This is a genomic window from Hydrogenophaga sp. 2FB (assembly GCF_005503365.1).
Taxonomy (GTDB): domain Bacteria; phylum Pseudomonadota; class Gammaproteobacteria; order Burkholderiales; family Burkholderiaceae_C; genus Hydrogenophaga.
On the sequence record NZ_SCML01000034.1, the window covers coordinates 1 to 56149 of the forward strand.

General features: G+C 66.8%; 53 protein-coding genes and 1 pseudogene (1 of these 54 cut by a window edge). 26 read left to right on the plus strand and 28 right to left on the minus strand.

Annotation, left to right across the window (positions count from 1 at the left end; genetic code table 11):
* Positions 1-23: 23 nt before the first annotated feature.
* The 6 genes and pseudogenes from FFS09_RS19155 to FFS09_RS19180 all read right to left on the minus strand — a co-directional run.
* Positions 24-371, minus strand: a pseudogene (locus FFS09_RS19155) (ABC transporter permease subunit); the annotation flags it as partial.
* A 17-nt stretch (positions 372-388) separates the two neighbouring features.
* Entirely contained in the window at positions 389-1318 is a 930-nt protein-coding gene (locus tag FFS09_RS19160; RefSeq protein WP_137920503.1) for a branched-chain amino acid ABC transporter permease, read from the minus strand.
* A gap of 298 nt (positions 1319-1616) precedes the next feature.
* Complete coding sequence (locus tag FFS09_RS19165; RefSeq protein ID WP_137920504.1) at positions 1617-2924, minus strand: replication-associated recombination protein A; 1308 nt, start codon at positions 2922-2924, stop codon at positions 1617-1619.
* An 8-nt stretch (positions 2925-2932) separates the two neighbouring features.
* The gene (lolA, locus tag FFS09_RS19170; RefSeq protein ID WP_137920558.1) at positions 2933-3568 is read right to left on the minus strand and encodes an outer membrane lipoprotein periplasmic chaperone LolA; all 636 of its coding nucleotides are present in this window, start codon (positions 3566-3568) and stop codon (positions 2933-2935) included.
* A 50-nt stretch (positions 3569-3618) separates the two neighbouring features.
* Positions 3619-5967, minus strand: coding sequence for a DNA translocase FtsK (locus FFS09_RS19175; RefSeq protein ID WP_137920505.1), 2349 nt, complete (start codon positions 5965-5967; stop codon positions 3619-3621).
* 80 nt (positions 5968-6047) lie between these two features.
* A complete protein-coding gene (locus tag FFS09_RS19180) occupies positions 6048-6722 on the minus strand; it encodes a Crp/Fnr family transcriptional regulator (RefSeq protein ID WP_137920506.1) in 675 nt (224 codons plus the stop codon).
* Between the two features lie 156 nt (positions 6723-6878).
* On the opposite strand from FFS09_RS19180, the gene trxB reads away from it, so the two are divergent.
* The 3 genes from trxB to rpmG all read left to right on the plus strand — a co-directional run bounded on the left by trxB (position 6879) and on the right by rpmG (position 8436).
* On the plus strand, positions 6879-7826 hold the full coding sequence (gene trxB / locus FFS09_RS19185; RefSeq protein ID WP_137920507.1) for a thioredoxin-disulfide reductase: 948 nt from the start codon (positions 6879-6881) through the stop codon (positions 7824-7826).
* Positions 7827-8019: 193 nt separating this feature from the next.
* Complete coding sequence (gene rpmB / locus FFS09_RS19190) at positions 8020-8253, plus strand: 50S ribosomal protein L28 (protein ID WP_137920508.1); 234 nt, start codon at positions 8020-8022, stop codon at positions 8251-8253.
* A gap of 12 nt (positions 8254-8265) precedes the next feature.
* Entirely contained in the window at positions 8266-8436 is a 171-nt protein-coding gene (gene rpmG, locus FFS09_RS19195) for a 50S ribosomal protein L33 (protein ID WP_056269543.1), read from the plus strand.
* A gap of 134 nt (positions 8437-8570) precedes the next feature.
* Here rpmG and FFS09_RS19200 read toward each other — a convergent pair whose 3' ends face one another.
* Together FFS09_RS19200 and FFS09_RS19205 are read right to left on the minus strand one after the other, a co-directional pair.
* Positions 8571-9797 carry a DesA family fatty acid desaturase gene (locus FFS09_RS19200; RefSeq protein ID WP_137920509.1) on the minus strand — a complete coding sequence of 409 codons (1227 nt, stop codon included), beginning with the start codon at positions 9795-9797 and terminating at the stop codon, positions 8571-8573.
* Between the two features lie 170 nt (positions 9798-9967).
* Positions 9968-11236, minus strand: coding sequence for an RsmB/NOP family class I SAM-dependent RNA methyltransferase (locus FFS09_RS19205; protein ID WP_137920510.1), 1269 nt, complete (start codon positions 11234-11236; stop codon positions 9968-9970).
* 193 nt (positions 11237-11429) lie between these two features.
* On the opposite strand from FFS09_RS19205, the gene FFS09_RS19210 reads away from it, so the two are divergent.
* Positions 11430-13049 carry a peptide chain release factor 3 gene (locus tag FFS09_RS19210; protein WP_137920511.1) on the plus strand — a complete coding sequence of 540 codons (1620 nt, stop codon included), beginning with the start codon at positions 11430-11432 and terminating at the stop codon, positions 13047-13049.
* 51 nt (positions 13050-13100) lie between these two features.
* Here FFS09_RS19210 and purN read toward each other — a convergent pair whose 3' ends face one another.
* Positions 13101-13691, minus strand: coding sequence for a phosphoribosylglycinamide formyltransferase (purN, locus tag FFS09_RS19215; RefSeq protein ID WP_137920512.1), 591 nt, complete (start codon positions 13689-13691; stop codon positions 13101-13103).
* A gap of 14 nt (positions 13692-13705) precedes the next feature.
* On the opposite strand from purN, the gene FFS09_RS19220 reads away from it, so the two are divergent.
* The 3 genes from FFS09_RS19220 to FFS09_RS19230 all read left to right on the plus strand — a co-directional run bounded on the left by FFS09_RS19220 (position 13706) and on the right by FFS09_RS19230 (position 16813).
* Positions 13706-14428, plus strand: coding sequence for a YceH family protein (locus FFS09_RS19220; protein ID WP_137920513.1), 723 nt, complete (start codon positions 13706-13708; stop codon positions 14426-14428).
* Between the two features lie 77 nt (positions 14429-14505).
* Positions 14506-15687: an acyl-CoA dehydrogenase family protein gene (locus tag FFS09_RS19225; RefSeq protein ID WP_137920514.1), complete on the plus strand. Its 1182-nt coding sequence runs from the start codon at positions 14506-14508 to the stop codon at positions 15685-15687.
* Positions 15688-15697: 10 nt separating this feature from the next.
* On the plus strand, positions 15698-16813 hold the full coding sequence (locus FFS09_RS19230) for an acyl-CoA dehydrogenase family protein (protein ID WP_137920515.1): 1116 nt from the start codon (positions 15698-15700) through the stop codon (positions 16811-16813).
* Between the two features lie 3 nt (positions 16814-16816).
* Here FFS09_RS19230 and FFS09_RS19235 read toward each other — a convergent pair whose 3' ends face one another.
* Positions 16817-17959: a cyclic nucleotide-binding domain-containing protein gene (locus FFS09_RS19235; protein WP_212745124.1), complete on the minus strand. Its 1143-nt coding sequence runs from the start codon at positions 17957-17959 to the stop codon at positions 16817-16819.
* Between the two features lie 128 nt (positions 17960-18087).
* Here FFS09_RS19235 and FFS09_RS19240 point away from each other — a divergent pair, with 128 nt between their 5' ends.
* Both FFS09_RS19240 and FFS09_RS19245 read left to right on the plus strand, forming a co-directional pair.
* Positions 18088-18921 carry a class I SAM-dependent methyltransferase gene (locus tag FFS09_RS19240; RefSeq protein ID WP_171020100.1) on the plus strand — a complete coding sequence of 278 codons (834 nt, stop codon included), beginning with the start codon at positions 18088-18090 and terminating at the stop codon, positions 18919-18921.
* On the plus strand, positions 18918-19517 hold the full coding sequence (locus tag FFS09_RS19245; RefSeq protein WP_212745125.1) for a lysophospholipid acyltransferase family protein: 600 nt from the start codon (positions 18918-18920) through the stop codon (positions 19515-19517). Before FFS09_RS19240 ends, FFS09_RS19245 begins: the two co-directional genes overlap by 4 nt.
* A 22-nt stretch (positions 19518-19539) precedes the next feature.
* Here the strand turns inward: FFS09_RS19245 and FFS09_RS19250 are convergent, their stop codons facing one another.
* Positions 19540-20439: a LysR family transcriptional regulator gene (locus FFS09_RS19250; protein ID WP_137920518.1), complete on the minus strand. Its 900-nt coding sequence runs from the start codon at positions 20437-20439 to the stop codon at positions 19540-19542.
* Between the two features lie 114 nt (positions 20440-20553).
* On the opposite strand from FFS09_RS19250, the gene FFS09_RS19255 reads away from it, so the two are divergent.
* The 3 genes from FFS09_RS19255 to FFS09_RS19265 are packed head-to-tail and all read left to right on the plus strand — an operon-like array spanning position 20554 to position 23668.
* On the plus strand, positions 20554-21705 hold the full coding sequence (locus FFS09_RS19255; RefSeq protein WP_137920519.1) for a CaiB/BaiF CoA transferase family protein: 1152 nt from the start codon (positions 20554-20556) through the stop codon (positions 21703-21705).
* Positions 21698-22642 carry a hydroxymethylglutaryl-CoA lyase gene (locus FFS09_RS19260; protein ID WP_137920520.1) on the plus strand — a complete coding sequence of 315 codons (945 nt, stop codon included), beginning with the start codon at positions 21698-21700 and terminating at the stop codon, positions 22640-22642. Before FFS09_RS19255 ends, FFS09_RS19260 begins: the two co-directional genes overlap by 8 nt.
* A gap of 51 nt (positions 22643-22693) precedes the next feature.
* Positions 22694-23668: a Bug family tripartite tricarboxylate transporter substrate binding protein gene (locus FFS09_RS19265; protein ID WP_137920521.1), complete on the plus strand. Its 975-nt coding sequence runs from the start codon at positions 22694-22696 to the stop codon at positions 23666-23668.
* Between the two features lie 79 nt (positions 23669-23747).
* Here the strand turns inward: FFS09_RS19265 and FFS09_RS19270 are convergent, their stop codons facing one another.
* Positions 23748-24305 (minus strand): HNH endonuclease, encoded by a 558-nt coding sequence (locus tag FFS09_RS19270; RefSeq protein ID WP_137920522.1) that lies wholly within the window; start codon positions 24303-24305, stop codon positions 23748-23750.
* Positions 24306-24509: 204 nt separating this feature from the next.
* On the opposite strand from FFS09_RS19270, the gene FFS09_RS19275 reads away from it, so the two are divergent.
* The 5 genes from FFS09_RS19275 to FFS09_RS19295 all read left to right on the plus strand — a co-directional run bounded on the left by FFS09_RS19275 (position 24510) and on the right by FFS09_RS19295 (position 32035).
* Positions 24510-25574, plus strand: coding sequence for a bifunctional riboflavin kinase/FAD synthetase (locus FFS09_RS19275; protein WP_137920523.1), 1065 nt, complete (start codon positions 24510-24512; stop codon positions 25572-25574).
* A gap of 118 nt (positions 25575-25692) precedes the next feature.
* Entirely contained in the window at positions 25693-28560 is a 2868-nt protein-coding gene (gene ileS, locus FFS09_RS19280) for an isoleucine--tRNA ligase (protein WP_137920524.1), read from the plus strand.
* Positions 28557-29069 carry a signal peptidase II gene (lspA, locus tag FFS09_RS19285; protein WP_137920525.1) on the plus strand — a complete coding sequence of 171 codons (513 nt, stop codon included), beginning with the start codon at positions 28557-28559 and terminating at the stop codon, positions 29067-29069. The genes ileS and lspA overlap by 4 nt, the downstream gene beginning before the upstream one ends.
* 72 nt (positions 29070-29141) lie before the next feature.
* Positions 29142-30800: a Na/Pi cotransporter family protein gene (locus FFS09_RS19290; RefSeq protein WP_137920526.1), complete on the plus strand. Its 1659-nt coding sequence runs from the start codon at positions 29142-29144 to the stop codon at positions 30798-30800.
* A gap of 86 nt (positions 30801-30886) precedes the next feature.
* Positions 30887-32035, plus strand: coding sequence for an aminotransferase class V-fold PLP-dependent enzyme (locus tag FFS09_RS19295; RefSeq protein ID WP_137920527.1), 1149 nt, complete (start codon positions 30887-30889; stop codon positions 32033-32035).
* Between the two features lie 16 nt (positions 32036-32051).
* Here FFS09_RS19295 and FFS09_RS19300 read toward each other — a convergent pair whose 3' ends face one another.
* The 3 genes from FFS09_RS19300 to FFS09_RS19310 form a co-directional block, all read right to left on the minus strand.
* Positions 32052-32432, minus strand: coding sequence for a type II toxin-antitoxin system VapC family toxin (locus FFS09_RS19300; protein ID WP_137920528.1), 381 nt, complete (start codon positions 32430-32432; stop codon positions 32052-32054).
* Positions 32433-32454: 22 nt separating this feature from the next.
* Positions 32455-32658 (minus strand): AbrB/MazE/SpoVT family DNA-binding domain-containing protein, encoded by a 204-nt coding sequence (locus FFS09_RS19305; protein WP_137920529.1) that lies wholly within the window; start codon positions 32656-32658, stop codon positions 32455-32457.
* Positions 32659-32729: 71 nt separating this feature from the next.
* Positions 32730-33725 carry a quinone oxidoreductase family protein gene (locus tag FFS09_RS19310; protein ID WP_137920530.1) on the minus strand — a complete coding sequence of 332 codons (996 nt, stop codon included), beginning with the start codon at positions 33723-33725 and terminating at the stop codon, positions 32730-32732.
* Between the two features lie 119 nt (positions 33726-33844).
* Here FFS09_RS19310 and FFS09_RS19315 point away from each other — a divergent pair, with 119 nt between their 5' ends.
* The gene (locus FFS09_RS19315; protein ID WP_137920531.1) at positions 33845-34789 is read left to right on the plus strand and encodes a DMT family transporter; all 945 of its coding nucleotides are present in this window, start codon (positions 33845-33847) and stop codon (positions 34787-34789) included.
* A gap of 4 nt (positions 34790-34793) precedes the next feature.
* Here the strand turns inward: FFS09_RS19315 and FFS09_RS31440 are convergent, their stop codons facing one another.
* Positions 34794-36722: a methyl-accepting chemotaxis protein gene (locus FFS09_RS31440; RefSeq protein WP_137920532.1), complete on the minus strand. Its 1929-nt coding sequence runs from the start codon at positions 36720-36722 to the stop codon at positions 34794-34796.
* A gap of 269 nt (positions 36723-36991) precedes the next feature.
* Here FFS09_RS31440 and FFS09_RS19325 point away from each other — a divergent pair, with 269 nt between their 5' ends.
* Positions 36992-37198, plus strand: coding sequence for a dodecin (locus FFS09_RS19325; protein WP_137920533.1), 207 nt, complete (start codon positions 36992-36994; stop codon positions 37196-37198).
* Between the two features lie 36 nt (positions 37199-37234).
* On the opposite strand, the gene FFS09_RS19330 is transcribed toward FFS09_RS19325, so the two are convergent.
* Genes FFS09_RS19330 through FFS09_RS19355 form a run of 6 tightly spaced genes read right to left on the minus strand, consistent with a single transcriptional unit; the run spans position 37235 to position 43724 of the window.
* Complete coding sequence (locus tag FFS09_RS19330; RefSeq protein WP_137920534.1) at positions 37235-38032, minus strand: SDR family oxidoreductase; 798 nt, start codon at positions 38030-38032, stop codon at positions 37235-37237.
* 16 nt (positions 38033-38048) lie between these two features.
* Positions 38049-38993, minus strand: a complete 945-nt coding sequence (locus tag FFS09_RS19335) for a DMT family transporter (RefSeq protein ID WP_137920535.1) — start codon at positions 38991-38993, stop codon at positions 38049-38051.
* Positions 38994-39035: 42 nt separating this feature from the next.
* Positions 39036-40598, minus strand: coding sequence for a tripartite tricarboxylate transporter permease (locus FFS09_RS19340; RefSeq protein ID WP_137920536.1), 1563 nt, complete (start codon positions 40596-40598; stop codon positions 39036-39038).
* A gap of 7 nt (positions 40599-40605) precedes the next feature.
* On the minus strand, positions 40606-41112 hold the full coding sequence (locus FFS09_RS19345; RefSeq protein WP_137920537.1) for a hypothetical protein: 507 nt from the start codon (positions 41110-41112) through the stop codon (positions 40606-40608).
* Between the two features lie 10 nt (positions 41113-41122).
* Positions 41123-42934 (minus strand): type IV pilus assembly ATPase TfpB, encoded by a 1812-nt coding sequence (gene tfpB, locus FFS09_RS19350; RefSeq protein WP_137920538.1) that lies wholly within the window; start codon positions 42932-42934, stop codon positions 41123-41125.
* Between the two features lie 7 nt (positions 42935-42941).
* A complete protein-coding gene (locus FFS09_RS19355) occupies positions 42942-43724 on the minus strand; it encodes a spermine/spermidine synthase domain-containing protein (protein WP_137920539.1) in 783 nt (260 codons plus the stop codon).
* Between the two features lie 139 nt (positions 43725-43863).
* On the opposite strand from FFS09_RS19355, the gene FFS09_RS19360 reads away from it, so the two are divergent.
* On the plus strand, positions 43864-44679 hold the full coding sequence (locus tag FFS09_RS19360; RefSeq protein WP_137920540.1) for a mechanosensitive ion channel family protein: 816 nt from the start codon (positions 43864-43866) through the stop codon (positions 44677-44679).
* A gap of 322 nt (positions 44680-45001) precedes the next feature.
* Here the strand turns inward: FFS09_RS19360 and FFS09_RS19365 are convergent, their stop codons facing one another.
* The gene (locus FFS09_RS19365) at positions 45002-45499 is read right to left on the minus strand and encodes a DNA-deoxyinosine glycosylase (RefSeq protein ID WP_137920541.1); all 498 of its coding nucleotides are present in this window, start codon (positions 45497-45499) and stop codon (positions 45002-45004) included.
* Complete coding sequence (locus FFS09_RS19370; RefSeq protein ID WP_137920542.1) at positions 45496-46338, minus strand: TatD family hydrolase; 843 nt, start codon at positions 46336-46338, stop codon at positions 45496-45498. Before FFS09_RS19370 ends, FFS09_RS19365 begins: the two co-directional genes overlap by 4 nt.
* Positions 46339-46411: 73 nt before the next feature.
* Between FFS09_RS19370 and FFS09_RS19375 the strand changes: the two genes are divergently transcribed.
* Positions 46412-46840, plus strand: a complete 429-nt coding sequence (locus tag FFS09_RS19375; RefSeq protein ID WP_137920543.1) for an META domain-containing protein — start codon at positions 46412-46414, stop codon at positions 46838-46840.
* Between the two features lie 9 nt (positions 46841-46849).
* On the opposite strand, the gene lolD is transcribed toward FFS09_RS19375, so the two are convergent.
* Both lolD and FFS09_RS19385 read right to left on the minus strand, forming a co-directional pair.
* Positions 46850-47524, minus strand: coding sequence for a lipoprotein-releasing ABC transporter ATP-binding protein LolD (gene lolD, locus FFS09_RS19380; RefSeq protein WP_137920544.1), 675 nt, complete (start codon positions 47522-47524; stop codon positions 46850-46852).
* Entirely contained in the window at positions 47517-48773 is a 1257-nt protein-coding gene (locus tag FFS09_RS19385; RefSeq protein ID WP_137920545.1) for a lipoprotein-releasing ABC transporter permease subunit, read from the minus strand. The genes lolD and FFS09_RS19385 overlap by 8 nt, the downstream gene beginning before the upstream one ends.
* 47 nt (positions 48774-48820) lie before the next feature.
* Here FFS09_RS19385 and FFS09_RS19390 point away from each other — a divergent pair, with 47 nt between their 5' ends.
* Together FFS09_RS19390 and recJ are read left to right on the plus strand one after the other, a co-directional pair.
* Positions 48821-49819: a phosphoglycerate mutase gene (locus FFS09_RS19390; RefSeq protein ID WP_137920546.1), complete on the plus strand. Its 999-nt coding sequence runs from the start codon at positions 48821-48823 to the stop codon at positions 49817-49819.
* Entirely contained in the window at positions 49816-51540 is a 1725-nt protein-coding gene (gene recJ, locus FFS09_RS19395; RefSeq protein WP_137920547.1) for a single-stranded-DNA-specific exonuclease RecJ, read from the plus strand. Before FFS09_RS19390 ends, recJ begins: the two co-directional genes overlap by 4 nt.
* A gap of 80 nt (positions 51541-51620) precedes the next feature.
* Here the strand turns inward: recJ and FFS09_RS19400 are convergent, their stop codons facing one another.
* A complete protein-coding gene (locus tag FFS09_RS19400) occupies positions 51621-52361 on the minus strand; it encodes a LytR/AlgR family response regulator transcription factor (protein ID WP_137920548.1) in 741 nt (246 codons plus the stop codon).
* 44 nt (positions 52362-52405) lie between these two features.
* The gene (locus FFS09_RS19405) at positions 52406-53467 is read right to left on the minus strand and encodes a sensor histidine kinase (RefSeq protein WP_137920549.1); all 1062 of its coding nucleotides are present in this window, start codon (positions 53465-53467) and stop codon (positions 52406-52408) included.
* A 143-nt stretch (positions 53468-53610) separates the two neighbouring features.
* On the opposite strand from FFS09_RS19405, the gene argH reads away from it, so the two are divergent.
* The 3 genes from argH to FFS09_RS19420 all read left to right on the plus strand — a co-directional run.
* Positions 53611-55062, plus strand: a complete 1452-nt coding sequence (gene argH, locus FFS09_RS19410) for an argininosuccinate lyase (RefSeq protein WP_137920550.1) — start codon at positions 53611-53613, stop codon at positions 55060-55062.
* Between the two features lie 4 nt (positions 55063-55066).
* Positions 55067-55957, plus strand: a complete 891-nt coding sequence (locus tag FFS09_RS19415; RefSeq protein ID WP_137920551.1) for a LysR family transcriptional regulator — start codon at positions 55067-55069, stop codon at positions 55955-55957.
* Between the two features lie 128 nt (positions 55958-56085).
* On the plus strand, positions 56086-56149 hold the 5' portion of the coding sequence (locus FFS09_RS19420) for a mandelate racemase/muconate lactonizing enzyme family protein (protein ID WP_137920552.1). 1094 nt of this gene lie beyond the right edge of the window; only the first 64 of its 1158 coding nucleotides appear in the window; its start codon is at positions 56086-56088; its stop codon lies beyond the right edge, outside the window.

The following is a 56149-nucleotide window of genomic DNA, read 5'->3' on the forward strand; positions in this document are numbered from 1 at the left end:
CACTACAACATCTGGCTGGTGATGATCCCCGCGACCGCCGCCGCGAGGATCATCACCAGCCAGATGTTGTAGTGCAGGCCGTTGGGGAACATGGCCTTGATGGCCGGGAAGGTGTCGGCGAGGTGGGGTGAGCCCAGCAACGCGAAGATATAGGCGCCCACCGCGAAGAAGGCGATGTAGCCCAGGTCCAGCAGGCCGGCGTAGCCGACCACGATGTTCAGGCCGAGGGCCAGCAGCACGTACATGAGCGCGATATCGACAATGCGCACCCAGGAGTTGCTCCCGGTGGCTTGCAGGACGATGGGCAGCGCCAGCAGCAGAATGGCCGAGATGATCCAGACGATCAGCTTGCCGGTTTTGGTGTTCATCATGTGGTTCTCCCTGGCGGTCAGGCGCGGTCCGCCACACGTTCACCCAGCAGGCCCGAGGGGCGCAGCGTGAGCACGATGGCCAGCACGATGAAAGCGAAGATGTCGGTGTACTGGCTGCCCAGCACGCCACCGGTGAGCTTGCCGAGATAGCCGGCGCCCAAGGACTCGATCAGACCCAGGGCAATGCCCCCGACCACCGCACCGGCGAGGTTGCCGATGCCGCCCATGACCGCGGCCACGAAGGCCTTGAGGCCGGGCATGAACCCCATCGCGTGTTGCACCGTGCCGTAGTTGGACGCCCACATCACGCCCGCAATGGCCGCGAGCATGGCGCCGATGATGAAGGTGGCGGAGATGACCACGTCGGGCTTGATGCCCATGAGCGCGGCCACGCGCGGGTTCTCGGCGGTGGCCCGCATCGCGCGGCCCAGATTGGTGCGGTTGACCAGCCACATGAGGAAGGCCAGCGTGACGGCCGTGGTGGCCAGGATGACGACTTGCGTGACCGAGACCACCGCACCGCCGAACTCGATCGGCTCACGCGAGAGCATGGAAGGGTACGACTTGGGGTTGGGCGCCCAGATGATCATCGCGAAGGTCTGCAGCAGCAGCGACATCCCGATGGCGGTGATGAGGGGCGCCAATCGGTTCGAGTTGCGCAAGGGCCGGTAAGCCAGCTTCTCGATCGAGAAGTTCAGCACCGCGCAGATCACCATGGCGATGACGGTGGCCAGGAACAGTATCAACCAGGTGGGCAGGCCGGTGGACGCCTGCATCATCCAGCCGATGACGGTCCAGCTGGTGAGAGCGCCCACCATCAGCACGTCGCCGTGGGCAAAGTTGATCAGGCCGATGATGCCGTACACCATGGTGTAGCCGAGGGCTACCAGCGCATACATGCTGCCCAGTACCAGACCGTTGATGATCTGCTGTAGCAAAACTTCCATGAAGATTTCTCCGTGTATGTGACAGGCCAGAAAACGCTCGTGACGCTGACCTGTTTCAACCTAGCAAAAAACCCGCCAGACATGACCTTGAAACAGGACCGACTGCGGGTTGGTGGACGGATTGTAATGAGGCGCTTTTTGCGCCGAATGCTCGTAAGCCCTTAGCAGGCGCGGGTTTACCCGCGATTTAGACGCAGCTCCTCCAATCACATCAGCGCGATTGGCGGTTCATTAGTTCTTTTGATCATCGCGCTTCATGAGCGCGCGCGAAGCCTACCGGCAATGCCTTGCGGATGGCTTACTCGTCACGCCCGGCGGCTTCATCGAGTCCACGGAGAAATTTCAGTTTCTCCTGGATCTTGACCTCAAGGCCCCGGGGCACCGGTTGGTACCAGCCGGGGTCGGGGATGCCGTCCGGCAGATAGGTCTCACCCGCCGCATAGGCGTGCGGCTCGTCGTGCGCATAGCGGTACTCGTGGCCATACCCCAGCTCTTTCATCAGCTTGGTCGGCGCGTTGCGCAGGTGCACGGGCACCTCACGGCTCTTGTCCTGCTTCACGAACGCGCGCGCCTGGTTGTAGGCGTTGTAGCCCGCGTTGCTCTTGGGCGCGATGGCGAGGTAGATCACGGCCTGCCCCAGCGCCAGCTCCCCCTCCGGACTGCCCAGGCGTTCGTACGTCAGGGCCGCGTCGTTGGCCACCTGCATGGCGCGCGGATCGGCCAGGCCGATGTCTTCCCACGCCATGCGCACGATGCGCCGCGACAGGTAGCGCGGATCGGCGCCGCCATCGAGCATGCGGCACAGCCAGTACAAGGCGCCGTCGGGGTTGGAACCCCGCACCGACTTGTGCAGGGCGGAAATCTGGTCGTAGAAGTTGTCGCCGCCCTTGTCGAACCGGCGCGCGTTGAGGCTCAAGGCATTGGTGATGAACTCGGCGTCGATCGTCTCGATGCCCGCCGCGCCCGCTGCCGTGTTGCATTGCTCCAGCAGGTTGAGGAAGCGCCGCGCATCGCCATCGGCATAGCCAATAAGGGTGTCAATGGCCTTCTCGTCGAACCGAAGGTGCCCGAGCGCTTCGGCCTGTGCGCGCTGGAGCAGTTGTTTCAGCTCGTCGTCGGTCAACGACTTCAGCACATAGACCTGGGCGCGCGACAACAAGGCCGAGTTCACTTCAAAGGAAGGGTTCTCGGTGGTCGCACCAATGAAGGTGAAGAGCCCCGACTCCACATGCGGCAACAGGGCGTCTTGCTGCGACTTGTTGAACCGGTGGATCTCGTCCACGAACAGAATCGTGTGCCGGCCCTGCGACAGGTATTGCTGCGCCTGCTCCATCGCTGTCCGGATGTCCTTGACCCCCGAAAGCACCGCCGACAGCGCGATGAACTCGCTGCCGAAGGCATGGGCCGTGAGCCGGGCCAACGTGGTCTTGCCCACGCCCGGAGGCCCCCAGAAAATCATGGAGTGCGCCTTGCCCGACTGGAACGCCAGGCGCAGCGGCTTGCCTTCGCCGAGCAGATGCGACTGTCCGACCACTTCGTCCAACACCCGAGGGCGAAGGGCCTCGGCGAGCGGCGCGGCAGGCTCTTGTGCGAACAGATCGGCCACAGACGTGCTCAGGGCCGGATGACGGCGGCGCCGGGCGGCGGCTGGAACTTGAAATCCGATGCCTTCAAGGCGGCATTGGCCTGCCAGCCGTTGAACGTGAGCACCGAGCGCTGACCCAGGCTGTCTTCAATGTCGAGCACCGAGAGCTGCCCCTGGCGAAAGCCCACGCGCACCATCTGCAACTGGCCATCGCGGTCCTTCGGACGCGCTTCCACCCATTCCAGCCCCTCCTTGGCGGGAGCCGACTTGAGCTCGAACGCATCCGACAGGCCCTTGAGATCGGCGCCCGCGGCGATCAACGCGGCCGGCGTGCTGCCCAGGGCGTCCTTCTGCGAGCGCGAGGTCACCTGGTTCAGATCCACGTCGTACAGCCACAGGGTCTGGCCGTCGGCCACGATGGTCTGCTCGAAGGGCTTGGCGTAGACGAAACGAAACCGGTTGGGCCGCAGAAATTCGAAGGTGCCGCTGGAGGTTTTGCTGCGCGCCACGGTGTCGCTGGCGCGCTTGGGTGAGGTCACCACCTGGGTGAAGCTGGCTTTGCCGGCGTCGACGTCGCGCAGGAACTTCTCGAGGTCTTGCAGGCCTTCGGCCTGGGCGGCGAAGGCCGACAACAGGAGTGCGCCAGCGGTAAGGAGTTGCTTGATCATGAAAGGTCTGACCCGGTTGCGCCGACTTGGTTGCAAGCCGGCTTCGTTCATTCGTTGCGCGAAGGCACCAGAATGTCGCGCTGTCCACTGGACGTGAGCGCGCTGACGAGCCCCGCGTTTTCCATATCTTCCAGCAAGCGCGCCGCGCGGTTGTAACCAATCTTGAGCTTGCGCTGCACGTAGGAAATGCTGGCCTTGCGGTCCTTGATCACGATCTCGACCGCCTGGTCGTACAACGCGTCTTTCTCGCCGTTGCTCTCGCCACCGCCTTCGCCGAACATGTCACCGCCTTCGCCATCACCGATGCCGCTCTCGAGCACACCGTCGATGTAGTTGGGTTCACCGCCCTGCTCTTTGAGGTAGGCCACCACGCGGTGCACCTCGTCATCGCTCACGAAGGCGCCGTGCACCCGGATCGGGAAGCCTGTGCCGGAGGGCATGTAGAGCATGTCGCCCATGCCCAGCAGGCTCTCGGCGCCCATCTGGTCGAGGATGGTGCGGCTGTCGATCTTGCTGCTGACCTGGAACGACAGGCGCGTGGGAATGTTGGCCTTGATCAAACCGGTGATCACGTCCACGCTCGGTCGCTGCGTGGCCAGGATCAAGTGAATGCCGGCCGCACGCGCCTTCTGCGCCAGGCGGGCAATGAGCTCTTCGATCTTCTTGCCCACCACCATCATCAGGTCGGCGAGTTCGTCGATCACCACCACGATGTAGGGCAGCCGTTCCAGCGGCTCGGGCTGCTCGGGTGTGAGGCTGAAGGGGTTGCCAATGATCTCGCCGCGCGCGGTGGCCTCGTCGATCTTGGTGTTGAAGCCGGCCAGGTTGCGCACGCCCATCTTGCTCATGAGCTTGTAACGCTTCTCCATTTCGCCCACGCACCAGTTCAGCCCGTTGGCCGCGTGCTTCATGTCCGTCACGACCGGCGCGAGCAGGTGCGGAATGCCTTCGTAGACGCTCATTTCCAGCATCTTCGGATCGATCAGCAGCAGGCGCACATCGCGCGCATCGGCCTTGTACAGCAGGGACAGGATCATCGCGTTGATACCGACCGACTTGCCCGAACCCGTGGTACCGGCCACCAGGCAGTGCGGCATTTTGGCCAGGTCGGCCACGATGGGCTGGCCTCCAATGTCCTTGCCCAGCCCCATGGTCAGCATCGACTTCGCGTCGTTGTACACCTGCGAGCCCAGAATCTCGCTGAGCTTGATGGTCTGGCGTTTGGCGTTGGGCAACTCCAGCGCCATCAGGTTCTTGCCCGGGATGGTTTCGATCACGCGGATCGATACCAGCGACAGCGAGCGCGCCAGATCGCGACCGAGGTTGACGATCTGCGAACCCTTCACACCCGTGGCGGGCTCGATTTCGTAACGCGTGATCACGGGGCCGGGCGCGGCCGCGACCACCCGCACTTCCACGCCAAAGTCCTTGAGTTTTTTCTCGATCAGCCGGCTGGTCATCTCCAGCGTCTGGCTGTCCACACCGGCCTGGTGCGTGGGCGCGCTGTCGAGCAGATCCACCTGGGGCAGTTTGCTGTCCGGCAATTCGGTGAACAGCGGCTTCTGGCGTTCCTTGGCCACGCGTTCGCTCTTGGGCACGTCCACCAGCGTGGGCTCGATCACCACCGGCGTGGGGTGGTGCTCCTCAATCTCGACGCGCTCGACCTTCACCACCTCTTCGCGCTCACGCGCGGCTTTTTCGCCAATGCGCTGGTCTTCCACCGCCTCGCGTTTTTCGCGCCGCGCTTCGAACCAGCCATCGAGCGTGTGCCCGACCTCTTCGGCCCAATGGCCCCAGGAAAAACGGAAGACGGTTGGCAGGCAGACCAGCAACAGCGCCAGCATGGCGAGCGCCGAACCGGTGAAGCCCAGCCAGCGCATGGCCACAGGCCCCAGCGCGTGGCCCAGCACGCCACCCGCGTGATCGGGCAGCAGCGCCTCCAGGCGGTAGAGACGGCTCCATTCCAGCACCGTGCTTGCGGCCATCAGGGTCACCAGTGCCAGCACGAACAGCGCGCGCCGCGCCCAAGGCCGTCGGTGCCAGAGGGGATCGTCCGGCGCGGCCTCGGCGTCCTGTGCGCCACGGATCCAGCGCGCCAGCGTGGACAACCAGGCTCGCACACCGGCCAGGAACAGCCACCACACCGAGAAGCCCAGGAGGTAATAACTCCAGTCGGCCAGCATCGCCCCCAACCGGCCACCCCAGTTGCCCACCTCGGTTGAGGTGCCGGTGGTGCTCCAGGCGGGGTCGGCCAGCGAATGGCTCAACAGCGCGAGCAGCCAGAATGCCAGCGCCGCCGCGCCGAGCACCAAACCAATTTCCTGGGCAAACCGGGAGACACCCGCCGGCGCCGCGTTGTTGCGGTCGGCGTTGAGGGTGTTGAGTGAGTAAGTCATAGGCCTCGCTGAAATCCAGCGGCAAGCTTACTCCATGAGGCGGCGCGATCAGGCCGCGCCGACCTGCCCCGGCAGTGCGCTCAACCCAGTGAGTTGAGGCGTTCCTTGATGAGGGTGCTGCCGGCCTCGTTCACCTCGATAAAGCCCCGGTCCTCGAGGTCCTTCATCACCCGGCTGACCATTTCACGCGACGCCCCGATCATCTTCGCCACGTCCTGGCGCGACACACGGTCCTTGATCGTCAGCACACCCTCCTTGTCGGGCTGCGCGAACTCCAGCAGCGCACGGGCGACACGGCCGTACACATCCATCAGCGCCAGGGATTCGATCTTGCGGTCGGCATGGCGCAGGCGCTGCACCAGGCCCTTCATCACCGCATAGGCCATCGACGTGTTCTCGGGCAGGCAGCGCGCGAACTCGGTGCGCCCCAGGATCAGCACGTCGGTCTGCACTTCCGCGCGCACCGTGGCCGAGTGCGGCTGGTTGTCGATCAGGCTCATCTCGCCCACGTAATCCCCCGGATTCATCGTGGCCAGGATGACCTCGCGTCCGCGCGTGTCCGTGGTCATCACCCGGGCCCGTCCCGTGAGCACGATGGCCAGACAATTGGACTTCTTGCCTTGCTCGACGATGCACTCCCCCCGTTTGAACCGCCTCTTGATCACCGAGTCCGCCACCGACTCGGCCTGCGCCTGGGTCAAGGTGGAAAACAACGGAACCCGGCGGATCAGATCAAGATTGGACAGCAGAGACATGCGTGTATTCCTTGGTTGGGTCAGCGCGCGCAGCGCTCTTTCATACAATGATTCGCACACACTGGGCATCGCAACGGCACTGGATTTGCCGCCACTCGCGCCCATATAACCGCCAACTCTAAACCACTTGGCCCCGAACTCGATGGGGCTCTCAACATGAAACACGCGAAAGTACTCATCCTGGGTTCGGGTCCTGCTGGCTACACAGCCGCCGTTTACGCCGCACGCGCCAACCTCAACCCGGTGCTGATCACCGGCATCGCCCAGGGCGGACAACTCATGACCACGACGGACGTGGACAACTGGCCCGCCGATGCCGAAGGCGTGCAGGGACCCGATCTGATGCAGCGTTTTCTGGCGCACGCCGAGCGTTTCAACACCGAGGTCATCTTCGATCACATCAACGCGGTGGATTTCAGCAAGCGGCCCTTCGTGCTCAAGGGCGACAGCGGCGAATACAGCTGCGACGCGCTCATCATCGCCACGGGCGCATCGGCCAAATACCTGGGTCTGCCGTCCGAAGAGCTCTTCATGGGCAAAGGCGTGTCGGGCTGCGCCACCTGCGACGGATTCTTCTACCGCGGCCAGGAGGTCAGCGTGGTCGGTGGCGGCAACACGGCCGTGGAAGAAGCGCTGTATTTGTCCAACATCGCCAGCAAAGTCACCCTGGTGCACCGCCGCGACACGTTCAAGGCCGAGGCCATCCTGATCGACAAGCTGATGGAAAAAGTCGCCAGCGGCAAGATCGAACTCAAGTTGCACAGCACGCTGGAAGAGGTGTTGGGCGACCAGACCGGCGTGACCGGCGTGCGCCTGAAAAACGTGAAGACCGGCGCGACCGAAGACCTGGATGTCAAAGGCTGCTTCATTGCCATCGGCCACCAGCCCAACACCGACATCTTCAAGGGCCAGCTCGACATGAAGGACGGCTACATCAACACCCGCTCGGGCCTGCAAGGCATGGCCACCATGACGAGCGTGCCCGGCGTGTTCGCGGCCGGCGACGTGCAAGACCACGTGTACCGCCAGGCCATCACGAGCGCCGGCACGGGCTGCATGGCCGCGCTCGATGCACAGCGTTTCCTGGAGCAAAACGCCGCCTGATGCACCGATCCTGGCGAGCCCGTGGCCCTTTGGCTATAATTGCGGGCTTTGCTGAGATTTACCGGTTCTCCCGGGCACGAAGCAGATTCATGGGTTACCGCCACCCTTTCCTGGCGAGGTGAGGCTGATGGACCCGAAACGGAAAACCTTCCGTTCGCGGCCAGAAGCTGTTTGAAATGATCGGAGTGTCCTCATGGCACGCGTCTGCGACGTCACGGGCAAGAAGCCCATGGTCGGGAACAACGTTTCCCACGCCAACAACAAAACCAAGCGCCGGTTCCTGCCGAACCTGCAATACCGCCGTTTCTGGGTCGAGAGCGAAAACCGTTGGGTGCGTCTGCGCGTCTCCGGTGCCGCCCTGCGCCTGATCGACAAAAACGGCATTGATTCCGTGCTCGCCGACCTGCGCGCACGCGGTCAAGCTTAAGGAGAACCGAACATGGCAACCAAAGGCGCACGCGAAAAGATCAAGCTGGAATCCACCGCTGGAACCGGCCACTTCTACACCACCACCAAAAACAAGAAGACCACGCCTGAAAAGATGCTGATCAAGAAATTTGATCCGAAGGCCCGCAAGCACGTGGACTACAAGGAAATCAAGCTCAAGTAATCGAGCCGATCCCCCTACAAAAAAGCCGCTGTAACCCAGCGGCTTTTTTGTGCGCGATCACAAACAAATCCGAGTCCGAGCGGCCATAAAAAAACCACCCCGCGGGGTGGTTTTCAGATCCGCGGTACGGGCGATCAGGCGTGTGCAGAGCGCAGGCGGATCGAGAAGTCGCGCAGTGCGGCGATGCCGCTCTCTTCGGCACGTCGGCACCAGGCCTGCAGATCGACCGCCAGTTGTTCGCGGGTCGAGTTGGTGCTGGACCACAGAGCGCGCAGTTCTTCGCGCATGGTCATCATCTTGTCCAGCACCGGGTGCTCGGCGCGCACCTGGGCCAGTTGCGGCTTGACGTTGGCAGGCACCTTTTCGTCGTCGCGGTGCAGCCAGCGGCGCGCGGCTTGCAACAGGGTCGCATCGCCACGGCGTTGTTTCAGAGCCTCGAGTTCGTGCTTGCAGGCGGCGCGCATTTCACGGGCATAGCCGGCCATCACTTCATAGCGGTTGGCGATGATCGCCTCCAGCGTCTTCTCGTCGGCCACCGGGCGCACGGCGCCGTAAGCCATCTTCGGCGGCACCTTCTTCACCGAGGCCAGACCCACCGACTTCATCATGGTGATGTACATCCAGCCAATGTCGAACTCGTAGGGCTTGACCGACAGCTTGGCCGACGTGGGGTAGGTGTGGTGGTTGTTGTGCAGCTCTTCGCCGCCAATGAGGATGCCCCAGGGCGACACGTTGGTGCTGGCGTCGGCGGCTTCGAAGTTGCGGTAACCCCACCAGTGGCCAATGCCGTTGATGATGCCGGCGGCCGTCACGGGAATCCAGATCATCTGGATGGCCCACACGGTCACGCCCAGCACGCCGAACAGGGCGACGTTGATGATGAGCATGAGGGTCACGCCGAGGCGCGAATGGCCGGTGTAGAGATGCTTTTCGATCCAGTCGTTCGGCGTGTTGTGGCCGTAACGCTCCAGGGTTTCCTGGTTCTTGGCTTCGGCGCGGTAGAGCTCGCTGCCTTCATAGAAGACCTTCTTGATGCCGAACACCACCGGGCTGTGCGGGTCGCCTTCGTGTTCGCACTTGGCGTGGTGCTTGCGGTGGATGGCCGTCCATTCCTTGGTGACCATGCCGGTGGTGAGCCAGAGCCAGAACCGGAAAAAATGAGACGCAATGGGGTGCAGATCCAGCGAGCGGTGTGCCTGGTGGCGGTGCAGGAAGATCGTGACGCTGGCGATGGTGATGTGCGCGAACACCAAAGCCACCAGAATGGCTTGCCACCAGGTGGCACCGGTCAGACCTTGGGCCAGGAACTGGATCAGGCCGTCCCACAGCGAGGACACGATTCCGGAATCGGAAGAAAACATGGATTTCCTAAAAGACCGCCCTGGGTCTCGGGGATGAAGCAGCGCCTGGCCCGTGGGCGGAGTGGGCCGGCAGCGAAGCAGGGATTTTAAGGCCCGGGGTGCAAATCACCAACCCAACGGGCCTCGCGGTTGCACACTTCCGCGTTCAATTCGGGTGACTTGGCCACATTTCAAGGCTTTTTCCGCCAAACGGCAGCGAAAAAGCCGTCTGTTGCGTGCCGATGGGGCCACAAGCGCAGCCATTGACCTGTGTCAACCGAACACAGTGTCGAGGCGTCGGAAACATGCGCGCCGTCCAGAATCGACGCGACGGGGACGGCTTCGAAGTCCGGGTGCGCGGCGCCGAAGGCCTCGGCCACCTGCTCGTTCTCGGCCTGCAAAAGGCTGCAGGTTGCATACACCAGCCGGCCGCCGGGCTTGAGCAGGCGCGCCGCGCTGTGCAGGATGGCCTGCTGCAGCGCCGCCTGCGCCGCCACGGTCTGGGGTGTCTGGCGCCATTTCAGGTCCGGACTGCGCCGCAGGGTGCCCAGGCCCGAGCAGGGGGCGTCGACCAGCACCCGGTCGATCTTGCCCGCCAGGCGCTTGATGCGGTCATCGCGCTCGTGGGCGATCGCCACGGGATGCACATTGGACAGGCCACTGCGTGCCAACCGCGGTTTGAGGGCGTCGAGCCGGTGGCCCGAGGTGTCGAACGCATAGAGCCGACCGCTGTTGCGCATGGCCGCGCCGATGGCCAGGGTCTTGCCGCCCGCACCGGCGCAGAAATCGACCACCATCTCGCCGCGCTTGGCGTCCAGCAGCAGCGCCAGCAGCTGCGACCCTTCGTCCTGCACTTCCACCTCGCCCTGCACGAAGGCGGGCAGTTTGCTCAGCGAGGGCTTACCTTGCAAACGAATGCCCAACGGCGAGTACGGCGTGCCCGTGGCGGTGAGTCCGGCCTTGTGCAGGCTGGTCAGCACGGCCTCGCGCTTGGCCTTGAGCACGTTCACGCGCAGGTCCAGTGGCGCGGGCTGGTTCAGGCTGGCCACCAGGGCGTCGAATTCGTCACCCACCTGTTCGCGCAGGGCGGTGGCGAGCCATTCGGGCAGATTGTGGCGGTGGGGCGCCATCAGGTCGGCGTCCGTCACGGCATCGCAGTGGTCGAGCCAGGTTTTTTCCGGCTCGGTCAGCGCGCTCTTGATGAAGTCGCGGTCACCCGGGAAGGCCAGGATCGCCAGTCGGCGCCATTTGGAACCGCTGCCGGAGCGGGCCAGCCATTCCAGCTTCAGGCGCTCGCGCAGGATGGCGTAGACGGTGTCGGACAGGGTGGCGCGCTCGCGCGGGCCGAGTGAGCGGTTCTCACGAAAGTGGCGGGCCACGACGGCATCGGCCGGGTGTTCGAATTTGAAGACTTGCTCGATCAGGCTGGCGCATTCGTCCAGGAGGGCTTTGGGGTGCATAGGGGTATTGTCGCCCCCTGGATTGGAAGGCCCCCTGCGCCGCTGCGCGGCTTCCCCCCAGGGGGACGATGCCTGTGGCCCGGCGAAGCCGGTTCCACGGCATCTCTGGGTCAGGCCCGCGCTCCGGCGAGGCTTTTTCCACCTTGGACAACTGCTCCGGCGACGGTTGCCACGCCGGGGATAATCAGAGGCTATGTCCGATCTTTCCCAACAGGTGCGCCGCCGCCGCACGTTTGCCATCATTTCCCACCCCGACGCGGGCAAGACCACCCTCACCGAAAAGCTGTTGCTGTTCTCGGGCGCGATCAACATCGCGGGCAGCGTGAAGGCGCGCAAGGCCGCGCGCCACGCCACCAGCGACTGGATGGAGATCGAAAAGCAGCGTGGCATTTCGGTCGCCTCATCGGTGATGCAGATGGAATACCGCGATTGCGTGATCAACCTGCTGGACACCCCGGGTCACCAGGACTTCTCCGAAGACACCTACCGCGTGCTCACCGCGGTCGACGCAGCGCTGATGGTGATCGACGCCGGCAATGGCGTGGAGCCGCAGACGCGCCGCCTGCTGCAGGTGTGCCGCGCGCGCAACACGCCCATCCTGACCTTCGTGAACAAGATGGACCGCGAGGTGCAAGCCCCGCTGGACCTGATGGACGAAATCGAACGCGAGCTCGGCATGACCGTGGTGCCGTTCACCTGGCCGGTGGGCATGGGCAAGACCTTCCGTGGCGTGTTCGACCGCCGCACCGACCAGATGCGCGTGTTCGCCGCCGGTGAAGACCGCCGTGGTGGCGATGAGGACGTGCTGGCCGGCCTGAACAACCCCGAGAGCGTCAAACGCTTCGGCTCGGAATTCGAGCAGGCGCGCGACGAGCTCGAACTCGTGGCCGGCGCGTCTCCGGCGTTCGACGAAGCGCAATTCCTCGCCGGCAAGCAGACCCCGATGCTGTTTGGCTCCGCCGTGAACAACTTCGGCGTGCGCGAAGTGCTCGACGCACTGGTAGACCTGGCGCCCCCGCCCGGCGAGCGCCCGGCGATCCAGCGCACCGTCAAACCCGAAGAGCCCAAATTCAGCGGCGTGGTGTTCAAGATCCAGGCCAACATGGACCCGTCGCACCGCGACCGCATTGCCTTCGTGCGCCTGGCCAGTGGCCACTTCGTGCGCGGCATGAAGCTCAAGGTGGTGCGTTCGGGCAAGGACCTGCGGCCCAACACCGTGGTGAGCTTCCTCTCACAGCGCCGCGAACTGCTCGACGAGGCCTTTGCCGGCGACATCATCGGCATTCCGAACCACGGCGTGCTGCAGCTGGGCGACACGCTCACCGAGGGCGAGAACCTGCAATTCACCGGCCTGCCTTTCTTCGCCCCGGAAATCATCCGCAGCGTGGAAGTGGCCGACCCGCTGCGCAGCAAGCAGTTGCGCGCCGGTCTCACCCAGCTTGGCGAAGAAGGCGCGATCCAGGTGTTCCGCCCGGTGGCGGGTTCGGTGCTGCTGCTCGGTGCCGTGGGTCAGTTGCAGTTCGAAGTGGTGGCACACCGGTTGGAGCATGAGTACGGCGTAAAGGCGCGCATCATGAACAGCCCCTACCAGGTGGCACGTTGGGTAACGTGCTCGCCCGAAGACGGCGGCGAGATCGAACTCAAGCGCTTCATCGACGCCAACAGCCACCGCGTGGCGCTGGACGCCGTGAACGCGCCCACTTTGCTGGTGGACCACTCGGCCACGCTGCGCGCCGTGGAAGCGAACTGGCCGAAGATCAAGTTCCATGCGATGCGGGAGCACGCAGGGCTGGTGTTCCACAAAGGGGTTTGAGGGGCTGCCCTCACCCCAACCTTCTCCCCGAGGGAGAGGGGGCAAGGCCCCTCAAGCCGCGATCAATCGCTCCACCGCACGCGGATACATGATGTGCTCTTGTGTGAGCACCCGCGCGGCCAGCCGTTCGGCCGTGTCGCCCGGCAACACCGGCACCACCGCCTGGTCCAGGATGTCGCCATGATCGAGTTCGTTGGTCACGCGGTGCACCGTGGCGCCAGCGAAGCGGCAACCCATCTCGATCGCGCGCTGGTGCGTCTTCAGCCCCGGAAACGCGGGCAAGAGGCTGGGGTGGATGTTGACCAGGCGTCCTTCGTAGTGCTGCACAAAGCCCGGCGTGAGGATGCGCATGAAGCCGGCGAGTACCACCAGCGTCGGGGCGTGGCGGTCGATTTCGCCCATCAGCGCGGCATCGAAGGCCTCGCGGCTGTCGTAGGCGGTGTGGTCGAGCGCGGCGGTGTTGATGCCCTGTTCCTTCGCCCACACCAGGCCCTTGGCGGCAGCCTTGTTGCTGATCACCGCGGCCACGCGCGCGCCGAACCGGGCTTGCCAGCGGTGTGTCCGGGCGGCCTCCACGATGGCGGCCATGTTGGAGCCGCCGCCAGAGATCAGAATCACGATGTTTTTGTTCACGCCAGACATGGCCGGGAAGTGTAATGACCTCAGACCTGCAAACCGGCCGCCCGCGCGGCCACGATTTTCAACAGCGCCCGCTCTCCCCCACCGAGGCGCGCGTGCTCGGCACCTTGATGGAGAAGGCACGCACCGTGCCCGACAGCTATCCCCTGACGCTCAATACGCTGGTGACCGGCTGCAACCAGAAGTCCAGCCGCGAACCCGTCATGAACCTGCCCGACGCGGCCGTTCTGCAGGCACTGGACGAGTTGCGCAGCCTGCACATGGTGCTCGAAGGCAGCGGCAGCCGCGTCACGCGCTACGAACACAACTTCACGCGCGCCGTGGGCGTGCCCGATCAATCCGCCGTGCTGCTGGGCATGCTGATGCTGCGCGGCCCGCAGACCGCGGGTGAGCTGCGCCTGAACACCGAGCGCTGGTACAAGTTTCTCGACATTGCCTCGGTCGACGGCTTTCTGGAAGAACTGCAGGACCGCAGCGCCGAGAAGGGTGGCCCGCTGGTGGTGAAGTTGCCGCGCGCGCCGGGCGCGCGCGAACAGCGCTGGGCCCACCTGCTCTGCGGCCCGGTGGACGCCACCGCGCTGGCCGCGGCGTCGGCCACGCCCGGCGGCGCCGCCACCGAGGACGAACTCATTGCCCTCACCCGCCGCATCGCGGCCCTGGAAAACACCGTGTCCACGTTGCAGGACCAACTCCAGAATCTGCACGAGCAACTCGGCTTGTCACAGCCCGGACAGCCATAAAACGAACGGTCGTGCGAAACTGGCCATTGGTTCAATTTGCCGGCACACACCCTGTGGCGGCCACAGGAGACATTTCCATGGATTTGGCATTCACGCCCGAAGAACAGGCGTTTCGGGAAGAGATTCGCGCCTGGGTCAAGGCCAACCTGCCCGCCGAGATCGCGCACAAGGTCCACAACGCGCTGCGCCTGACGCGCGACGATTTGCAACGCTGGGCCAAGATTCTGGGCAAGAAGGGCTGGCTGGGCTGGGGCTGGCCCAAGGAATTCGGCGGCCCGGGCTGGACGGCCGTGCAAAAGCACCTGTTCGAAGAAGAATGCGCCCTGGCCGGCGCGCCGCGCGTGATCCCCTTCGGCCCCGTCATGGTGGCACCGGTGATCATGGCCTTTGGCAACAAGGAGCAGCAGCAGCGCTTCCTGCCCGGCATCGCCAGCGGCGAGGTGTGGTGGAGCCAGGGCTACAGCGAACCCGGTTCGGGCTCGGACCTGGCCTCCGTGAAGACCCGCGCCGAGCGCCAGGGCGACAAGTACATCGTCAATGGTCAGAAAACCTGGACCACGCTCGGCCAATACGGCGAATGGATCTTCTGCCTGGTGCGCACCAGCAACGAAGGCAAACCGCAAACCGGCATCTCGTTCCTGCTGATCGACATGAAGTCGCCCGGCGTCTCGGTACGCCCGATCAAGCTGCTGGATGGCGAGAGCGAGGTCAACGAGGTCTGGTTCGACAACGTCGAGGTGCCGGCCGAGAACCTGATCGGTGAAGAGAACAAGGGCTGGACCTACGCCAAGCACCTGCTGAGCCACGAGCGCACCAACATCGCCGACGTGAACCGCGCCAAGCGCGAACTGGAGCGCCTCAAGCGTATCGCCAAAGCCGAAGGCGTGTGGGACGACCTGCGCTTTCGCGACCAGGTCGCGCTGCTCGAAGTGGACGTGGTGGCGCTGGAGATGCTGGTGCTGCGCGTGCTCTCGGCCGAAAAGTCGGGCAAGAACTCGCTCGACATCGCCGGCCTGCTCAAGATCAAAGGCAGCGAAATCCAGCAGCGCTACGCCGAACTCATGATGCTGGCGGCCGGGCCCTACAGCCTGCCCTTCATCGAAGAGGCCATGCAAGCCGGCTGGCAAGGCGACTTCCCTGGCGGCGTCACCGCCAACGCGCCGCTGGCATCGACCTACTTCAACATGCGCAAGACCACCATCTACGGTGGCAGCAACGAAGTTCAACGCAACATCGTCGCGCAGACGGTTCTGGGCTGAGGAGACACACATGGATTTCGATTTTTCCGACGACCAGCAACAACTGCGCGACGCCGTGCGCAAATGGGTCGACAAGGGCTACACCTTCGAGCGCCGCAACACCATCGTGGCAGCGGGTGGTTTTGACCGCGCGGCCTATGGCGAACTGGCCGAACTCGGCCTGGCCGGTCTGTACGTGAGCGAGGACGACGGCGGCCTGGGCATGGGTCCGATCGAAGGCATGGTGGTGATGGAAGAGCTGGGCCGCGGCATCGTGCTCGAACCCCTTGGCCAGACCCTCGTCACCTCCGGCGTGCTGGGTGGCTACGCCCCCGCCGAGCTCAAGGCAGCGTGGCTGTCGCGCATGGCCTCGGGCGAAGCGCTGGTGGTGCTCGCGCACCAGGAGCGCAAGGCCCGCTACAAGCTCGACGTGTGCACCACCACCGCGACCCAGGCCGGCACGGGCTGGACGCTGTCAGGCACCAAGAACCTGGTGCCCGCCGCCGACCAGGCCGACGCCTTCGTCGTGCCCGCCAGCGTGGGCGGCAAGCTGGCGCTGTTCCTCGTCGAACGCACCGCATCGGGCCTGACCACGAGCGGCTATCCCATGCAGGACGGCTCGCGCGCCGGCGACTTGACGCTCAAAGATGCGCCAGCCCAGTTGATCACCCAGGACGGCCTCACCGCCCTGGAGCACGGCGTGGACATCGGCATTGCCGCCGTCTGCGCCGAAGCCGTCGGTGTGATGGACAAGACGCTGGCGATCACGGTCGAGTACATGAACACGCGCAAGCAGTTCGGCGTGGCCATCGCCACCTTCCAGGCGCTGCGCCACCGCGTGGCCGACATGAAGATGCAGCTCGAACTGGCGCGGTCCATGAGCTACTACGCCAGCCTCAAGCTCAACGCACCTGCGGCGGAGCGCCGCGCGGCGATGGCGCGCGCCAAGGTGCAGCTGGGCACGTCCATGCGTTTCGTCGGCCAGCAAGCGGTGCAACTGCACGGCGGCATCGGCGTGACCGACGAGTACATCGTGAGCCACTACTTCAAGAAGCTCACGCAGCTGGACATGACGTTCGGTGACACGCTGCACCACCTGGGCGAGGTGTCTTCGCGCATGCAGGACACGGCCGGCGTGTTCGCCTGACCCTCAGCCCACCAGGCTCGCCAGATCCAGCATGCCCGTGCCCCACAGGCCAATGACCACGTGGGACACGGACACGCCCAGCAGCGAGCCGTGGCGGTGATACAGCCAGCCCCAGAACAGGCCAGGCACAAACACTGCCAATGCATAGCCCAGCCCGAGGTGCTGGTGGCTGACGGAGAACACCGCGTTGGACACCACGATGGCCTGCAGCGGCACCCACCGACCGGTGAGCATGCGCGTGAGCGCGCCTTGCATCAGCCCGCGGGCAACAAACTCCTGCACCGGCGAGAGCAGCACGTACAGACCGTAGGCCAGCAAGGTGGCCAGCGCGCCAGCGGGCGACACCCAGGGCTTGAACATGGGCATGCCGGCGTGGGCCGGGCTCCCGTGCAGCAGCACAAACTTGCCCAGCGTGAGGGCAGCGCAGAACACCGCGCTCCAGACGAGGCTGTCGACCAGCACCCACTGCCAGCGCGCCAGCGTGAAGCCAAAGGTCTGCGGGGGGAAACCACTGGCTTTCATGATCCACGCCGAACCCGCGGCCATCAGCATCAGCAGCGCCGACGTGGTCAGCGTGCTCGAACTGGCCTCGGCCGAGAACTCGCGCAACACCCCGAGGGCCGAGGTGTAGACGAACATCATCAGGATGACGTGGGTGAACAGCGTGCCGAACGACACCCGGATGCGGTACTGCTCCATGCGATCGCGCTGCCATTGCGCGGCCACGTCGCTCACGCGGGTGAGCCGTTCGCCCAAGGCGTCGGCATGGGCGCGCATCGACAGCGCGAAGAGATCCACACCCGTGCGTGCGCGGAATGTGTCGAACGCGGACGGCGTGATCGACCACACTTCCGCGGCCGTCTCCGCGGTCACCGTGGCCGACCGCGGCGCGCCCGACAGCACGCCCATCTCGCCAAACGAGGTGCCGGCCTCCACACTGCCCAGCCGCGCGCCCTGCGCACCCTTGTAGATGCCCACACGGCCCGCGGTGAGCAGGCACACCCGATCGGCCTGTTCGCCTTCGACCAGAATGTGCTCGCCCTCGGCGTACACCTGGCGCGCCAGCAAGTCCTCCAGATGGACCACGAGGTCGCTGGGCACGTGGGCCAGGAACAGGTTCGTGCGCCAGGCATCCGGGGCCGCCATGGCATTCTCTTGGTTGCTCATCTCATCCAGGACCCCGTGAAGTCGCCACCACACACCCTTGATCGCGCAGCCATGTTAGCCGCAAGCCCGGCACACCCATCCCCCATGCGCCACCTGAAAGCACAACCGTGAGCCAGCGCGCGCACGACGCGGTCGCGGCCGGCTACAACTCCGGCAGCGGCATCATCGCGGACAAGAACCGCGAGGTGGCGGCGAAGCTGGGCGAGCGTTTGCGCTTGCGGACGGGACCGCTGGCCGTGGCCGATCTGGGTGTGGGCGATGGCGCCATGCTGGCCCAACTGGCGGCTTTGGGCCTGCCCCTGGTGATGACGGGGCTCGACGTCTCGCCCGCGATGTTGAAGCTGGCCGCGGCACGAATCCCGTTGAAGACCGTGCACGCGCCCGCGCAACGGGCGCGCGAGGTGTTGCCCGCCGCCGCGTTTGACGCGGTGCTCGCGCATTTCATCCTGGCCTACGTGGACCGCCGCACGCTGCTGGAGCAAGCGCGCGGCTTGCTGGCGCCGGGCGGCGTGCTGTCGCTGGTGACCACCACCGAAGAAGGCGGCGGCCCCTTCTTCGAAGGGCTGGACCGCTTTTTCCTCCAGTCGCGCAACCCGCTCAAACGCGCGATCGGCCGCGTGTGCCAACGCGCGATCGCGCAGTCCCATGTGCCTGAAAGCTTCGCGTCGCTCGAAGCCGAGATCCACGCCGCCGGGCTGGTGGTGCTGCGGCGCGACACCATGCGGCAACACATCACCTTCGACGATGCCGCCGCGGCCTACCGTTTCGGCATCGAAGAAGGCTGGGCCGCCAACTTCCTGGCCATGCCCGGTGTGCCGGTGCGCGCGGCCCAGGCGATCGCGCGCTGGGGCACCCGGCAGGCCACCTACCCGTTCTCGTTCACGCACGTGATCGAGATGCTGGAAATCGGCGTTGCCGCGCCGGCAGAGGGCGCGGATTGACGCGCGGCGTCACCACCTGGATCGGCCGCACCGCACTGCGCCTGGCCGGCTGGCGCGTGGACCCGGCGGTGCCGCAGGTGCCCAAGTACGTGCTGCTGTCCGCACCCCACACCAGCAACTGGGATTTCGTGGTCTTGATGGCCGCCGGCATGGCGCTGGGCATCTGGCCGCACTGGGTGGGCAAACACACCTTGTTCCGGCCGCCTTTCGGCACGCTGGCGCGGGCCCTGCGCGGCATTCCGGTCGACCGGCGCGCGCCGTCCAACATGGTCGCGCAACTGGCCGGGCAATTCGCCCGGCGCGAGCGGCTGGTGTTGGCCATGCCACCCGAAGGCACGCGTGGCCGCGCGGCGTACTGGAAAAGCGGCTTCTACCGCGTGGCGCTCGCCGCCAAGGTGCCGGTGGCCATGGGCTATGTGGACTTCACCACCCGAACGGCCGCCATCGGACCCTTGCTGATGCCCACCGGCGATGTGCGCGCCGACATGGAGGTGGTGCGCGCCTTCTACGCCGGCAAACAGGGGCGCCATCCCGAGCGCCAGGGACCGATCCGGCTGGAGGCGGAAGACCGGTCCGGTTCCGCGTCCATCACCTGACGCCGGCGCCTTCGGGTCCGCATCACCCGGTCGCCGCGAACCGCTGCAGCGATTCCATGAAGGCCCGGCTCAGCGGCGACAGCGAGCGCCCCATGCGCGTGACCACGCCCACCGCGCGCGACATCACCGGCCGCTGCAAAGGGATCGACACCAGTTCGTCGTTGTTGATCAGGTGAAGCGCCAGGCGCGGCAGCGCGATCAGGCCCAGGCCCGCCGCCACCAGGGCGCCCCCGGCGGCGACGCTGGGGTACTCCATCACCGCGTCCACATGCAAGCCCTTCTGCAGGAAGGCCGCATCGGTGATGGGTCGGATGCTGCTCTTGGGACCGCTGGCGATGAAGGGGCGCGACGCAAAGACCGACCACGGCACGGAGGCCTTGCCGGCCAACGGATCGTCGCGGCGGCACAGCAGCATGAAGGGGTCGTCCAGCAGGTGGCGGTATTGCAGCGGCTCGTGGGGCGATGGCCGCACGCTGATGGCCAGATCGGCGCGGCCTTCGTCGACCGCCAAGCGCAACACCTCCGCAGGGCCTTCGAGCAGGGAGAACTCGACCTGCGGGTGGTGGGCCCGAAACGCCGCAATGGCCTTGGGCAACAGCGCCACGCCGGTCGACGGCAGCGCAGCGACCGTGACATGCCCGCTGCGTCCCTCGAGGAACTGCGACAACTCGCTGAACGAGCTGTTGAAGTTGTCCAGGATGCGCACGGCGATGGGCAGCAGCTCCTTGCCGGTCGGTGTGACTTCCACGTGCCGGGTGTCGCGATCGAAAAGCCGCTCGCCCAGCGCCGTCTCCAGCATCTTGATGGTGCGGCTCAGCGCCGGTTGGGACACGTGCAGGTTGTCTGCGGCAGCGCGAAAGTTGACCGTTCGGGCCACTTCGACAAACGATTCCAGCTGTTGAAGATTGACACCGATGCGCATGCGGGTCCTCGTTCCGATTGATCCAGATACGTTATCAGATTTATAGAATTATTCTCCTTCACACATCACAAGCGTGGCTCCAGAATCGGCCTCCATACAGAGGAGCAAACCGATATGGACCGCATTCTTGAGGGCATCCGCGTGCTGGAGCTGGGCCAGGTGCTCGCGGGCCCCTTCGCCGGCGCGATCCTGGCCGACCTGGGCGCGGAGGTGGTCAAGCTCGAACGCGTCGAAGGCGGCGACGACGCCCGCCACATGGGGCCGGCCTTTCGCCACGGCGACGCCCACAATTTCCACATCTTCAACCGCGGCAAGCAGTCGGTGGCGATCGACCTCAAGAGCGCCGAAGGGCTGGCGGCCTTCGAGCGGCTGGTGGCCGACACCGACATCCTGATCCACAACCTGCGCCCGGGTGTCACGGTGGATCTGGGCATCGATGGACCGACGCTGTGCCAGCGCCACCCGCGCCTGATCTACTGCGAAATTTCCGCCTTCGGGCACACCGGACCGATGCGGATGCAGCCGGGCTACGAACCTTTGATCCAGGCCTTCAGCGGGCTCTCCAGCATCAATGGCGGCCCGCAGGATCCGCCCATGCGCACCGGTGCGTCGGTCTGCGACCAGGGCAGCGGCATGTGGACCGTGATTGGCGCCCTGGCCTTGTTGCAGCGCCGGCACGCCACAGGCAAGGGCGGTATCGTCGGCACCTCGCTGCTCGAAACCGCGCTGGTGTGGACCGGGCAGAAGTCCGACGCGTACGCCAACGAAGGCCGGCTGCCCGATCGCCACCGCTCCGGCCATCCCGGCTTCGTGCCCTACGAATCCTTCGCGACGGCCGATGCGCCGTTGCTGATCTGTTGCGGCAACGACCGGCTGTTCGCCAAGCTGGCGCAGGGGCTCGGCCGACCCGACTGGACCACCGACGCGCGCTACGCCACCAACCGCGCCCGCCTCCAGCACAAGGCCGCGCTGCTGGCCGAACTCGAACCTTTGCTGCAACAACAGACGCGCGCCGAATGGCTCGCCCGCTTCACGGCGGCGGGCGTGCCCTGCGCGCCGGTCCACACGGTGCCCGAAGCCCTTGAGCATCCGCAGGTGAAGGCGCTGGACATGTTCCAGCCGGTGCCCGGCGAAGACTTCCGCTTGACAGGTTTGCCCTTGTCCATCGATGGCCAACGCCCGGCACACCGGTCCGTGGCGCCCCGGCTGGGCCAGCACAACGTGGACCATGGCGTCGCTCCCGCCAAGGGAACAAGCCATGTCTGACCTGCCCAGGCACGTGCATCTGCACGAGGAAGGCCCTCGCGAAGGCTTTCAGATCGAACCCGGGCCCGTCGCCACGGCCGACAAGGTCCGGCTGATCGAGGCCCTGGCCGAGACGGGTCTGACCGAGATCCAGTGCGTCTCGTTCGTGAACCCGGCGCGCGTGCCCGGCATGGTGGACGCCGAGGCGGTGGCCGCTGCGATCCGCAAGCGCCCGGGTGTGCGGTACACCGGACTCTGGTTGAACCTGCGCGGCATGCGGCGCGCGATGAACACCCCGCTGGACATCCAGGGGCGCGTGAGCGTCAGCGCGTCGGAGACCTTCTCCCTGCGCAACACCGGCAAGGGCACCGAAGACCTGCTGGACGAGATCCGCGCCACGCTCGCCTTCTGCGCGGAGCGCTCCATTCCCGTGGCGTCGGGCACCATCAGCACGGTGTTCGGCTGCAATCTCGAGGGCGAAATCGCTGTCGGCCGCGTGGTCGACGTCATCGCGCGGCTCTTCCACGTACTCGACGAGTTCGGCCTGCGCTTGCCCGTCCTTCAACTGGCCGACACCGTCGGCTGGGCGCACCCCAACGCCATTGCATCGGTGGTCGGCGCGGTGCGCGAGCGCTGGCCGGACCAGCGCATCGGCCTGCACCTGCACGACACGCGCGGCACCGCCATGGCCAACGCACTGATGGGCCTGCAACTCGGTGTGGATGCCTTCGACACCGCGTGCGCGGGCCTCGGTGGGTGCCCCTTTGCAGGCCACACGGGCGCGGCCGGCAACATCTGCACCGAGGACCTGGTGTTCATGTGCGAAGAAATGGGCATCGCCACCGGCGTCGACCTCGAGGCGCTGATCCATTGCGGGCACCTGGCCGAAGAGATCGTGGGCCACCCGCTCCCCGGAAAACTGATGCGCGGCGGCACCTTGCAGCGCTGGCGTCGGTGATCCCTTTCGCTTTTCCCGGTTCCGTTCGTTCATCAACAGGAGACAAACCACATGCATCGCTTTTTCCTCCGCGCCTCGGTTCCCGCCCTGCTCGCCTCGGCCCTGCTCTGCACGGGCCTGGCACAAGCGCAGTCGTACCCCGACAAGCCGATCACGATCGTGGTGCCTTTCGCCGCCGGCAGTGGCACCGACCAGCAGGCCCGCGCCATGGCCCAGGCCCTCACCGCCGAGTACAAGGCGACCGTGGTCGTCGACAACAAGGCCGGCGCCAGCGGCTTCATTGCCGCCCAGCACGTGGCCGCGGCGGCGCCGGACGGCTACACCCTCCTGATGACGACCAATACCACGCACGCGGCCAACCAGCACCTCTACAAGAAGCTGCCGTACGACCCGGTCAAGGACTTCACACCCGTGGCCCTGCTCGCCAAAGGGCACATGCTGTTGCTCGTCAACGAATCGTCGCCGATCAAGTCGGTGGCCGATCTGATCGCCGCCGCGAAGAAGTCGCCGGGCAAGCTGAACTTCGGCAGCGGGAGCTCGTCGAGCCGCGTGGCCAGCGAGTTGCTCAAGCAGATGGCGAACATCGACGTGGTGAACGTGCCCTACAAGAGCAACCCCATGGCCATCACCGACCTCCTGGGCGGTCAGGTGGACTTCATGTTCTCCGACGCCTCCACCGCGCTGCCGCAGGTCAAGAGCGGCAAGATGCGCGCCCTGGCGGTCAGCGGCACGAAACGGCTGGCCGCCGCGCCCACCGTGCCCACCGTCGAGGAAGCCGGCGTCAAGGGCTATGACATGTCGTACTGGACCGCGGTCTACCTGCCGGCAAAGGCCCCGGCGGCCGTCACGGCCAAGCTCAACGAGATGCTGATCAAGGCCACCACGTCGCCCGCCGTGGCCGGCTACATCGCCTCGACCAGCGGCGAGCAGGCCACCAGCACACCCGAGGGCCTGGCCAAATTCCAGGCCGACGAGTCGCAGAAGTGGGGCCGCATCATCCGGGCCGCCGGCATCGAAGCCGAGTGAGCACGCCGCGATGCATCACACAAAGCAACGGGTCGTGCGCCGCGGCGGCGCGTTGAGCTGAATTCGGCGGCCAGCACGCTCAGGCGTGCAGCCGCGAACTCTTGGGCAAGTGCGACATCAGGAACTCCATCTGGTCCGCCAGGATGCGGCGGTTGCGCAGAATGAAGTCTTCCCACAGGCTGGGCACATAGGGCGCGTACACCAGATCCATGTGCGCCTGTTCGGGTGTGCGGTTGCCCTTGCGGTGGTTGCACGACTTGCAGGCCGTCACCACGTTCATCCAGGTGTCGCGCCCGCTCTGCCCCAGCGGCACGATGTGCTCGCGCGTGCAGGCCTCTTCCTGGCAGCTCTCGCCGCAATATGCGCACACATTGCGGTCGCGGGCGAACAGCTTGCTGTTGGTCAGCGTGGGCCGCAGGTCAAACGGGTTGATGCGCGGCACGCCCTGGGTGCCGATGATGGAGTTGACCGTGATGATCGACTGGAGCCCGGTGACCGCGTTGTGCCCGCCGTGAAACACCGCGATCTCGGCACCCATCTCCCAGCGCACCTCATCCGCCGCGTAGTGCAGCACGGCTTCCTCCAGGCTGATCCACGACTGTGGCAGCCCTTGCGCGGAGAGTTTCAAGACCTTCAAGACGGGCTCCTTCCAACGAACAAGTCACCGGGGAGGGGCGGCGTTCACCACGCCGTCCTGCGGTCGCCGGCGAGGCCGGCGGGCGCATATCATCGAGTGCCAATATAGCGCGCTTTGATAAAGCGGCGGTGACTGTGGGCCTGGAAGCCACGGCATCTGCCCTCAAATGCCTCTCACCGCAGCTCCAGACCACCCTTCTTCGGCATGAAAATCTTTCGCGGTTTGCGCCCCCGGCTCCCCGACACCCCGGGCTGCGCATTGACCATCGGCAATTTCGACGGCGTGCACCGGGGCCACCAGGCCATGCTGGCCCTGCTCAACAACGAAGCCCACCACCGCGGCGTGCCCAGCTGCGTGATGACCTTCGAGCCGCACCCGCGCGACTATTTCGCCGCCCTGCACCACAAGCCCGAACTCGCGCCCGCGCGCATCGCCACCCTGCGCGACAAGCTGCAGGAACTCGACCGCTGCGGCGTCGACGAATGCGTGGTGCTGCCCTTCAATGCCCGGCTGGCCGGGCAGGCACCCGAGGCCTTCATCGAAGACACGCTGGTACGCGCATTCGGCGTGCAATACGTGCTGGTGGGTGACGACTTCCGCTTTGGCGCCCAGCGCAAAGGCGACTACGCCATGCTCGACGCGGCGGGCAACCGGCTGGGTTTCGACGTGGCGCGCATGCAGAGCTACGAGGTGCACGGCCTGCGCGTTTCCAGCTCCGCCGTGCGCGAAGCCCTGGGCGGTGGCCGCATGGAGGACGTGGCGGCCCTGCTGGGCCGTCCCTACAGCATCAGCGGCCACGTGGTGCACGGGCGCAAGCTCGGCCGCCAGCTGGCCGAGAGCGGCCCGGGCAGGCACGACGGTTTTCGCACCCTCAACATGCGCTTCTCGCACTGGAAACCGGCGGCCAGCGGCATCTTCGCGGTCCACGTGCACGGCCTGGGGCCGCACCCCGATTCCCCCCCGTTGCCCGGCGTGGCCAACCTCGGCGTGCGCCCCTCGCTGGACCCGGACGACGTGAACGGCGGGCGGGTGTTGCTGGAAACCCATTGCCTCGACTGGCCGGCGGAGATGGCCGCCAGCCTGCCTGGTGGAGAGGCCTACGGTAAAATCGTGCGCGTGGAACTGCTGCACAAACTGCACGACGAATTGAAGTACGACAGCCTCGACGCCCTCACCCAGGGCATCGCACGGGACTGCGACGACGCACGCGCCTTCTTCGCTTCGCTGCACACCCAGACCCACCGGCAGACCACGCGCGACCGAATTTAGACGACCTGTCTGCCCGGTCGCCGCCCTTCGACAGGCTCAGGGCGAACGGTTTCCTCTCTCTTGTTCCCACACTCCCCGCTCGGGCTGAGCTTGTCGAAGCCACCACGGAATTCCTGTCATGTCCGACACCCCCACCGATTACCGCAGCACCCTCAACCTGCCCGACACGCCCTTCCCCATGCGCGGCGACCTGCCCAAGCGCGAGCCGGGCTGGGCCAAGAGCTGGAACCAGGACGGCCTCTACAAGCGCCTGCGCGACGCCCGTGCCGGCGCGCCGCTGTTCGTGCTGCACGACGGCCCGCCCTACGCCAACGGCCAGATCCACATGGGCCACGCCGTCAACAAGGTGCTCAAGGACATGATCGTCAAGAGCCGCCAACTGGCCGGCTTTGACGCGCAATACATCCCCGGCTGGGACTGCCACGGCCTGCCGATCGAGAACGCGATCGAAAAGAAACACGGCCGCAACCTCAGCCGCGACGACATGCAGGCCAAGAGCCGCGCCTACGCCACCGAGCAGATCGACCAGCAGCGCGAGGACTTCAAGCGCCTGGGCATCCTGGGCGACTGGGAGCGCCCCTACCGCACCATGGACTTCGCCAACGAAGCCGGTGAGCTGCGCGCGTTCAAGCGCGTGATCGAACGCGGCTTCGTCTACCGTGGCCTCAAGCCGGTCTACTGGTGCTTCGACTGCGGCTCCTCGCTCGCCGAATTCGAGATCGAATACGCCGACAAGAAGAGCGACACGCTCGACGTGGCCTTCGAAACCAACGACGGTGTGGCGCTGGCCAATGCCTTCGGGCTGGCCGCGTTGCCCGCCGGCAAGAGCGCCTTCGCCGTCATCTGGACCACCACCGCCTGGACCATCCCCGCCAACCAGGCGCTCAACGCCCACCCCGAGCTCACCTACGCGCTGGTCGACACACCGCGCGGCGTGCTGCTGCTGGCCGAATCGCTGGTCGAAAAATGCCTGGAGCGCTTCCAGCTCGAAGGCACGGTCATCGCCACCACCAAGGGCGAAGCGCTGCGCGACCAGGTCTTCCGCCACCCGCTGTACGACGTGGACGCCGGCTACCGCCGCCTCTCCCCGCTGTACCTGGCCGACTACGTGAGCGACAGCGACGGCACCGGCCTCGTGCACTCGGCGCCGGCCTACGGCCTGGACGACTTCAACTCCTGCGTGTCGCACGGCCTGGCCTACGACGACATCCTCAACCCGGTGCAGGGCAACGGCGCCTACGCGCCCGACTTCCCGTTGTTCGGCGGCCAGCACATCTGGAAGGCCGTGCCGGCCATCCTGGAAGCGCTGAAGAACGCCGGCCGCCTCATGGCCACGCAGCCCATCACGCACAGCTACCCGCACTGCTGGCGCCACAAGACGCCGGTGATCTACCGCGCGGCGGCCCAGTGGTTCATCCGCATGGACGAGGGCGAAGGCGTGTTCACCAAGGACAAGGCCCCACGCACGCTGCGCGAGACCGCACTGGACGCGATCGAGCACACCCACTTCTTCCCGGAAAACGGCAAGACGCGCCTGCACGACATGATCGCCAACCGGCCCGACTGGTGCATCTCGCGCCAGCGCAGCTGGGGCGTGCCGATCCCGTTCTTCCTGCACAAGGATTCGGGCGAGCTGCACCCGCGCACCATGGAGATCCTCGACCAGGCAGCCGACATCGTCGAAAAGGGCGGCATCGAGGCCTGGAGCCGCGTGACGGCCGAGGAAATCCTGGGCGCCGAAGACGCGCCGAAGTACACCAAGAGCCAGGACATCCTGGAAGTCTGGTTCGACTCGGGCTCGACCTTCCAGCACGTGCTGCGCGCCAGCCACGCCAAGGCCTACATCAATGGCGCGTTCCACCACGAAGGCCCCGAGGCCGACCTGTACCTCGAAGGCCACGACCAGCACCGCGGCTGGTTCCATTCCTCGCTGCTGCTCGGCTGCGCGCTGTACGACCGCGCGCCCTACCGCGGCCTGCTCACCCATGGCTTCACCGTGGACAGCCAGGGCCGCAAGATGAGCAAGTCGCTGGGCAACGGCATCGACCCACAAGACGTCACGAAGAAGCTCGGCGCGGAAATCATCCGCCTGTGGGTGGCCGCGAGCGACTACTCGGGCGACATCGCCGGCGACGACAAGATCCTCGCCCGCGTGGTCGACGCCTACCGCCGCATCCGCAACACGCTGCGCTTCCTGCTCGCCAACGTGAGCGACTTCGACCCCGCCACGGACGCCGTGCCGCACGACCAGATGCTGGAGATCGACCGGTACGCGCTCGCGCGCGCAGCGCAGTTCCAGACCGAGATCCTGGCGCACTTCGACGTGTACGAATTCCACCCGGTGGTGGCCAAGCTGCAGGTGTACTGCTCGGAAGACCTCGGCGCGTTCTACCTCGACGTGCTGAAAGACCGGCTCTACACCACCGCGCCCAAGAGCCTGGCGCGGCGCAGCGCACAGACCGCGCTGCACCAGATCACGCACGCCATGCTGCGCTGGATGGCGCCGTTCATGAGCTTCACAGCCGAAGAAGCGTGGCCCGTGCTGGCCGGTTCCAGGAGCCAGGGATCGATCTTCTTCGAAACCTTCGCCGACCTGCCCCAGGCCAACGAAGGCCTGCTGGCAAAGTGGACGCGCATCTGCGACGTGCGCAACGTGGTGAACAAGGAAATCGAGACCGTGCGCGCGGCGGGCCAGGTCGGCTCCTCGCTGCAGGCCAACGTGCGCCTCACGGCGCCGGCCGACGACCATGCGCTGCTGGCCTCGCTGGGCGACGACCTCAAGTTCGCGCTGATCGTCTCGGCGGTGGAATTGCTCAAGGGCGAAGGCGATGCGCTGGCGGTGCAGGTCGTGCCCTCGACCGCCGCCAAGTGCGAGCGTTGCTGGCACTACCGCGATGACGTGGGCAGCGATGCGGCCCACCCCACGTTGTGCGGACGCTGCACCAGCAACCTCTTTGGCGCAGGCGAACCGCGCCGCGTCGCATGACCGCCCGCGGCAGCAACAGCCACCTCTGGCCCTGGCTGGGCCTGGCGGCCCTCGTTCTGGTGGCCGACCAGCTCAGCAAGAACTGGATCCTCTCGGCCTACCAGCTGGGCGACAGCACCCACGTCACCAGCTTCTTCAACCTCGTGCGCGTGCACAACAGCGGCGCGGCGTTCTCGTTCCTCGCGGGCGCGGGCGGCTGGCAACGCTGGTTCTTCACCGCCGTGGGCGTGGGCGCGGCCGTCTTCATCGTCTGGATGCTGCGCTCGCACCCCGGCCAGAAGCTGTTCGCGTTCGCGCTGGCCTGCATCCTGGGCGGCGCGCTGGGCAATGTGATCGACCGCCTGTGGCATGGCTACGTGGTCGACTTCCTCGACTTCCACTGGTCTTTCCTGTCCGGCCTCTTCCCCGGCGGTCATTTCCCCTCGTTCAATTTCGCGGACATCGCCATCTCGGTGGGTGCCGTGGCGCTGATCCTGGACGAAATCCTGCGCGTGCGCCGCCGCCCTTGAGCCCCGGCGCGGGCCCGTGAGTCTCGCACCGCCAGCAGGGGCTTGCCCCTGCGGCGTATAGTTTTGAGGTTCATGAAACATTTGCTGGACCTTCTCGCGGCCATTGCCTTGCTGGTGTGGGGCACGCACCTCGTGCGTGCCGGCGTGCTGCGTGTCTTCGGCAGCAACTTGCGGCAGTTCCTGGCCGCGAGCATGGGCAACCGCTTCACCGCCGCGCTCTCCGGCCTGGGCGTGACGGCCCTGGTGCAATCCAGCACCGCCACCGCGCTCATCACCGCCTCCTTTGTGGGCCGCGGCCTCATCGCGCTGCCAGCCGCGCTGGCGGTCATGCTCGGTGCGGACATCGGCACCGCCCTCATGGCGGTGGTGTTCTCGTTCGACCTGTCCTGGCTCTCGCCGCTGTTCATCTTCGTGGGCGTCACGCTGTTCATCTCGCGCCAGGGCACGCAGTTGGGCGACTTCGGCCGCGTGCTCATCGGCCTGGGGCTGATGCTCCTGGCCTTGCGCCTCATCGGCAGCGCCACCGGCGTGCTGACGCAGAACCCGGCGGTGCAGCTGATGCTGGCATCGCTCACCAGCGACCGCATGCTCGAAATCCTGATGGGCGCCGCACTCGCGGTGGTGGCCTATTCGAGCCTGGCCGTGGTCCTGCTGGCCTCCTCGCTCGCGCTGCAGGTCGTGGGGCTGGACGTGGCCCTGGGCATCGTGCTGGGCGCCAACCTGGGCAGCGGTTTGCTGGCCGTCATCACCACCGCCAAGGCCGGCGTCAGCACGCGCCAGGTGCCGCTGGGCAACCTGCTCTTCAAGGTGCTGGGCGTCGCCATCGCGGTCTTTCTCATTCCGCTGTGGACCCGGTTCATGGAACCGCTGGTGCAGGACCCGGCCACGCTCACCGTGCTGTTCCACCTGAGCTTCAACCTGATGGTGGGCGCGGTGTTCATCGGCCTGACCCGACCGATCGCGCGCCTGGCGGACCGCCTGCTGCCGCTGAAGGAAGGCAAGGGCCCGCTGGACCGGCCCAACCACCTCGACCCGTCGGCGCTGGCCACGCCATCGCTGGCCATTTCCTGCGCCGCGCGCGAGGCCATGCACCAGGCCGACATCGTCGAGACCATGCTGCGCGGCGTGGTCACCGTGATCCGCAACAACGACGCCAAGCTGTCGCACGATCTGCGCAAGCTCGACGACACGGTCGACAACCTGTATTCCGCGATCAAGTACTACCTCACCAAGATCTCGCGCCAGCAACTCAGCGAGGACGAGAGTCGGCGCTGGGCCGACATCATCAGCTTCACCATCAACCTGGAGCAGATCGGTGACACGGTCGAGCGCGTGCTGCTCGACATCGAAGACAAGAAAATCCGCAAGGGCCGCAACTTCTCCGAAGCCGGCATGGCCGAGATCGCCGAGTTGCACGCGCGCCTGCTCGACAACCTGCGCCTGGGCATGAGCGTGTTCCTCACCGGCAACGTGCACGATGCGCAGAAACTGGTGGAAGAGAAGGTGCGCTTTCGCGACATGGAGCGCGAGTACGCCGCTACCCACCTCGACCGTCTCGCGGGCATGACCCCGCAGAGCATGGACACGAGCGCATTGCACCTGGACCTGATCAGCGACTTGAAGCGCATCAACTCGCACATCTGCTCGATCGCCTACCCGATCCTGGACAGCGCCGGCGTGCTCGCGCCCAGCCGCCTGCGCGAGCCGCCGCCCAACGCCAGCCGCTTCTGAGCACGGCATGCCCCGGCGCACGCCAGGCTTGAAGGTGCTGTGCTACGCTGATCCGTTGCTCTCACGCACAACCACAGGAGACACCCATGCCCGGACTGCTGCCCCACATCGACCCCGATGGTCTGCTCGAGTTTTCGGTGGTCTACACCGACCGCGCGCTCAACCACATGTCCAGGCGCTTCCAGGGCGTGATGACCGACATCTCGGCCATGCTCAAGCGCGTGTACGGCGCGCACTCGGCGGTGCTGGTGCCGGGCAGCGGCACCTTCGGCATGGAATCGGTGGCGCGCCAGTTCGCCCACGGCAAGCACGTGCTGGTGATCCGCAACGGCTGGTTCAGCTTTCGCTGGACACAGATCTTCGACATGGGCAGCATCCCCGCGAGCCACACGGTGATGAAAGCACGGCGCACCGGTGACGGCGCGCAGGCCGCGTGGGCCCCGGCCCCGATCGACGAGGTGGTGGCCACCATCGGGCGCGAAAAACCCGCGCTGGTGTTCGCGCCCCACGTGGAAACCGCGGCCGGCATGATCCTGCCCGACGACTACCTCAAGGCCGTGGCCGATGCGGTGCACGCGGTGGGCGGCCTGTTCGTCCTCGACTGCATTGCCTCGGGCGCGATGTGGGTCGACATGCAGGCCACCGGCGTGGACATCCTGATCTCGGCGCCGCAAAAGGGCTGGAGCAGCTCGCCCTGCTGCGCCATGGTCATGCTCAGCGAGCGCGCGCGCAAGGCGATCGATGGCACGCAGAGCACCACCTTCGCGATGGACCTCAAGAAGTGGCTACAGATCATGGAGACCTACGAAGGCGGCGGCCACGCGTACCACACCACCTTGCCCACCGACGCCCTCACCCGCCTGCGCGACACCATGAACGAAACCGAGGCCTACGGCATCGAGCGCGTGCGCAAGGAACAGATCGAGCTCGGCACCCAGGTGCGCGCGCTACTGGAACGCCACGGTTTCCCCAGCGTGGCTGCGAAGGGCTTCCAGGCGCCTGGCGTGGTGGTGAGCTACACGAACGACCCGGACATCCAGTCGAGCAAGAAGTTTCTGGCCCAGGGCTTGCAGACCGCCGCCGGTGTGCCGCTGCAGTGCGACGAGGGTGCGGACTTCAAGACCTTCCGCATCGGGCTCTTCGGCCTGGACAAATGGCATGACGTGCCGGCCACGCTGAAACACCTGGAAACCGCGCTGGCCGAGGTGGCGCCGAAAGTGGCGCAGCCGGCCTGAGCCGCACGCTGCGTTCTCAGTTCGCCGTCTTGGCGAAGTACTTCACCTGGGGCAGCCCCTCGAAATGAGCGTCCTGGGTGAACACAGTGGCCTTGTTCAACAAGGCTGTGGCGTAGATGAACGCATCGGCCATCGGCAACTTGTGCTCGATGCTGAGCTTGCCCGCATAGAGCGCCACGGTTTCATCCACATCCACGACCTTGCCCTGCTTGAGTTGAGCCACGGCGGCAAAGGCTCTGCCCTCGTCAAAGGCGAGCGCGATCTTCTTGAACACCTCGCACAGCACCACGCTCGGGACCAGCAGCTTGCGCGTGTCTTCGATGGCGGTGGCGAAATGGCGGGCTTGCGAGGAGTCCGCGAAGTATTCGAGCCAGCCCGACGTATCGACCAGGTTCATCGTGCAACGACCCCGTATTCGTTCAACGGTCTTCTTCGCGCACGAAGGACGTGTCCATGCCTTTGAGCATGCCGCGTGTGGCCTTCATGGGTCGCACCGGGATGAATTCGATGCGTTCGCCATACTGCACCACCTGCATGGGCATGCCGGCTTTCAGGTTCATCGCTTCCCGAATGTGCTTGGGAATGACCACCTGGAATTTGGGAGACAGGGTGAGAGCGCTCATGGTATCGATCTGAAGTTCGTTGAACGAATTTTAGATCGATCGACGAATCCGTTCAACCTGTCGTCATCCTATCAAGGCAGCAGCACCGTGCATCCCGTCGTGGCCCGCGCCTCCAGGCTCTTGTGCGCGGCCTGCACATCGGTGAGCGCGAAGCGCTGGTCGATGCGGACCTTCACCTTGCCGCCTTCGACCACCGCGAACAGATCGTCGGCCATGGCCTGCGTGCGTTCGCGGCTCGTGATGTGGCTGAACAGCGTCTGGCGCGTCACGTACAGCGAGCCTTTGGTGCCGAGGATGCCGGGCGCGAACGGCGGCACCGGGCCCGAGGCGTTGCCGAAGCTCGCCATCAGGCCGAAGGGGCGCAGGCAATCCAGCGACTTGTCGAACGTGTCCTTGCCCACCGAGTCGTAGACCACCTTCACGCCCTGGCCGTTGGTGATGTCCTTGACGCGCGCCGCGAAATCCTCGGTGCGGTAGTTGACGGCATGCGCCGCACCGTGTTCCAGCGCAAGCGCGCACTTCTCGTCCGAGCCCGCGGTGCCGATCAGTTGCAGGCCGAGCGCCTTGGCCCACTGGCACGCGATCAGGCCCACGCCCCCGGCGGCGGCGTGGAACAGCACGAAGTCGCCCGCCTCCAGCCCTTCCACCGGCCTGCAACGCTTGAGCAGGTACTGCGCGGTCAGGCCCTTGAGCATCATGGCCGCGCCGGTTTCGAAATCGATCGCATCGGGCAGCTTGCAGACGTTCATGGCGGGCATCACGCGCAGGTCGCAATAGCTGCCGGGCGGGTTGGCCGCGTAGGCCGCGCGGTCACCGGCCTTGAGGTGGGTCACGCCCTCGCCCACCGCCTCGATCACGCCCGCGCCTTCCATGCCGAGCGACAAGGGCATGGGAAAGGGGTACAGGCCGGTGCGCTGGTACACGTCGATGAAGTTCAGGCCCACCGCGTGGTGGCGGATGCGCACCTGCCCAGGGCCAGGCTCGCCCACGCTCACGGTGTCGACCACCAGTTGTTCAGGACCGCCGGTGGCGTGGATGCGCACGGCGCGGCTGGTTTGTTCGCTCATCTCGAAACTCCTCGTGGTGCAGAAGCTGGCAATGCTGCCATGAAACGCCAGCGCCGCCGGGCGGCGCGCGCAACATCCACACGCCGGACCGGGCACCCGCTCGACGCTACAGTGCGCGCATGTCTCTGAACACCCACCCACGTCTCACCGCTTCCACCGCCGCCTTGCTCGTCATCCCGCCGCTGCTGTGGGCGGGCAACGCCGTGGTGGGTCGCATGATGCAGGGCGTGGTGCCGCCGATCACGCTGAACTTCCTGCGTTGGGTGTTGGCGTTCGCGCTGTTGCTGCCGGTCGCCGCCTGGGTGCTGCGCACGGGACCGGATGGCATGTGGCCGCACTGGCGGCGGTTTGCGCTGCTGGGCCTGCTGGGCGTGGGCAGCTACAACGCGCTGCAGTATCTCGCGCTCAAGACCTCGACCCCCGTGAACGTGACCTTGGTCGCGGCCAGCATGCCGGTGTGGATGCTCTTGCTCGGACGGCTGCTGTACGGCGTGCCGATCTCGCGCCGCGCCGCGCTGGGCGCGGCGCTCTCGCTGGGCGGCGTGGCGGTGGTGCTGTCCCACGGGCAGCTCGATCACCTGCTGGCGATGAGGCTGGTGCCGGGCGACGGCTGGATCCTGCTGGCGTCGTTGCTCTGGGCCTGGTACAGCTGGCTGCTGGCCCGACCGCGCCCTGGCACAGAGCCCGCGCACATCAAGGCCGACTGGGCCGCTTTCCTGTTCGCGCAGATCGTGATGGGCTTGTTGTGGTCGGGCCTGTTCGCATCGGCCGAGTGGCTCGTGCTGCCCCCCTTGCCCGAAGGCGCACACCACATCCAGTGGGGTTGGCCGCTCGCGGCCGCGCTGGCGTACGTGGCGATCGGCCCTTCGGTGGTGGCGTACCGCTGCTGGGGTGCCGGCGTGTCGCGCGCGGGCCCGACCATGGCCGGCTTCTTCAACAACCTCACACCCTTGTTCGCCGCGCTGATGTCGGCGGTGCTGCTGGGCGAGCCGCCCCGGCTCTACCACGCGGTGGGCTTCGTGCTGATCGTGGGCGGCATCCTGGTGTCGTCGTCGCGCCCGTGAAGGATCAGGCCAGCCGGAACGCGGCAACCGCCAGCACCAGCTGATCGGCCTGCGACTTCAGGCTTTGCGCCGCGGCGGCGCTCTCTTCCACCAGCGCGGCGTTCTGTTGCGTCGCCTGGTCCATCTGCGTCACGGCTTCACCGACCTGCGACACGCCCGCGCTCTGCTCGCTGCTGGCCGCGCTGATCTCGCCCACGATCTCGGTCACGCGGCGGATCGAGCTCACCACGTCGCCCATGGTGTTGCCGGCCTGGTCCACCAGCGTGGTGCCCTGCGCCACGCGGTCCACGCTCACGTCGATCAGGCCCTTGATTTCCTTGGCAGCCGAGGCGCTGCGCTGCGCCAGGTTGCGCACTTCGGCGGCCACCACGGCAAAGCCGCGGCCCTGCTCACCAGCCCGCGCGGCTTCCACCGCGGCGTTGAGCGCGAGGATGTTGGTCTGGAAGGCGATACCGTCGATCACGCTGACGATGTCGGCGATCCTCTTCGAGCTGTCGTTGATGCCCTTCATCATGTCGACCACCTGCGTCACGACCGCGCCACCCTGCGTGGCCACCGTGGACGCGCTGATCGCCAGGCGGTTGGCCTGCTGGGCGTTGTCGGCATTGAGCTTCACGGTGGAAGAGAGTTCTTCCATCGACGCGGCGGTTTCTTCCAGCGCCGCGGCCTGCTGCTCGGTGCGCGCCGACAGATCGTGGTTGCCCTGCGCGATCTGCGAGCTGGCCGCGGCCACGCTCTCGGCGTTGCTGCGCACGCTGCCCACGACGCGGGTCAATGCCACCTGCATGGTCGACATGGCGTTGAGCAACTGGCCCATCTCGTCGCCACCGCCCGCGGGCACGGGTTGGCTCAGATCGCCCGCCGCCACGCGCGTGGCCACCGAGCGGGCCAGGTCGGCGGGGCCTGTGATGGAGCGGCCGATGACCACGGCAAAAGCCACGCCCGCCGCGAGCAAGGCCGCGATCGCGCCCAACACCCAGATCAACTCTTCGCGCTTCGCCGCGTAGCGCCCCCCGATTTCCACGCCCAACTCCTGCGCGGCGCGATCGCTCAGACCGTACATGCCATCAATGGCAGCGGTGGTGGCCTTGAAGTAGTCGGTCGACGCGTACTGCAGGGGTTCGGCTTGCACGATCTGTTCGCGCGCCAGCTTGAGTGCGCCTTCGAATCCGTCGCGCGCTTGAGCGTGGGGTTCGCCCAGCCTGGTCTGCAGCGTGCCGTCCTCTTCGTACACCTTCTCCAGGTTGATCCCCAGTTCGCGCACGCCGACACGCGCGCGCTCCACCAGGCTGGCGACATGGGCCCGCTCTTCGGGCGTGGCGGTCTGGCGCACCAGCAACGCCGAACCGAGGGCACGGGCCTGCCCGAGCATTTCCGTCAGACGCGGCATCTGCTGCAGCGAGGCGATGATGAGGAAGTAGGTGGACTTCTGCGGATCGGCGGTCAAACCGTAATGGTCGGTGACACGGTCGCTCAGTTCGATCAGCGCCGCGATCATGGCCGTGTGACGCGCAAAGCTTTCGGGACCAGCGATGCTGCGTGCGGCGACAGCCTGCGACAGCGATTGCCACTGCGACGCGATGGCACGCCAATCGCGCTGGATGCGCGCGTCCATCGGATCGCCGGCGAGCATGGACTCGAAGCGCTGCGCAGCCTGCTGCACCTCGTCGGCGCGGGCACGGCGTTGCGGCTCGACATCGGCCTTGCCACCGAACACAGTGGCGCTCATGCCGCGATGGATCTGTGCCAGCCGTACCACGTCCAACAGCGCGCGCGACGGCGCGAGGCCGCGCTGTTCGAGCCCGACCGTGGTCAGACCCGACACCGCATCGCGCACATAGGCGGTGAGCGGGACCAGGACGAGCAGCGCGGCGATGGCGCCCAGCAAGGCGAGCTTGTGCGCAAGGCGCAGATGGCGGACAAAGGACAACATGGTGAGAGGTGTGGACGTGAGGGTGGGATGTAGCCCACTATCGACGCCGCTGCTTCCAAGTTGAGGCCAGTGACCCAGAACTTTCGCGCTATTTGCGGCAGGCACTAAGTCAGTGCGAAGAATGCATTTTTTCGGTGCAGATTTGCGCGGAGTTTTACTCGGGCGCTCACCCTTGGGGCAGCGATGTGCCGGAACGAACAGACAGTGCGGCGCGACACGCCTACGATGGTGTTTCCGCCGGCCCGACCGGCCACCACCAGGAGACTTCCATGACCAGTCACGTCTACAAGACCTTGGAACTCACGGGCTCGTCGCCCATCGGCATCGAGGACGCGGTGCAGACCGCCATCGCCAAGGCCAGCGAGACGGTGCGCCACATCCAGTGGTTCAACATCACCGAGACGCGCGGGCACGTTGTCGATGGCAAGGTGGCCCACTGGCAGGTAGGCCTGAAGATCGGCTTCACGCTCGAGTGAGCGTGAGCGTAAAGCCGCCGTGAGCGTGACGGCCGATCAGAACGTGCCTGGGTACGCCCCGCCATCGGCCAGCACGTTCTGGCCCGTGATGTAGCCCGCCTGCACGCTGCAGAGAAACGCGCAGATCGCACCAAACTCCTCCGGCGTGCCGAAGCGCTTGGCCGGAATGGTCTTGCGGCGTGCGTCGGCAAGCTCCTCGATCGACTTGCCCGTCTTGGCGGACGCGCCCGCCATCGTGACGCGCAAGCGATCGGTTTCGAAAGCACCCGGTAGCAGGTTGTTGATGGTCACGCCTTGCCCGGTGATCGAACTGCGCGCAACGCCCGCCACGAAACCGGTAAGGCCACTGCGCGCGCCGTTGGACAGGCCCAGGATGTCGATCGGCGCCTTCACCGCACCCGAGGTGATGTTGACGACGCGGCCAAAGCCGCGCTGCGCCATGCCATCCACCGTCGCCTTGATGAGCTCGATCGGCGTGAGCATGTTCGCGTCCAGCGCCTTGATCCAGGCTTCACGCTCCCAATCGCGGAAGTCGCCGGGGGGCGGACCGCCAGCGTTAGTGACCACGATGTCGAACGCCGTGCCGGGCCCGTCGGGAGCGGAGAGCGCGGCGGCGCGGCCGTCGGCCAGGGTGATGTCGGCCGCGACACCGATCACGCTCACCTGCGGCGAGGCGGCGCGGATCGCTTCCACCGCGGAATGCAGGTCCTGCGCGCCGCGCGCCACCAGCACCACGTTGGCGCCCTCGGCCGCGAGCACCTGCGCGCAGCCGAAACCCAGCCCCTTGCTCGCGCCGCACACCAGCGCCCACTTGCCTTTGATGCCCAAATCCATGTGAATCTCCTTGAGGTTATTGGCGGGATGCCGCGCCGAAGCGCGTCACCAGGAAGACGCCGCCGAGCACGAGCACGGTGCCCGCGACGATCCAGCGGTTGAAGGACTCGTCCAGAATCAGCACGCCCATGATGATGGTGGACATGGGGCCGATCATGCCGGTCTGCGCGGCCAGCCCGGCGCCGATGCGCTCAACGCCCATCATCACGAACAACACCGGCGCGAAGGTGCACAAGGTGGCGTTGAGCACCGAGAGCCAGATCACCTCGGGCGCCACCGCGGCCGCGCTCAGAGGCCGCAGCAGCACGAACTGCAGCAGGCACAGCACACAGGCCACGGTGGAGGCCAGGCCCACCAGGCGCAAGGAGCCCAGGCGCTTGACCAACTCGCCGCTGTAGACGAGGTAGATCGCGTAACTGACGGCGCTGCCAAACACCAGCAGCGCGCCCAGCGCCGCGTTCGGGCCCTGCGCGCCCACTTCGTGGCCGAACACCAGCAACACGCCGGCATAGCTCACCACCATGGCCAGGGCCTGCATGCCGGTGATGCGGCGCCGGTAGAGCACCCAACCCAGCGCGAGCACCAGCGTGGGGTTGAGGTACAGGATCAGCCGCTCCAGGCTGGCGCTGATGTACTGCAGGCCCCAGAAGTCGAGAAAGCTGGCGAGGTAATAACCGGTGAAGCCCAGGCCAAAGACACCCAGCCAATCGCGCCGTGTGAGTGGCGACGGCTTCTCGCCACCGGGCCGATGGCTGGCCCACCAGCCCAAGGCCAGGAAGAGTGGCAGAGCGAACAGCATGCGGTACATGATGAGCGTGACCGCGTCGACACCGTACTGGTACGCCAGCTTGACGATGATGGCCTTGCCGCTGAAGCCGATGGCGCCGATGCTGGCGAGCAGCAGGCCGGTGGCGAGGTGGGGCGTGGGGTGGTGGGTAGTCGCGGCAGGCATCCGGTTCATTATCCGGTCTCACCCATACCCTCATGGCGCGGCAGGCATGCCCTAACGCGAGCCCTGCCTTCTCGGTTGCAGCACGACCACCATCAACAGCAGCAGGGCCACCATCAGCAACAGCGCCGACACCGGCCGCTCGATGAACACGAACCAGTCGCCGCGCGAGAGTTGCAAGGCGCGGCGCAGCTGTTCCTCCAGCCCGGGCGCGAGCACGAAGCCCAGCAACAGCGCCACGCCCTCGCCGCCCAGCCGCTGCAACACGAAGCCCAGCAGGCCCAGGCCCATCACCAGCCACACGCCCCAGCCATGCGGGCCCAGCGCGAGCGCGCCCAGGGCCGCGGCCACGAGCAAGGCGACCAGCAGCGCGCGGCGTGGCACCTGCAGCACGCGCAGCAGCAGCGGCATCCACCAGCGCGCCAGCGGCAGGTTCAACAACAGCAGCAACAGGTTGCCCACCCACATGGACACCAACAGGCCCCAGAACACGGTCGGCTCGTTGGCCATCACCGCCGGCCCGGGCTCGATCGCGTGCAGCCCGAGCGCACCGAGCAGCAAGGCCATCACGGTGTTGGGCGGCAGGCCCAGGGCGAGCATGGGCAGGTAGGCGGTCTGGGCGCCGGCGTTGTTGGCGGCCTCGGGCGCGGCCACGCCGCGCAGGTTGCCTTGCCCCATCGCCGGCACGCGGTGGCGCGAGACCACCGCCTCCAGGCGGTACGCCGCCAGCGACGCCAGCAACGCGCCACCCCCCGGCACCACGCCGAGCAGCGCGCCCAGGCCGGTGCCGCGCAACAGGGCGGGCACCGCGTCCTTGATGTCATCGCGCGTCGGCCGAGCGCCCATGCCGGTGCGGTCCACGCGCGGCGGTGGTGGTGGCGGCGCGCCGGGCGCCAGGACGGACAGGCCCGCCAGCTCGGCGGCCACGGGCGCCACCACGAAGAAGCCCAAGGCGAGCGCAATGAAACCGACCCCGTCGGTCAGGCCATGCTGCCGCCCCATCCACGGCTCCAGCGCGTCGGGCACGAAGCGCACGGTGCCGGTGTGCACGTCCCAGCCCACGAGCCCGAGCAGCAGGCCGAGCACCGTCATGGCCAGGGCCTTGATGAACGAGCCCGACGCCAGCACCGTGGCGCCCACCAGGCCCACCGCGAGCAGCATGAAGCGCTCGGCCGCGCCAAAGCGCAGGCCCAAGGACACCACCCAGGGCGCGATCACGATCACGGCGGCAATGGCGATGCAGCCGGCCACGAAGGAGCTCGCGGTGGCCACCGACAAGGCCACGCCCGCGCGGCCCTGCACCGCGAAGGGATGGCCGTCCCGGCTGGTCATCACCGATGAGGCCTCGCCCGGCCGATCCAGCACGATGGCAGGCACCGAGCCGCCGTACTGCGCGCCGTAGTACACCCCCGCGAGCACCAGCAGCGCCGGCAACGGCGGCAGGCCCAGCGTGGCGGGCAGCAGCAGCGCGATGGCGGCCACCGGCCCCAGGCCCGGCAACACACCGAAGACGCTGCCCACCAGCACGCCCAGCACGATCAGGCCCAGCGCCTGCCAGCCCCACACCGCGGAGAGGCCCTGCGCCAGCGAACTCCACAAGGAAAAATCGGTGCCCATGTGCTTCCTAGAGCCCGGCGCGCTTGGGCCACAGGGGGACGTCCAGCCCCAACGGCCCGGCCCACACGGCGCACACCAGCGCCGCCAGGCCAAACGACCACAACCACACGCGCCCACCCGTGCCGCCGGGCTCACCGGGCGCGACCGCGAACACCAGGCCCACCACGCCCGCCACCAGGCCCAATGTGGGCCAACCCGCGAACCACGCACCCACCCAGGGCCACTGCGCCGGCCCGCTGCACAAGGCCAGCCAGAGCAGGCCACCGAGCAGGCGCAGCAAGGCACCCAGGCCCCAGTGGCGCACGCGCCCGCTGCCCAGGGCCTCGAAGGTCAGGGCCTTGAACACGATGAGCAAACCCAACACACCCAGCAGCAGGCCCAGCAGCAGCGGCACATAGCCCGGCCCCATGTTGTCCGCCGATCCGAGCACGTGGCGCGAGGCGGCCCAGCCGAAGCCGATGCCCAAGGCCACGAACAGCAGACCGGCCAGAAAGTCCTGCAGGTTCTTGATCATGTGCGCGCGTTCACTGCACCGGCGGCGTGCAAGCCAGCACCTCGTCCATGGTGGTCAAGCCCTCGGCCACGCGCGCGGCGCCACCCAGGCGCAGCGGGCGCATGCCGTCCTGAACCGCCTGCAGGCGCAGGGCATCCAGCCGCGGCTCGCGGCTGACCTTGTCCTTGAACGCTTCGGTGACCACCAGCAGTTCGTACAGGCCCATGCGGCCGCGGAACCCGGTCATGCGGCAGTCGACGCAGCCCACCGGCTGGTACGGCCGGTAGCTGCCGCTGACCTGCCAGGGCTTGACCAGATCGGTCAGCGCCGCGCGCGATGCGGCGACCTCGTCGGTGTCCTGCGGCTTGCGGCAGGCCGGGCACATCGTGCGCACCAGGCGCTGCGCGAGCACGCCCAGCACGGTGGCGTTGATGAGGTACGGCGGTATGCCCAACTCCATCAGCCGCATGATGGCCGAGGGTGCGTCGTTGGTGTGCAGCGTGGTGAACACCAGGTGCCCCGTGAGCGCGGCCTGCACCGCCATTTCGGCGGTGGCCAGATCGCGCACCTCGCCGACCATGATGATGTCCGGGTCCTGCCGCATCAGCGAGCGCAGGCCCTGCGCGAAATCCAGATCGAGGTGCGGCTGCACCTGGGTCTGGTTGAAGGCGGGCTCGATCATTTCGATCGGGTCTTCCACCGTGCTCACGTTGACCTCTTCGGTGGCCAGGCGCTTGAGCGTGGCGTAGAGCGTGGTGGTTTTCCCAGAGCCGGTGGGGCCGGTCACGAGAATGATGCCGTGCGGGTGTTTGGTGAGCCCTTCCCAGCGCTGCGCGTCGTGCGTGTTGAAGCCCAGGGCGCTCAGGTCTTTCACGGTCGACTCGGGGTCGAAGATGCGCATGACGAGTTTTTCGCCGAACGCGGTGGGCAGCGTGGACAGGCGCATTTCCACCTCGTCGCCCTTGGCTCCACCCACGCCGGGGCGCAGCGTCTTGATGCGACCATCCTGCGGCCGACGGCGCTCGACCACGTCCATGCGGCCAAGCAGCTTGATGCGCGCGGTCATCGCGTTCATCACGCCGATGGGCATCTGGTAGACCGGGTGCAGCACACCATCGATGCGAAAGCGGATCACGCCCTGCTCGCGCCGCGGCTCCAGGTGGATGTCGCTCGCGCGCTGGTCGAAGGCGTATTGCCACAACCAGTCCACCACCTGCACCACGCCCTGGTCGTTGGCATCGAGCTGCTTGTTGGCCTTGCCCAGTTCCACCAGTTGCTCGAAGCTGCCGAAGCCCCCCTGCCCGCCGCTCTTGCTGGCCGCACGCACCGACTTGGCGAGTGCGAAGAATTCGCCGGTGTAGCTCTTGATCGACTGCGGGCTGGAGAGCACCAGGCGCACGGTGCGCTTGGTCTGGCGCTCCACCTCGGGCACCCAGTCGCGGATGAAGGGTTCGGCCGTGGCCACCACCACCTCGGTCGGGCTCACCAGCACCGGCAGCACCTTGTGACGGTCGGCGTAGGCCGCGCTCATCACGTCGGCCACCTTGCCCACGTCCACCTTGAGCGGGTCGATGCGCATGTAGTCCACGCCGCTGCGCTTGGCCAGCCATTGCGCGAGCGATTCCACGTCGAGCACGTGCCGGTCGGCCGCGCGCGCCATGCCCACCACCGCCAGGCGTTGCAACGGGTGCTGCGAGCTGTGGGCCGACGAGCAGCGTGCAATGGTGCGCTCGGCCTCTTCGGCGGAGATCACGCCGTCCTCGCGCAACCAGCCCACCAGCGTGCGCCAGTCGAGCGGGCCGTCGAATGTCTTGTGCGGTGAGGAGGTCTGCGAGGTCTTCATGCGGCGATCAGGATACGGGTTTGAACAGGCGCAACCACTTCTCAGCGGGTAAACCCCAGCGCGCGTTGACCGCTTCGGCCCGCGCCAGCAGGGCCATGCGGGTGGGCCGCTCTGCGGTGCGTTGGGCCAGCACCACGGTGTTGCCTTCGCGCGTCGGTTTGAAGGCCCACACCGCATCGTTGCCGAACGCGGCGCAGATGCTCTGCAGCGAGCGCTCGTAGCTCGCGTCGCGGCCGAAGAGGTTGACGGTGAGGCAGCCGTCGTCGGTGAGCGCGCTGCGGCAGTCGGCATAGAAGTCGGGGCTGTCGAGCACGGGCGCGGCGGCTTCGTGGTCGTACAGGTCGACCTGCAGCGCGTCGTAGGCGCCGATGTGGTCCACGCGGCGGATCTCCTCGCCCGCGTCGGCCAGCAGCACGCGCAGGCGTGGCCCGTCGGCCGGCAGCTTGAACCATTGGCGGCACACCGCGAGCACCTGCGGGTTGATCTCGATCGCGGTGGTGTCCATGCGCAACTTCTTGAAGCAGAACTTGGTGAGCGCCGCCGAGCCCAGGCCGAGCTGCAGCGCGCGGCGCTTGCCCACCGAATCGGGATCGACGAACAGCAGCCAGGCCATCATGCGGCGCACGTAGTCGAGCTCGATCTCGAAGGGTTGGTCCAGCAGCATGGAGCCCTGGATCCATTCGGTGCCCAGGTGCAGAAAACGCACTTCGCTGTCTTCGGAAATGGTCACCTCGGGCAGGGTCTGCACCGCGCGGCGTTGCCGGGCCGCGGCATTGGCGCCGACTTTCATGCCGTGCCGCCTTCAACGAAAAAGCCGAGCCTGGAGCACAATGCGTCGGCCATGGAGGGCCGGGCAGCGCGCGGTTGGGGGTACCCGATCGGGTGAGGTAAGTGAAGCATCGTCGTATGTGAACTTTGGAGGAATCATTATGAACACGGAAGTCATCTGGGATTTTCTCGTCACCCAAGGCGCCGACTTCGGCCTCAAGGTGCTGGGCGCCATTGCGGCGTGGGTCATTGGGCGCTGGCTGATCGGCATCGCGGTCGGGCTGATGGGCAAGGCCATGGAGCGGGGTCGCAAGCTGGACCAGACGCTGATCCAGTACCTCAAATCCATCATTTCGGTGCTGCTGACCCTGGTCCTGATCCTCGCGATCCTGGACATCTTCGGCGTGCGCACCACCTCGTTCGCGGCCTTGCTGGCCGGCGCGGGCCTGGCGATCGGCGTGGCCTGGAGCGGCATGCTCGCCAACTTCGCGGCGGGCATCTTCCTGCAGGTGTTGCGGCCCTACAAGGTGGGCGACTTCATCAGCGCCGGCGGGACCACCGGCACGGTGAAGGAACTCGGCCTGTTCGCCACGACCATCCTCACGCCCGATAACGTGACCACGATCGTGGGCAACAATAAGGTGTTCTCCGACAACATCCAGAACTTCAGCCAGGAGCCGTTCCGCCGCGTGGACTGCGTGGCGAAGGTGGCCAACGGTGTGGATGTGAACGACGCGATGGCGCGCTTGCGCACCGCGGTGGCGGCGATTCCCAACGTGGTCACGTCGCCCGCGCCCGATGTGGAAATTCTGCAGTTCACACCGGAAGGGCCCTTGCTCTGCGTGCGGCCTTACACCCACACCGACCACTACTGGCAGGTCTACTTCGACACGCACAAGGCGGTGGTGAGCACGTTTGGCGCGGCCGGGTATCCGGTGCCGGAGACGCCGGTGTTGCACCGCACTGTGGCGGCCTGAGGTCTGTCTCTGGCCGCTCGGTCGGCGGCCTTAGGTCTTTCTCCGACTGCAGCGGTCAGCGGCGACCGGGGTGCCCGGCTCCGCGGGTGTCACCCGAGTCGGCTTCGCCGCCTCTCCTTCTTTACCCCGCTGCGCCGGACACCCCGATCACCGCTGACCTACGAGGGAAAAAGAACGTTGTGGCGCGACCCGGTGGCTCTATGCCGCAGGGCGTTCTGCGCAGCGGGGTAAAGGAGGAGCCGGCTCCAGCCGGCGGGGGACACCCGCGGAGCAGAGCGCCCTGCGGCATCGAGCCCGCGAGGTCTCCAACAGGAAACGGCAGCTAAGCAACCACCCCATGCTGCCGCAAGACCTCGGCCCACGCCGCCAGTTTGCGATCAAAACTCCAGCTCGCGTTCGCCGGGCTGGTGGACGGCAGCTTGTAGACCGGCACGCCAAGCTTCTCCGTGTGGTGCGCGTGGCGAAAACTTTCCCCGCCGTTGTGGACGATGGCCCCGAGCTTGGGGCAATGCCAGCGCACCACCGAAAAGTCGTTGAGTTCGGCGTTCTGGATGTTCGTGTCCAGACTGCCTTCGCGCTCACATGCGCCGTACACGTCCCACACGCCCAGGCCATGCGCCTGCAACGCATCGATGCGTTCGGCGTAGCCCATCGTCGACAAGGGCAAGGCCCACAAGGCGCCGAGGATTTTCCAGAAATGGTTTTGTGGATGCCCGTAGTACTGCTGCGAGCGCAGCGACGCCGCGCCCGGGAAACTGCCCAGCACCAACACCCGCGTGTCCGCGCTCAGCACCGGCGGCAGGCCTTGCAGGCGGCTCATGTCACCGACTCCAGCGCCGCCAGCCTGGGCAACGCGGACAAGGCATTCGCAGTGGTCGCGTCCATCAGGTCCTCCACCGGCAAGCCACGCAGGTCCGCCACCACCGCGCCGATGCGCGGCAGCTCCGCCGGGGTGTTGAGGCCTTGCGCGCGACCGGCCGCGCGCTCCTGCGCCGTCACGTAAAGCCACTGCGGGGGAATGTCGGGCGCATCGGTCTCCATCACCAACGCCGACAAGGGCACTTCGGCCGCGAGACGGCGCAGTTGGCGTGCGCTGTCGAATGTGCAGGCACCACCAAAGCCCAGCTTGAAACCCAGGTCCAGAAAGGCCTTCGCCTGTTGTTCGCTTCCATTGAAGGCGTGGGCGATGCCGGCGACCGGCAGCTCGCGCAGGTGTTTGAGCAACATGTCGGCGCTGCGGCGCACGTGCACGATCACGGGCAGGCCGTGTTTGCGCGCCAGCCGCAGTTGCGCGCGGTAAAAGTGGGCCTGCCGTTCGCGCATGGCGGGTGTGCAGAGTTCGGGCACGAAGAAATCCAGCCCGATCTCACCCACCGCCACCAGGCGCGGGTCATCGCGGTGCGCGGTCAGCGCGGCATCGAGCGCGGCGAGGTCGTCGTCGGCCGCCTGCGGCACGCACATCGGGTGGATGCCCAGCGCGTAGGCATCGCCCAGACGGTGGGCGAGCGTGCGCACGGTATCGAAGTTGAAGCGGGCCACGGCCGGGATGACGCACAGGCCCACGCCGCGCTCGGCCGCGCGTTCGCGGGCGCTGAACATGAGAGCGTGGTCCGCGCCGAACTCGGGCGCGTCCAGATGGCAGTGTGTGTCGATCCACATGGCGGTATAACGGCCATTGTGCCGCGCACGCTGGCATGTTCCAAAACCAAGAAGCGAAGAAAGGATCCCTCCAATGTCACACACACCCTCCCGTCTCGCCTGGCTCGCCGTGCCCGCCCTGTTGGCCCTCACCGCCTGCGCCATGCCCGGCGCGCCCGCGCCTGCGCCGCTCGTGGGCAGCGAATGGCTGCTGGAAGACCTGGGTGGACGCGGCGTGCTCGACCGCGTGCAGGCCACCCTCGCCTTCCCCGAGGCCGGTCGCGTGGCGGGCAACAGCTCGTGCAACCGCTTTTTCGGCTCCTACACGCTGATGCAGGACAAAGTGGCCTTCGGCCAGCTGGGCGGCACGCGCATGGCCTGCCCCGAGGCGGTCGGCGATCAGGAAGCGCGTTACCTGGATGCGCTGCAGAAGGCACAGCGCCTGGACGTGCAGGGCAAGACCATGCTGATGCACGTGCAGGGGCTGGAGAAGCCGCTGCGGTTCACGCGCACCAAGCCTTGAGTCGATACCTCAGGTCAGAACACCGGTCGTCAAACGCAATACGCGCGAGCAGCGCGCGGCCAGCGTTTCGTCGTGCGTGACGACGATGAACGCGATGCCCTGATCGCGCGCCAGTTCCAGCATAAGCTCGAACACGCCATCGGCGGTGCTGCGGTCGAGGTTGCCGGTCGGTTCGTCGGCCAGCACGCAGGCCGGGTGGGCCACCAGCGCGCGCGCGATCGCCACCCGTTGACGCTCGCCGCCCGAGAGTTCGGCGGGGCGGTGGTGCAAACGCTCGGACAAGCCCACGCGGGCCAATATCTTTTCGGCATGCGCGGCCGCCTCCGCGCGCGGCATGCGGCGGATCCACAGCGGCATGGCCACGTTGTCGCGCGCGCTGAACTCGGGCAGCAGGTGGTGGAACTGGTAGACGAAACCCAGGTGCTGGTTGCGCAATGCGCCTTGTTGCGCGGCGTTCAGGCCCGAGAGCCCTTGGCCCATCAGTTGCACACTGCCGCTCGTGGGTGCGTCCAGGCCACCCAGCAGGTGCAGCAAGGTGCTTTTGCCGGAGCCTGACGCGCCGACGATGGCCACAGTTTCGCCCGCGCGCACGGCGAGATCCACGCCCTTGAGCACGGTGACGTCGAGCCGGCCTTCGTGAAAGCGCTTGGTGAGGCCCTGGGCCTGAAGAACGGTCTCACTCATAGCGCAGTGCCTCGGCAGGGTTCACGCGGCTCGCGCGCCAGCTTGGATAGATCGTGGCCAGGAACGCCAGCACCAGCGAGATCACCGCCACCGGCACGATGTCGGTCTGCTGCGGGTCGCTGGGCATGCGGCTGATGAGGTAGATGTCCTGCGGCAGGAAGCTTGCGCCCAGCAGGCGTTCGAGCGCGGGCACCAGCGTGTCGATGTTGAACGCCACGCCCAGGCCGAGCAGCAGGCCCAGGCCGGTGCCGATCACGCCCACCATCGCGCCCTGCACCATGAACACGCCCATGATGCTGCGCGGGCTCGCGCCGAGCGTGCGCAGGATGGCGATGTCGGCGCGCTTGTCGGTCACCGTCATCACCAGCGTGGACACGAGGTTGAACGCCGCCACCGCCACGATCAGCGTGAGGATGATGAACATCATGCGTTTTTCCAGCTGCACGGCGGCGAACCAGGTGCGGTTCTGGCGGGTCCAGTCGCGCACCAGCAGGCCGGGATCGAGCGTTCCCGCGATGGAGATCGCCACTTCACGCGCCTGGTGCAGGTCCTTGATCTTCACGCGCACGCCGGTCGGACCTTCCACGCGGAAGATGCGCGCGGCGTCGTCCTGGTGCAGCAGTGCGAGCGCCGAGTCGTACTCGAAGTGGCCGGAATCGAAGGTGCCCACCACCGTCATCTGGCGGATGCGCGGCACCACGCCGGCCGGTGTGACCTGTCCGCTGGGCGCGATCAGCGTGACGCTGTCGCCCGCGATCACACCGAGGCTGCGCGCGAGTTCGCCACCGAGGATGACGCCGAATTCGCCCGGCACCAGGCGCGGCAGCAGGGTGTCGGACAGGTCGGCCACGAGGTCGGTCACCTTGGGTTCGAGCACCGGGTCGATGCCGCGCACCAGCGCGCCCTTCATGTCTTCACCGCGCGCGATCAACGCCTGGGCGCCCACGTACGGCGCGGCGCCCAGCACCTCGGGGTGGCGTTCGATGCGGGCCAGCGTGTCCGCCAGGTTGGGAATCGCCTGGCCATTGGGCTCGAACACCTCGATGTGCGAGAGCACGCCGAGCATGCGGTCGCGCACCTCTTTCTGAAACCCGTTCATCACGGAGAGCACGATGATGAGCGCGGCCACGCCCAGCGCAATGCCCAGCATGGACACGCCCGAGATGAAAGAAATGAAGCCGTTGCGCCGGGTGGCGCGGCCGGCGCGGGTGTAGCGCCAGCCGAGGATGAGTTCGTAGGGTGTTTGCATGCGTTGGAGTCCAGCGGGGGCATTGTGGCATCACCGACAATCGCGTCATGCCCGCTCCCTACCCGGCCTCTGAGCCTTCTTCGCACCTGCTGGTTCCTTTCGCCAGCGCCAGCGACCCTGCCGCGCGGGCGGCCCTGCCGACACTTCAACTACAGCGACTGAGCACGTTGCTGGCGGAGCTGACACCGGTCTACACCGACACGGGCGACGACCACACCTTGAGCCCGCCCCACGAACGCGCGCTCGCGCAGGCCATCGGCCTGGTGCGTGGCGATGGCTGCCCGTTCGCCGACGGCCTGATTCCCTGGGCCGCGGCCGACAGCACCACACCCACCGAGCCGCAGGCCTGGTTCACGCCCTGCCATTTCCAGGTCGGCATGGAACAGGTAACGCTGCTGCCCGGCGAGCAACTCGGTTTGACGGACGAGCATGCGCGCGCGCTGTTCGATGCGTTCGCCCCGTACTGTGCCGAAGACGGCATCACCCTCACCTACACCTCGCCCACCCGCTGGCACGCCCAGGGCGAACCCTTGCGCGGCATTGCCTGCGCCAGCCTGGACCGCGTGGCCGGGCGCTCGGTGGAAGCCTGGATGACCGAAAGCACGGCCAACCCCGCCGGCGGCCAGTTGCTCAAGCGCTTGCAGAGCGAAGCGCAAATGTTGTTCTACACCCACGCGGTGCACGACGCGCGCGAGGCCGCGCGGCTACACCCGGTGAACGGTTTCTGGGTCAGTGGCGCGGGCGCGCTCAAGGCGGCACCCACGCTGCAAGCCCCACCCACCATGCCCGACGGCCTGCGCCGCGCCGCGCTGCAGGCCGACTGGACGGCCTGGCAACACGCCTGGGCCGAACTCGACACGCACGGCATCGGCCAGTGGCTGGCACGCGCACGGCGCGGCGAACCGGTCACGCTAACACTGTGCGGCGAACGCGCCGCCCAACGCTGGACCAACACCACCCCACGCAGCGCGCTCGCGCGCGCCGGCCGCCGCATCAAGAACCTGCTGGGCACACCCCCGGCCTGGAAAACCCTGGAATCCCTATGAAGATCATCATCCGCGACGTGCCCCCCCGCGCCGCCTGGGCGCTGGAGCAAACCGGCATGCACCCGCTGCTGGCGCGCCTGTTCGCCGCACGCGGCATCACCAACCCCGACGAACTGGACGACGCGCTGGCGCGTCTGCTGCCCCCCGCCACGATGCTCGGCACGCAAGATGCCGCGCGCGCGCTGGCCGACGCGATGAACGCCGGCAAGTCCATCTGCATCGTGGCCGACTACGACTGCGACGGCGCCACCGCCTGCGCGGTCGGCCTGCGCGGCCTGCGCCTGCTCGGCTTCGAGCGCGTGAACTACCTCGTGCCCGACCGCGTGACCGACGGCTACGGCCTCACACCGTCGATCGCCAAGCGCGTGAAGGCGCAAGGCGCGGACGTGCTGGTGACGGTGGACAACGGCATCGCCAGCGTGGACGGTGTGCGCGCCGCGCGCGAGCTGGGCCTGGACGTGATCGTGACCGACCACCATTTGCCCGCGCTGAAAAACGGCGAGGTCGCGTTGCCGCAGGACTGCATCATCGTCAACCCCAACCAGCCGGGCTGCGCGTTCGAGAGCAAGTCGATCGCGGGTGTGGGCGTGATGTTCTATGTGCTGCTCGCGCTGCGCGCCGAGTTGCGCGAACGCGGCGTGTTCACGGCACAGAACCAACCCAAGATCGACACCTTGCTGCCGCTCGTGGCCATGGGCACCGTGGCCGACGTGGTGAAACTGGATGCCAACAACCGCCGCCTGGTCTCACAGGGTTTGAAGCGCGTGCGCGCCGGCGCGATGCCAGCGGGCATGACAGCGCTCTTCAACGTGGCCGCGCGCAAACCCGCTGCGGCCACGGGCTTCGACTTCGGCTTTGCACTCGGCCCGCGCCTGAACGCCGCAGGCCGCCTGGCGGACATGACGCTGGGCATCGAATGCCTCACCACCGACGACGGGCTGCGCGCCGATGAACTCGCGCGCACGCTGGACGGCATCAACCGAGAGCGCAAGGCCATCGAGGGCGACATGCGCGAGCAAGCGCTGATGATGGCCGAGGAGATGTTTGACGAATCGGAAGAACCACCGCCCGCGCTGGTGGTGTTCGACCCGGATTTCCACGAAGGCGTGGTCGGCATCGTGGCCTCGCGGCTGAAGGACAAGATGCACCGCCCGACCTTCGTGTTCGCCGCCAGCGGCGCCGAGGGCAAGGAACACGAGCTCAAAGGCTCGGGGCGCTCGATCGCGGGCTTCCATTTGCGCGACGCGCTGGATCTCGTGGCCAAACGCCACCCGGGTGTGCTGCTGCGCTTTGGTGGCCACGCCATGGCCGCGGGCTGCACCATCGACGAAGAACATCTGGAAACGTTCGAAGCGGCCTTGCAGCAAGTGGCCCACGAATGGCTGGACGCCGCCACGCTGCAACGCCGCATGGAGGCCGATGGCCCGCTGGACCCGAAGTACCGCCGCGCCGACATGGTGGACACGCTGCACAAGGAGGTGTGGGGCCAGGGCTTCGCGCCACCAGTGTTCAGCGAAGAAGTGCAGGTGGTGTCGCAGCGGCTGGTGGGGGAAAAACACCTGGCGCTCAAGCTCAAGCACCAGGGGGAACCGGTGGATGGCATCTGGTTCGGCCACACCGATCTGTTGCCTGCACGGGTGAAGATCGCGTTTCGTCTGGATGCGGATGAGTGGCAGGGGCAGCGGCGGGTGCGGTTTCTGGTGGAGGCTGCTGAGGTCTGAGCACTTCTTTCGTTGACCTCGCGGGATCGAGGGTACGGGTGCTCTGCTCCGCGGGTGTCCCCCGGCGGCTGGTGCCGCACTCAGCTCATCAAAGCTTCACGAACCGCCGCCAACTGACGGCGAGACACGGCAAGGCGCTCATCCACCCCATCCAGCCGCACCGTCCAGCCCTCACCCTCCACCGGGTCGTTGTGCTTCTCCACCGCCCGCACGGCGCGGCGTGAGACCAGGGCGTTGCGGTGCACGCGAACAAACAGATGGGAGTAGCGCTGCTCGAGATCGCTGAGCGCGCCGTCGAAGATATGTTCTTTGTCGGCCGTGCGCACCGTGATGTATTTCAACTCGGCCTTGAGGTAGATCACATCCGCCAAGGCCACGCGCTCGCTGCGGCCGCGTTCCTGAATGATCAGACTCTCTGGCAAGCCGTTGTCCTGCGAAGTCTCGGAGGCGCTGCGCAATCGCACCACCTTTTGCAAGGCCTGCTGCAGCCGCTCGCGCCGCACCGGCTTGGTGAGGTAATCCACCGCCTCCAGTTCGAAGGCATGCACCGCGTGCTCGGCATAGGCCGTGACAAAGACGACGGCGGGTGGTGCGGGCATGCCGCGCAGCGTGGCGGCCAGCGCCATGCCGTCCACACCGGGCATGTGGATGTCGAGCATCACGAGATCACAACCCGTGCGCTGTATCTGCTCCATCGCCTGCACCGCGTTCGACCCCTCTCCCACCACGTCGGCCCGTGGGTCCGTGCATTCACTCAGCAGGGTGCGCATGCGGGAACGCGCCAGCGCTTCATCGTCAACGATCAATACCTTCAGTGTCATGTCACGCTCCGTTGCCTGACCCGGTGGTTCGGTTCATACCCCGCTTATACCGGTATTTCAAGCCTCACCTGAAACACCCCGTTCACCAATGCGGCCTGAAAGCGGCCCTGCACGTCGTGCAACAGCGTCAAGCGCTGCCGCACATTGTCCAGTGCCAGTCCGTTGCCACGCCGCCCGCTGCCCGCCGGCACCGTGTTGGTGACCTTGATCACCACCATACCGCCCCGGCGCTGGGTGCTGATGCGCACCACCGCACCCGTGGCGCTGGGCTCCACACCGTGCTTGACGGCATTTTCCACCAGCGGCTGCAGGATCAGGGGCGGCAATTTGGCCTTGGACGCCGTGTCGTCCACGCTCCATTCCACCCGCAAACGCTCGCCAAAACGCACCTGCTCGATCGCCAGGTAGTGTTCGGCCAACGCCAGCTCCTGGCGCAGAGGGACGGCCTCCTTGGCATCGGCCAGGGCGTGGCGAAACAGTTCGCTCAGGTCTTCCAGCAGACTTTCGGCCTTGGCCGGCTCCTCGCGCACCAGGGCAATCGCGCTGTTGAGCGTATTGAACAGGAAGTGGGGGCGGATACGCGCCTGCAACTCGGCCAGACGCGCCGTGGCGCCGGCCGGACCGCGCGCGCGGGCGCGCCACATGAGCGCGGCCACCATCACCGCGGACACCAGCGCCCCCGCGGCCGCGCTGGCCAGCCATGGCGACTGCTCGGCCAGGCCCATCCAGACCAGCAGGCCGCAGCCGTACAAACCGGACACGGCACCCAGCCCGATCGATGCCGTCCACTGCCCTCCCATGGGCAGCAGCCCCAGTTGCCGCTTGAGCCCGCAAACCGTGAGCAGCCAGGCCAGCACGGCAGGCAGGGCCGCGCCGGTGAAGATCGCCATTTGCGTGATCCAGGCAACGAAGCCTTGCGCGCCAAACAGCGCCGCCACCGCCACGATGGCCTGCACGAACAGCACCGCGCGCAGCACCGTGCCGACCTGGCAGGTGTCGAACACCTGGATGCGCGCGCGCACGTGCTCGGGCATTTCCGTGATCGGGCGCGCACCGGCCGCGTGCGCCAGGTCCTGGAAGGTCGATAAAATTCTGGAATCTTTCATGGGATGCTCATCCGTCTTCGGGTCAGTCCCTTGAGGGTCTCAACAGGGTCTATCGCGCCGTCAACCGGCCCAGGCCCATCGGCCCAAGCCCCATCCCTGGCGGTCATCCGCTCCATTCTTTTCCATCAGCCGCTGGCAACACCATGTCCACCAACCAACTCGACAAGAAATCCGAAGCCTGGTCTGCCCTATTCTCAGAGCCGATGAGCGAGTTGGTCAAGCGCTACACCGCGAGCGTCTTTTTCGACAAACGCCTGTGGCAAGCCGACATCACCGGCAGTCTCGCACATGCCGAGATGCTGGCCCACCAGTCCATCATCGGCGCAGCCGATCTGGAAGCGATCCAGCGCGGCATGGCGCAGATCACGGCCGAGATCGAGCGCGGCGAATTCGAGTGGAAGCTCGACCTGGAAGACGTGCACCTCAACATCGAGGCGCGCCTGACCCAACTGGTGGGTGATGCCGGCAAACGCCTGCACACCGGGCGCAGCCGCAACGACCAGGTCGCCACCGACGTGCGCCTGTGGCTGCGCAGCGAAATCGACCTCATCGTGCCGTTGCTGGGCGAACTGCAGACCGCGCTGGTGGAAGTGGCCGAGAAGAATGTGGACGTGATCCTGCCGGGCTTCACCCACCTGCAGGTCGCTCAACCGGTGAGCTTCGCGCACCACCTGCTGGCCTATGTGGAAATGTTCTCGCGCGACGCCGAGCGTTTTGCCGACGTGCGCCGCCGCACCAACCGCCTGCCCCTGGGCAGCGCCGCACTGGCCGGCACCACCTACCCGCTGGACCGCGAACGCGTGGCCCGCACGTTGGGCATGGTGAACGAGCGTGGCGAGCCGCAGGTGTGCCAGAACAGCCTGGACGGCGTGAGCGACCGCGACTTCGCCATCGAATTCACCGCCGCGGCCTCGCTGTGCATGGTGCACGTCAGCCGGTTCAGCGAAGAACTCATTCTGTGGATGAGCCAGAACTTCGGTTTCGTGAAGATCGCCGACCGCTTCACCACCGGCTCGTCGATCATGCCGCAGAAGAAAAACCCCGACGTGCCCGAACTCGCGCGCGGCAAGACCGGCCGCGTGGTGGGCCATCTCATGGGCCTGATCACGCTCATGAAGGGCCAGCCTCTGGCCTACAACAAGGACAACCAGGAGGACAAGGAGCCGCTGTTCGACACCGTCGACACGCTCAAGGACACGCTGCGCATCTTCAGCGAGATGGTGGGCGGCCAGCCGAACCCCACCACCGGCCAGAAGGAAGGCGGCATCACCGTCAACGCCGTGGCGATGGAAGACGCGGCCAAGAAGGGCTACGCCACCGCCACCGACCTGGCCGACTACCTGGTGAAGAAGGGCCTGCCCTTCCGCGACGCGCACGAAACCGTGGCGCACGCGGTCAAGGCCGCCGTGTCGCACAACTGCGACCTGTCCGAACTGCCGCTGAGCGTGCTGCAGAGCTTCAACGCGTCGATCGAAAAAGACGTGTACGAGTGCCTGAGCCTGCGCGGCAGCCTGGAGGCGCGCAACACACTGGGCGGCACCGCGCCCGCGCAAGTGCGCGCGCAGATCGCCCGCCACCGCCAGCGCCTGGCCTGATGGTGTGAACGAACCGATCGACCTGGGCACGCTGCGCGTCGTGGTGGCCGCGGCCGACCTCGGCTCCATCAGCGCGGCCAGCGAGCGCCTGCAATTGGCCGTGGCGGCCGCCAGTTCGCGCATCAGCGCGCTGGAAGAATCGCTCGGCTTCCGTGTGTTCGAGCGTTCCTCGCGCGGCGTGCAGCTCACGCCGGCCGGCCAGATGCTGGTGCAACGCAGCCGCGCGCTGCTGACCGACGCCGACCGCCTGGCGCAGCACCTGCGCGGCTACAGCGAAGGCCTGCAAGGCCATGTGCGCGTGCTGGCCAACACCTCGGCGCTGCTCGAGGTGCTGCCGCAGCGGCTGGAGCAGTTCATGAAGGCACACCCGCTGATCCGCATCGACATGGAAGAGCGCGGCAGCCCGGAGATTCCGTTGGCCTTGCTCGAAGGCCGCGCCGACTTCGGCGTCGTGGACCTGCCAGTGCCCCCCGCCGGCCTGGCGTTCGAGCCGTTCTTCAGCGACACGCTGGTGCTGCTCACGCCACGCTCGCACCGGCTGGCCAGCCGGCGCAAGCTGCGCCTGGCCGAGGCGCTGGACGAGCCCTTCATCACGCTCAGCGACGGCACCGCGCTGTCCAACCGCCTGGTCGCCTCCGCCGCCGACGCGGGACAGCCGCTGAACGTGCGCATGCGCATGCGCGGCTTCGACGCGGTCTGCCGCATGGTGGCCGCCGGGCTGGGCGTGGGCGTGCTGCCGCTCGAAGCGATCGCGCCGCAGCTGGCGCACCTGCCGCTCACGGCGGTGCCGCTGTCCGACCCCTGGGCGCGGCGCACGCACCACATCGCCACCCGCACCGACGCGCCAGCGGCACCGGCGGCGCTCACACTGATCCGCGCCCTCACGGCCCGCTGAGCCGGGCTTTCGCGAAACGCGAAAGCAGCCTTTGCCGCACGCCATTGCGGCAACCCCGGGGCCGTTCCTACACTGCCCGCCAGACCCCACAACACAGGCGCCGCCGCCCCGGTGGCGCAGGAGACCTCATGAAAATCGCACGCGTCAGCGCCACGCCGCTGAACCTGCCCGTCACCGTGCCCATGCCCAGCG

Bases quoted from the DNA above. Each gene is read 5' to 3' on its own strand.
- FFS09_RS19160 (WP_137920503.1), bottom strand. From the start codon at position 1,318: ATGGAAGTTTTGCTACAGCAGATCATCAACGGTCTGGTACTGGGCAGC.
- FFS09_RS19175 (WP_137920505.1), bottom strand. From the start codon at position 5,967: ATGACTTACTCACTCAACACCCTCAACGCCGACCGCAACAACGCGGCG.
- FFS09_RS19180 (WP_137920506.1), bottom strand. From the start codon at position 6,722: ATGTCTCTGCTGTCCAATCTTGATCTGATCCGCCGGGTTCCGTTGTTT.
- trxB (WP_137920507.1), top strand. From the start codon at position 6,879: ATGAAACACGCGAAAGTACTCATCCTGGGTTCGGGTCCTGCTGGCTAC.
- rpmB (WP_137920508.1), top strand. From the start codon at position 8,020: ATGGCACGCGTCTGCGACGTCACGGGCAAGAAGCCCATGGTCGGGAAC.
- rpmG (WP_056269543.1), top strand. From the start codon at position 8,266: ATGGCAACCAAAGGCGCACGCGAAAAGATCAAGCTGGAATCCACCGCT.
- FFS09_RS19200 (WP_137920509.1), bottom strand. From the start codon at position 9,797: ATGTTTTCTTCCGATTCCGGAATCGTGTCCTCGCTGTGGGACGGCCTG.
- FFS09_RS19205 (WP_137920510.1), bottom strand. From the start codon at position 11,236: ATGCACCCCAAAGCCCTCCTGGACGAATGCGCCAGCCTGATCGAGCAA.
- FFS09_RS19210 (WP_137920511.1), top strand. From the start codon at position 11,430: ATGTCCGATCTTTCCCAACAGGTGCGCCGCCGCCGCACGTTTGCCATC.
- purN (WP_137920512.1), bottom strand. From the start codon at position 13,691: ATGTCTGGCGTGAACAAAAACATCGTGATTCTGATCTCTGGCGGCGGC.
- FFS09_RS19220 (WP_137920513.1), top strand. From the start codon at position 13,706: ATGACCTCAGACCTGCAAACCGGCCGCCCGCGCGGCCACGATTTTCAA.
- FFS09_RS19225 (WP_137920514.1), top strand. From the start codon at position 14,506: ATGGATTTGGCATTCACGCCCGAAGAACAGGCGTTTCGGGAAGAGATT.
- FFS09_RS19230 (WP_137920515.1), top strand. From the start codon at position 15,698: ATGGATTTCGATTTTTCCGACGACCAGCAACAACTGCGCGACGCCGTG.
- FFS09_RS19235 (WP_212745124.1), bottom strand. From the start codon at position 17,959: ATGGCGGCCCCGGATGCCTGGCGCACGAACCTGTTCCTGGCCCACGTG.
- FFS09_RS19250 (WP_137920518.1), bottom strand. From the start codon at position 20,439: ATGCGCATCGGTGTCAATCTTCAACAGCTGGAATCGTTTGTCGAAGTG.
- FFS09_RS19255 (WP_137920519.1), top strand. From the start codon at position 20,554: ATGGACCGCATTCTTGAGGGCATCCGCGTGCTGGAGCTGGGCCAGGTG.
- FFS09_RS19260 (WP_137920520.1), top strand. From the start codon at position 21,698: ATGTCTGACCTGCCCAGGCACGTGCATCTGCACGAGGAAGGCCCTCGC.
- FFS09_RS19265 (WP_137920521.1), top strand. From the start codon at position 22,694: ATGCATCGCTTTTTCCTCCGCGCCTCGGTTCCCGCCCTGCTCGCCTCG.
- FFS09_RS19275 (WP_137920523.1), top strand. From the start codon at position 24,510: ATGAAAATCTTTCGCGGTTTGCGCCCCCGGCTCCCCGACACCCCGGGC.
- ileS (WP_137920524.1), top strand. From the start codon at position 25,693: ATGTCCGACACCCCCACCGATTACCGCAGCACCCTCAACCTGCCCGAC.
- lspA (WP_137920525.1), top strand. From the start codon at position 28,557: ATGACCGCCCGCGGCAGCAACAGCCACCTCTGGCCCTGGCTGGGCCTG.
- FFS09_RS19290 (WP_137920526.1), top strand. From the start codon at position 29,142: ATGAAACATTTGCTGGACCTTCTCGCGGCCATTGCCTTGCTGGTGTGG.
- FFS09_RS19295 (WP_137920527.1), top strand. From the start codon at position 30,887: ATGCCCGGACTGCTGCCCCACATCGACCCCGATGGTCTGCTCGAGTTT.
- FFS09_RS19300 (WP_137920528.1), bottom strand. From the start codon at position 32,432: ATGAACCTGGTCGATACGTCGGGCTGGCTCGAATACTTCGCGGACTCC.
- FFS09_RS19305 (WP_137920529.1), bottom strand. From the start codon at position 32,658: ATGAGCGCTCTCACCCTGTCTCCCAAATTCCAGGTGGTCATTCCCAAG.
- FFS09_RS19310 (WP_137920530.1), bottom strand. From the start codon at position 33,725: ATGAGCGAACAAACCAGCCGCGCCGTGCGCATCCACGCCACCGGCGGT.
- FFS09_RS19315 (WP_137920531.1), top strand. From the start codon at position 33,845: ATGTCTCTGAACACCCACCCACGTCTCACCGCTTCCACCGCCGCCTTG.
- FFS09_RS31440 (WP_137920532.1), bottom strand. From the start codon at position 36,722: ATGTTGTCCTTTGTCCGCCATCTGCGCCTTGCGCACAAGCTCGCCTTG.
- FFS09_RS19325 (WP_137920533.1), top strand. From the start codon at position 36,992: ATGACCAGTCACGTCTACAAGACCTTGGAACTCACGGGCTCGTCGCCC.
- FFS09_RS19330 (WP_137920534.1), bottom strand. From the start codon at position 38,032: ATGGATTTGGGCATCAAAGGCAAGTGGGCGCTGGTGTGCGGCGCGAGC.
- FFS09_RS19335 (WP_137920535.1), bottom strand. From the start codon at position 38,993: ATGAACCGGATGCCTGCCGCGACTACCCACCACCCCACGCCCCACCTC.
- FFS09_RS19340 (WP_137920536.1), bottom strand. From the start codon at position 40,598: ATGGGCACCGATTTTTCCTTGTGGAGTTCGCTGGCGCAGGGCCTCTCC.
- FFS09_RS19345 (WP_137920537.1), bottom strand. From the start codon at position 41,112: ATGATCAAGAACCTGCAGGACTTTCTGGCCGGTCTGCTGTTCGTGGCC.
- tfpB (WP_137920538.1), bottom strand. From the start codon at position 42,934: ATGAAGACCTCGCAGACCTCCTCACCGCACAAGACATTCGACGGCCCG.
- FFS09_RS19355 (WP_137920539.1), bottom strand. From the start codon at position 43,724: ATGAAAGTCGGCGCCAATGCCGCGGCCCGGCAACGCCGCGCGGTGCAG.
- FFS09_RS19360 (WP_137920540.1), top strand. From the start codon at position 43,864: ATGAACACGGAAGTCATCTGGGATTTTCTCGTCACCCAAGGCGCCGAC.
- FFS09_RS19365 (WP_137920541.1), bottom strand. From the start codon at position 45,499: ATGAGCCGCCTGCAAGGCCTGCCGCCGGTGCTGAGCGCGGACACGCGG.
- FFS09_RS19370 (WP_137920542.1), bottom strand. From the start codon at position 46,338: ATGTGGATCGACACACACTGCCATCTGGACGCGCCCGAGTTCGGCGCG.
- FFS09_RS19375 (WP_137920543.1), top strand. From the start codon at position 46,412: ATGTCACACACACCCTCCCGTCTCGCCTGGCTCGCCGTGCCCGCCCTG.
- lolD (WP_137920544.1), bottom strand. From the start codon at position 47,524: ATGAGTGAGACCGTTCTTCAGGCCCAGGGCCTCACCAAGCGCTTTCAC.
- FFS09_RS19385 (WP_137920545.1), bottom strand. From the start codon at position 48,773: ATGCAAACACCCTACGAACTCATCCTCGGCTGGCGCTACACCCGCGCC.
- FFS09_RS19390 (WP_137920546.1), top strand. From the start codon at position 48,821: ATGCCCGCTCCCTACCCGGCCTCTGAGCCTTCTTCGCACCTGCTGGTT.
- recJ (WP_137920547.1), top strand. From the start codon at position 49,816: ATGAAGATCATCATCCGCGACGTGCCCCCCCGCGCCGCCTGGGCGCTG.
- FFS09_RS19400 (WP_137920548.1), bottom strand. From the start codon at position 52,361: ATGACACTGAAGGTATTGATCGTTGACGATGAAGCGCTGGCGCGTTCC.
- FFS09_RS19405 (WP_137920549.1), bottom strand. From the start codon at position 53,467: ATGAAAGATTCCAGAATTTTATCGACCTTCCAGGACCTGGCGCACGCG.
- argH (WP_137920550.1), top strand. From the start codon at position 53,611: ATGTCCACCAACCAACTCGACAAGAAATCCGAAGCCTGGTCTGCCCTA.